The following is a 55,528-nucleotide window of genomic DNA, read 5'->3' on the forward strand; positions in this document are numbered from 1 at the left end:
GGCAGGGGCGCAGCCCCAGGCAGGGGCGCAGCCCCGGGCGCGGCCTCGGGCGGGGGCCAGGGCACAGCCCCGAGCGGAGGCGGGGGCACCACCCCAGGCGCAGCCTCAGGCGGGGGCCAGGGCACAGCCCCGAGCGGAGGCGGGGGCACCACCCCAGGCGCAGCCCCGGGTGCAGGCCAGGGCGCGGCCCCGGCCCGGGGCACAGCCCCGGGTGGGGGTGCAGGGGGCGGAGGCCCATGGTTTCGGGAAGGGGCGGGGTGGGGGGTTTGCTCGCCGTAGGCGGGCACCCGCTCACCGCCTCGGCTCGTGCGCATTGCGGCTGCCTGCCGACACATGGCCGGGAGAGCCCGTCGTGCCCGTCAGGTAGGCCGAGACGACGACGTTCGCCGAGTACGTCCGGGTCGAGCGGTCGTACTTCCCCCCGCACGTGATCAGCCGCAGCTCCGCGCGGTCATGGGACCGCGACCCGTACACCCGCCGCGCGTCGAAGTGCTTCTCCGGCACCACCTCGACGTCCTCGACCGTGAACTCCGCCGTCGTCCCGTCCGATCGCGCGACCCGCACCCGCTCCCCCCGCTTGAGGTCGCTCAGCTCGTGGAAGACCGCCGGTTTGCTCTTCGTGTCCAGGTGGCCGACCAGCAGCGCGGCGCCCGGGGAGCCGGGCTCGGGGCCGGCGCGGTACCAGCCGACCGTGCCGGGGCGGCTGAACGGCGGGGGCTTCACCGCCCCGTCGCGGTCCAGGCCGCTGGCGACGATGGGGGCGCGGACCCCCGCCGCCTCGATCACGACCCGCTTCGGCCGGGCGGAGGCCAGCGGCGCGTGCGCCGGGGGCAGCGGATGGGCGGACGGCCGCCCGACCGCGGCCACGTCCCCGGTCATCGGCGCCGGACCACCCGTCCCCTCCGTCGTGTCCCGGCCCCACATCCACAGACCCAGCAGCAGCGCGGCCCAGGCGAGTCCGATGGCCAGCCGCCCGAGGCCGGAGAAGCGATTCCCGATGCCGTCCATGTTTCCGTCCATCTTGGTATCCAGAATCCAGATCGATGGCGATCAGCTCGCGGTACGGGAGGGATGGCGGCGGCGGTGGACCGCGAGGCCGCCGACGGCCACGGCCGTACCGCCCGAGAGCACCAGGCCGTACGCCTCCGCGGCGCCGATGTCGTCGCGTGGCCGCGCCTCGTCCGGCGCGGTGCCGCCCCCGCCGGCGCGGACGGGGGCGACGGGCGAGGGCGGGCGCTCCACGGCGAGGGCGATCCCGCCCACGCCGCCCTGCCCGTCCGCGCCCGCACCGTCCGTGCCCGCGCCGTCCGCCCCCGTTCCGTCCGTGCCCGTTCCGACCCCGCCCGTTCCGCCCTCGCGTACGAGGCCGCCGCCCGCGCAGTCCAGGGTGACCCGGTGCGCCCCCTTGGCCGCCGTCGAGCGGATCGTCGCCTCGCTGAAGAGCGCGTTCCCCTCGGGCGTCAGCTCCGCGTCGTCCACGAACACCGGCGACGAGGCGGTGGCCACCCGGTCCGGGCAGCCGAAGGCCCAGACCTCGACCTCGGCGCCGGGGGCGAGGGCCCGCGGACTGATCCGGATCGTGGTGGTGGCGGAGTGGCGCTGGTCGGCGAGGGCCGGAGCGGCGGCCGTCACCGCCGCGACGGCGGCGCATGCTGCGGTACAGAGAGTGAGTGCGACAACGCGCATGGTGAACCTCCCGATACCAAGAGGCTCACGCGCCCGGCAGGGCCCCGCATCCGCTGCGGGCGCCTACTGCGCCATCCGGGGCACAGGGCTCAACGGCGGGTCGTGCCCGGGCTCACCGGCGGGTCGTGCCAGCGCTCACCGGTGGGTCACGCCCGGGCTCACCGGCGGGTCATACGATGCGTTCCACGAGGTCCGCGATGGACTCGACGACCGTGGACGGGCGGTACGGATACCGGTCCACCTCTGCCGCCTTGGTCACCCCGGTGAGCACCAGGAAGGTCTCCATCCCGGCCTCGAGCCCGGCCCGCACATCCGTGTCCATCCGGTCGCCGATCATCGCGCTGGACTCGGAGTGGGCGCCGATCGCGTTCAGCCCGGACCGCATCATCAGCGGATTGGGCTTACCGACGAAGTACGGCTCCTGGCCGGTGGCCTTGGTGATCAGCGCGGCCACCGAGCCGGTGGCGGGCAGCGCGCCCTCCGCGGAGGGGCCGATCTCATCGGGGTTGGTGGCGATGAACCGCGCCCCGTCGTTGATCAGCCGGATGGCCTTGGTGAGCGCCTCGAAGCTGTACGTACGGGTCTCGCCGAGCACCACATAGTCGGGCTCGACATCCGTAAGGACGTAGCCGATGTCGTGCAGTGCGGTGGTCAGCCCCGCCTCGCCGATGACATACGCGGTGCCGCCGGGGCGCTGCTCGTCCAGGAACTGGGCGCTGGCCAGCGCCGACGTCCAGATGTTCGCCAGCGGGACGTCGAGCCCGATCCGGGACAGCCGGGCGTGGAGATCGCGCGGGGTGTAGATGGAGTTGTTGGTGAGCACAAGGAACGGCGTATCCGATTCGCGCAGCCGCTTGATGAAGGCGTCGGCACCGGGCACCGGTATGCCCTCGTGCATCAGCACACCGTCCATGTCGGTGAGCCATGACTCGATCGGCTTGCGCTCTGCCACTGGTTGCTCTCCGCTCGGAATCGACCTCTGGCGACGACCTCAGCCTAACCGGGGAAAGTCCGGGGGAGACCGCCCTGTGTTCCGGAGCACGGTCCGTTCGCCGTCCGTTCTCGCTCCGTCCCAGCGCGACAGATCCGCACAGGTGTCTGATCCTGGGGAAGGGGCGGAATCCGCCCCTCCGTGGAACGAGCCGGACCGTAAGGCCGGACCGTAAGGAGGCCACGATGGGCATGATGGACAAGCTCAAGGGCGCGATCAGCAAGAACCCGGACAAGGCCCGGAAGGGCGCTCGTAAGGGTGGCGAGGCCGCGGACAAGAAGACCGGCGGCAAGTACTCGGAGCAGATCCAGTCCGGCTCGGACAAAATCGACGACGAACTGCGCCGCCGGGGCGAAGGGCCCCGGGGCCAGTAGTTCGTACGTGCGTCGGACGACGTGAGGGCGTCGGGACTGTCGGGGCAGCGGGGCTGTCGAAGCGTCAGACCCCCGAGCGCCGGGACCTCACCACGAGGACGGTTCCGCAGGTCACGAGCGCGGCGCTGATGACGCCGAGCCCCGCGAGCAGGGCGGCGTGACGGCCCGTCGCGGCGAGCTCGGGCATCCGCTCGTGCTCGCGCTCGTGGCCGCCCTCCTCCTCGTCACGGCCGTCACCACCGGTGCCGGTGCCGGTGCCGGTGCTGGTGCTGGGCTCGGCCTGGGGCTCGCGCCCGGTGTCGGTGCCGGGATCGGCTTCGGCGTTGGGATCGGTTTCGGTGCCCGGGTCGGATTCGGCGCCGGGGTCTTCGGTCTCCGTGGCCGGCCCGGTGTCGGTGCCGAGGTCGGTCCCCACGTCCGTGCCGGGGTCGGTCTCCGTGCTGAGGTCGGTGTCCGTGTCCAGGCCCTCGTCGAGGTCGGTACCGGTGTCGGTACCGGTGCTGGTGTCGGTGCTGGTGTCGGTGTCGGTGCTGGTGCCGGTGTCGGTGCTGGTGCCGGTGTCAGTACCCGTCTCGGTGTCGGTACCCGTATCGGCGTCCGCGCTTGAGTCCGAGCCCGGGTCGGTGTCGGCCCCGAGGTCGGTGTCCACGTCCGTATCGACATCCGCGCCCAACTCGGTATCCGTATCGGTATCGGTATCCGCTCCGGTCCCCGCGTCCTCTTCGGCGCTGGGATCGGTGTCGATGTCGGCCTCCGCGCCGACGTCGGCGTCCGCCTCCGTGTCGGCATCAACGTCGCTGTCGGCACGGGGCGGCACCGCGGCCGGGCTGCTCTCCTTATGGGTCGCACCGGAGCTTCTGGTGGCGCTCGGCTTCCGGCTCGGCGCGGCCGAGGCGGTCTCCTCGGACGTCCGGCTCGGCGTGGCCGTGGGGCGCTTGGAACGGGTGGTCGGCTGCGGAGCGGGCTCGGTCTCAGTGGCCCCGCCGGTGGCGGCTCCGGCGCCGACACCGGTATCCGTCGTCTCGGTCTCCGTAAGCCCGCCGGAGCGCGTGGCCGCCCTCGTACGCGTTCCGGCGTCCGGGCCCGTGGTTCCGGCACCGGTGCCGGTAGTACCGGCATCCGCACCCGTAGTACCGGAGTCCGTACCCGAACCCGATTCCGAATCCGTTCTCGTACCCGAATCCGTACTCGTGTCCGAACCCGTACTCGTACCCGCCCCCGTACCCGTCGCCGCCCCGCCGATGCGGAAGACGTAGTCGTTCGACTGCCCCACCCAGTCGCCGTCGTCCGCGCGCCGCTGTACGGCGATCGCGTTGGCCGTCACCGGCCCCTCGGGCGCGTCCGCGGTGAAACGCGTGCGCACCTGGACGTCGACGGTCTTGTGCGCGGGCACGGTGAAGCCCTTGAAGTGGTCGTCGAAGACCCCGATGTTCTCGTCCTCGTCCGTGGCCTGGAAGGAGACGGTCCGCCAGGTGGCGCCGCCGTCCGCGGAGGGGTCCAGGAACTCGAAGCCGATATGGCGGGGCCGCAGTTGACGGGCCTGGTCGACCAGGACGGCGATGGGGTGGACGGCGCGGCAGCCGGTGCCCGTGGCGTTGCGCAGCTCGAGGTGCCAGCCGCGCCAGCCGCCGCCCGGGGCGTACTGGTCCGGCCCGCCGCGCAGATGGGCTTCGATCGGGAAGTCGGAGGCGTTCCGGTCCCCGCAGGCGGCGGGCTCGGCCTCGGCGGCGTACGCCGGGACCCCGTAGAGGGCCGGGGCGAACGCGAGCGCGGCCGCCGGAAGGACAGCTCGTAGGGACAGTGCGGTGGGCAAGCGCATGAGTGACCTCTGCTGTGCTGCGGTTTTCCCCGAGCACTCCGCTACATTCCGCGTCCGCACGCCGACACACCGCACCGGGCCCGGATTGCCCCCGACTGGCGGTCAGGATCCCCCTCGATCAGCCCAGTGCGAACAGCGGGGCGAGCACCAGCCGGGCGGCGCCCTCGACGACGGCCCGCTCGCCCCGTTCCACGACGTCCACGGAGACCGGGGGGCGGCTGGCGCGGGCGGAGTCCTCGGCGATCATCGAGGCCACACCGCGAACGTACGGCTCGGGGTCGGCCAGCACCATCCGGCCGCCCAGGAGCACCCGGTCGATGTCGAGGAGCCGTACGAGGTTGGTCGCGCCGATGCCGAGCAGCCGCGCCGCGTCCGTACGGTCGCCGCGCGCGACGGCGGCGAGGCACAGCGCCTCCAGACAGCCGTTGTTGCCGCAGTCGCAGGGCGGCCCGTCGAGCTGTATCACCTGGTGCCCGAACTCCCCCGCGTCGGTCCGCGCGCCCCGGTACACACCCCCGCCGAGCACCAGACCGGCACCCAGGCCGGTGCCCAGGTGGAGGTACGCGGCCGACTCGGCGGTCCCGGCGGTCACCAGCCCGAGCGCCGCGGCGTTGGTGTCCTTGTCGAGGACGACGGGGAGGGCCAGCCGCTCGGCGAGGGCGTCGCGCAGCGGGAAGCCGTCCCACTGGGGGAAGCCGGTGACGCGGTGCAGCACGCCGGAGCCGTGGTCGAGCGGTCCGGGCGCGGCGACGCCGACGCCGAGCAGCCCACCGCCCAGGGCGAAGCCGCTACCGGCGCCCGCCGCGACGTCGCTACCGGCGCCCGCCGGGCCGCCGGTCCCGCCGAGGTCCGCGCCGCCGGTCCCGCCGAGGTCCGCGACACCGCTCCCGCCGAGGTCCGCGCCGCCGGTCCCGCCGCCCGCCGCGATACCACCACCGCCACCGGCGCCCGCCGCGACGTCGCTCTCGGCGCCCGCCGCGCTCTCGCCTCCCGCCGTTCCGCCCGCCACGCCGCTGGCCGCCGCGTCCGCCAGGAGCGCCCTGACCTCCGCCGTCGCCGCCGCGAGCGCCTCCTCCGCGGGGGCGCCGAAGTCGAAGGGGGCCGAGCGGGCGGCGACCGGGGTGCCCGCGAGGTCGACCAGGACCGCCGTCACCTCGTCGCGGTCGAGCTGGAGCCCGATCGCGTGGCGGGCGTCCGGGACCAGGCGGAGCGCGGTGGGCGGTTTGCCGCCGGTCGAGGCACGCTGACCGGCCTCCGCCAGCAGCCCCTCCGCCCGCAGCCGGGCCGTGATCTTGCTGACGGCCTGGGGGGTGAGGCCGGTGCGCCCGGCCAGCTCCGGCCGGCTGACGCCGTCCTCGCCCGCGTCCCGCAGCAGTCGCAGGACGAGTGCGGCGTTATGGCTGCGCAGGGCGGTCAGATTGGCTCCGGGCCCGCCCGCTCCGGACATCGTGCTGTTCACCCCTCCATTGTGGCCACCGCTTGCACTTTGACAACACTGTTGCCAAAGTGGCTTTCATGGATGCCACCGATGACAGCAGCACCACCCGCCGAGTGGGACTGATCGGGTACGGCCTGGCCGGATCCGTCTTCCACGCCCCCCTGATCGCGGCTACCGAGGGGCTGGTCCTCGATACCATCGTCACCTCCAGCCCGGAGCGGCAGCGGCAGGCGCGCGCCGAGTTCCCCGACGTCCGGCTCGCGGACTCCGCCGATGAGCTGTGGGCCCGGGCGGATGAGCTGGACCTGATCGTCATCGCCTCCCCGAACCGCACCCATGTCCCGCTCGCCCGCGCCGCCCTCGAGGCGGGGCTGCCGACCGTCGTGGACAAGCCGCTGGCCGCGACCGCCGCCGAGGCCGAGGAACTGGCCGCGCTCGCGGAGGCCCGTGGACTGCTGCTGACCGTCTTCCAGAACCGCCGCTGGGACAACGACTTCCTCACCCTCCGCGCGCTGCTCGCCCAGGGCGCGCTCGGCGAGGTGCAGCGCTTCGAGTCCCGCTTCGAGCGGTGGCGGCCGCGGCTCAAGGGCGGCTGGCGGGAGTCCGGCGACCCGGCCGAGGTCGGCGGGCTGCTGTACGACCTGGGCAGCCATCTGGTCGACCAGGCGCTCACCCTCTTCGGCCCGGTCGAGTCCGTCTACGCCGAGGTCGAGGTGCGCCGCCCCGGGGCGCAGACCGACGACGACACCTTCATCGCCCTCACCCACACCGGCGGGGTCCGCTCCCATCTGTGGATGAGCGCGACCACCGCCCAGCTCGGCCCGCGCTTCCGGGTGCTGGGCAGCGAGTCGGGCTATGTGAAGTACGGCCTCGACCCGCAGGAGGCCGCCCTGCGCGAGGGCCTGCGCCCCGGCGACCCGTCCGTCGCATGGGGCGCCGAGCCCGAGGGCGACTGGGGCCGGCTGGGCGCGGGAGAGTCCCCGGCGACCGGCGGCGGCGCTCCGGTGGAGACCCTCCCGGGCGACTACCCCGCGTACTACGCCGCCGTCGCCGCCGCCCTCCGCGACGGCACCCCGCCGCCGGTCACCGCCGCCGAGGCCGCGGCCGCCCTGCGGGTACTGGAAGCGGCCCGGGTGGCGGCCGCGGAGCGCCGTACCGTCCGGATCGAGGTCCCCGCATGAGCGAGCACACCGACGCGACCTCCCTCGTGGCGGAGCTGGAGGAGCAGGAGCGCCGGCTGCGGCTGCCCCGCTTCGACAACGACGACGCCTGGCGGCTGGGCTGCCTCATCGCCGACCTGGCCCAGGAGCGCGGCGCCGCCGTGACGATCGGCATCCAGCGGGCCGGTCAGCGCCTCTTCCACCGCGCCCTGCCGGGCACCTCCCCGGACAACGACGCCTGGCTGGAGCGCAAGTGCCGGGTCGTGGAGCGCTACGGGGCCAGCTCGTTCCTGGTCGGCACCCGCTTCCGCGCCAAGGGCAGCAGCTTCGAGGAGTCCTCGCGCCTCGACCCCGACCGGTACGCCGCGCACGGGGGCGCCTTCCCGATCCATGTGACGGGCACGGGCGTCATCGGCGCGGTCGCGGTCTCGGGGCTGCCGCAGGCCGAGGACCACGCACTGGTGGTGGAGGCGCTGGAGCGGTTCTCGCTCACCGGGCCCTGACGCTACGTGTCCACCGGGCCCTGACGGACGGACTCCGCCCGGGTCCGGGTCCGGGTCCGGCGGCGTACGGCGTACAGCGCTCCCAGAGCGAGCACGAGGGCACCGCCCGTCCCCCCGTACAGCCAAGGCAGCGTTTCCGGCTCGGCGGTGGCGGCGGTGGCCTCCAGGGCCACCGGGGCGCTGTCGTTCGCCGGGCGCGGGTCGTGTGGCGGGAAGTCGGGGTTGGGGACGGCCTCGACCCGGCCCCGCGCACCGTGGACCTTCTTGTCGATGTGCAGGCGGAAGCCCATCCCCGCGCCCGCCCCCGGCCCCGACGCCGCTCCCTCCGCCGACTCGGGGCACTCGGCCACCGCCCCCCGGCGCAGGATGGTGCACAGCGGCTGTCCGTCGTCCTCCGGCCCGCCCACGATGCGCGTCCCCCGGGGCGCCGTGAACCGCACGGACCAGGCGCTCTGATCCCAGTACGACAGGTCCAGGTCTCCCTCCCCCCGCGCCCGCACGCCGACCCGGACGGGCACCGTCTCGCCGACCCGGCCCCGGGCGGGCCGCGCGACCGCGTCCAGGTCCACCTGCCGGTCGAGCCCCACCGTGGCCTCGCTGAGGGATTCCCTGAACCGACCGCGGTCCGCCGACGCGTCCGTCAGCCCGAGCGGCCGGCCCTTGCCCGCGGTGCCGGGGTACGGCTCCTCGTCGGGGTCGTACGCGGGGTCGTCGGGGCTGCCGAGGGCGTAGACGGTGATGGAGAGGTGGCTGTACAACCGCCGCTTCGACGCGGTGACTCCGAGGGGCCCGTCCGTGACCGCCGACTGACCCGGCTTCAGCGAGCGCCCGAAGACACACCGCAGTTCGGGATCGAGGTCCGTGCCCTCCTTACGGCAGTTGCGGTACCTCGGAGTGATCCTCTGGTCCCCGCCCGCGCCGACCGCGATGCCGAAGCCGTTGCGCGCGGGGATCCCGCCCTCGTTCCGCACGGCCACCCGGAGCGGCAGCGGAGCGCCGGGCCGCAGGCGCTTCAGGCTGCCCCGCTCGCCCACGGTGAGCTTCGGCACCCCGACGATCACCGCGGTACTCCCCGCGGCCGCCGAACCGTCCTGGGACGCGCGTACGGTGACCCGGGCGTGGTCGCCGCGCGTGCTCCCCTCCGCCGGGCGCAGCCGGAAGGGACGTACGGTGCTCGGCTGCCCGCCGTTCCAGGCGCGGTACGAACAGGTCACCCGGGCGCCCTCGCGGCGGCAGGAATCGCTCAGCCGGCGGACCGTGGCGACCCCGGCCAGCCGTGAGGTGTCGATGACCACCGTGACCCGCCCCGCCCGCTTCGGCACGACGGAGAACGCCAGGTCCATCGACCGTTCGTCGTTGCCCGGCTCCGGAACATAGGTGTCGGCGGGCAGATCCTCGACGCGCACCTGCCCCGAGTGGTCGTCCGCCCGCGCGGACGGCACAGCCGCCGTGACCGCGGTGGCCCCCGCCACCGTCAGAATGAGCGCGGCACGCGCGACAGCTCTCGCCGCGCCCTTCGCCATGCCTGCCGCGTTCGCCACGCCTGCCGCGAAGGAGACAGCCCCCGTGTCCACCACTGCTTCACACTCCACCGTGATCAAGAATCCGGGGAAAGACGTTCGCCGTGAGCATGTGGTTCCAGCATCGGATGGGCCCGTCCAGACGCCCGAGAATCAGACCCCCAAGAATCAGACGCCCGAGAAGGCGGGCCACCCGGGCAAGTGAGCCCGAGTGGCCCCGGGGCCGTCGATGGGCCCCGGGGCCGTCGATGGTCAGGCGTCCTTGAACTCCTGGCGCTGGCGGCCCAGCCCGTCGATCTCGAGCTCGACGACATCGCCGGCGCGGAGGTACGGCTTGGGCTCGGGGCGGCCCATGGCCACGCCCGCCGGGGTGCCGGTGTTGATGACATCGCCGGGGTAGAGGGTCATGAACTGGCTGAGGTAGCGGACCACGTGGGCCACGCCGAAGATCTGGTCCGCCGTGCTGCCGTCCTGCTGGAGCTCGCCGTTGACCCAGAGGCGCAAGCCCAGGGCCTGCGGGTCGGGGACCTCGTCTGCGGTCACCAGCCAGGGGCCCAGGGGGTTGAACGTCTCGCAGTTCTTGCCCTTGTCCCACTGGCCGCCGCGCTCGATCTGGAAGGCGCGCTCGGAGACGTCGTGGGCCACCGCGTAGCCCGCGACCGCGGCGAGGGCGGCCTCGTCGGAGTCGAGGTAGCGGGCGGTGCGGCCGATGACGATGGCGAGCTCGACCTCCCAGTCGGTCTTCACGCTGCCGCGCGGGACGAGGACCGTGTCCTCGGGGCCGACGACCGTGTCCGGGGCCTTCATGAAGATGATGGGCTCTTCCGGGATGCTGGCGCCGGTCTCGGTGGCGTGGTCGTGGTAGTTCAGCCCGATGCACACGATCTTGCCGATACGGCCGAGCGGCGGGCCGATCCGCACCCCGCCGTCCTCGATCGCGGGCAGCGCGTCGTCCCCCTCGGCGGCCGCCGCCGCGCGCACCCGCGCGAGGGCGGCCTCATCGGCGAGGAGGGCGCCGTCGATGTCCGGGACCAGGGCGGACAGATCGCGCAGGGTGCCGTTCTGATCGAGCAGCGCGGGGCGTTCCGCGCCCGCCGGTCCGACTCGCAGCAGTTTCATCCCAAGACTCCCGAGGTCACAGGCCGGTGCGAGGCGCCTACCGGCCGATTGATCCTCCCTTCAGGGGCGTCCAGCCCGCAAGACCTCGTTCACGGACTGGGACATCGGTCTCAAGGGTGACCGCGGCGAGGGTCGCCGTCAGCGGTGCAGCAGGGCCCGCTCCACCGCCGTCCAGGTCGTGCTGGTGGCCAGGTAGAGCGCCGCCGCGAGCGGGACCACGGCGGCGGTGACGAGGGTCCCGAACGACAGCAGCGGCAGCGCCCGGGCCACTCCGGGCGCACCGGGGACGGTCGCCTTACGGGCGCGGAGATACGTCCAGGTGGCCACGGCCGCGAGCAGCGCGAAGAGCCCCAGGTAGACCAAGCCCGGCCCGCCACTGAGCACCCCGCCCCAGTGGGCGCCGAGCGGGGCCCCGGCCAGCGTGTGGTCGAGGAGGTCTCCGGCGCCGCTGCCGGTGGAGAACACGTGGTACATCACGAAGAAGACCGGGAGCTGGGCGAGGGTCGGCAGACAGCCCGCCAGCGGTGACGCGCCCTCCTTCGTCTGGAGCTCCGCCACGGCGCGCCGCATCCGCTCCGGGTCGTCCCGGTGGGTGCGGCTCAGCTCGGTGATCTTCGGCGCGAGCGCGGCCCGCGCCTTCTCGCCGCGCACCGCGGCCCGGGCGAGGGGGTGCAGCGCGGCGCGGACGCACAACGTGAACAGGACGATGGCGGCCGCCGCCGCGGACGGGCCGAAGAGCGGATCGAGGCCGTCCGCCATCGTGGTCAACAGGGAGCCGAGGGAAGAGAAAAGGGACATGGGAGCCCTCCGCGGGTCTCGTCGTGCCGGAGTGTGGAAGACATCGGCGTGACGAGCCGCGTGGCGCGGCGGTACGGATCCTGGACCTTCCGGGGCTCCGCCCCGGACCCCGCTCCTCAGACTCCCCCAGCTACCGCTGGGAGGTGCCCCCTGGAGGGGCTGAAGGTACGCCGTACAGCGATATGGGTGCGCCTACGAGACGCAGCCCCCGCCTGGGGTCTGGGGCGCAGCCCCGGCCCGGGGTCTGGGGCGGAGCCCCGGTTGTGGGAAGGGGCGGGGAGGGGAAAAGCCCGCCGCAGGCGTCACGATCCGTCGGACTCCCCTAGCGGCCCCCGCCGACATCCCGTGGGGCCGCAGTCCGCAGCCGGGCCCACACCACCAGGCGGTAGCGGGAGGTGAATTCGGGGGTGCAGGTCGTCAGCGTGAGGTAGTAGCCCGGCTCGGTGTAGCGGTAGCGAGGGTGGACGGAGCTGTACGGCACCCGCGCGATCACCGTTCCGTCGGCGGGCGAGGTCCGCGGCAGGGTGCGCTCGATCACGTACGTATAGCGGGCGTCGGCGGTGTCGATGCGCACCGTGTCGCCCGCGCGCACCTCGTCCAGCTGCCGGAAGGGCTCGCCGTGGGTGTTGCGGTGGCCCGCGAGGGCGACGTTGCCCGCCTGGCCCGGCTGAGCGGTGCGCGGATAGTGGCCCACATAGCCCTTGTTGAGCACCGCCGCGCGGCTGATGCCCTCGGCGATGGGCACCGTAAGGCCGATACGCGGGATCCGGAGCACCGCGTACGCCTGGTCCCGGCGTGGCCCCTGGCCCCCGGCGCCACTCCCGGTCGGCCGGTCACGGTCACGGTCGCGGTCACGGCCGCGGCCGTCCCCCCGCGCGGAATCGGAGGATCCCGTCGCCCCCGGTGTCGGCGCCGCGGACTCCGACGCCCCGTCCTGCCACCGCCGCTCCAGCACCGACACCTCGTGCCGTGCGTCCGCCCTCGCCTGACGGTTGGTCCACCACAGCTGGTGGACGACGAAGAGCAGCACCACGACCCCGAGGGTGACGGCGAGCTCACCGGCCGTCCACAGCCCCCGGGCGAGCACGGCACGCCCTCCACGACGTCGCACGCGCGCACCATAGGCCAGGCCGCGCACACCTTCCAGAGCCGCGGCGCGGCAATCCGCCGGGCGCCGCAGGCCAACCCGGCACCGCCCGCGCGCTATCCGCCCAGCGCCCGCGAGACCGTATAGATCACCAGCCCGGCCAGGGCGCCCACCACCGTGCCGTTGATCCGGATGAACTGCAGGTCCCGGCCGATGTGCGCCTCGATCTTCCGCGAGGTGTGGTCCGCGTCCCAGCTCGCCACCGTCTCGCTGATCAGCGAGGTGATCTCGTCCCGATACGTCGTCACCACATAGACGGCGGCGTCCTCCAGCCAGCCGTCGATCTTGTCCCGCAGCCGGCGGTCCGTCACCATCCGCCTGCCCAGCGACAGGATCGCCGCCCGCGCCCGCTGCCGCAGCTCGCTGCGCTCGTCCTCGGCCGCCGCGACGATCATCGCCCGCACCGAGGCCCAGGCCGAGGCGATGAGGTCCTGGACGTCGCCGCGCCCCAGCACCTCGCTCTTCACCCGCTCTACCCGCAGCCGGGTGTCGGTGTCGGACTGCAGGTCCCCGGCGAAGTCGGTGAGGAAGCGGTCCAGGGCGCCGCGCGCCGGATGGTCGGGCATGTCCCGCATCTCGGTCACGAAGCGCAGCAGTTCCCTGTAGACGCGCTCGCCGACCTTGCGGTCCACGAACCGCGGCGTCCAGCCGGGCGCGCCGCCGGTCACCGCCTGCATCACCGAGTCGTTGTGCTCCACCAGCCAGTCGTGGGCGCGCAGGCACACCAGGTCCACGGCGCGGCGGTGGCCGCCGTCCGCGACCACCCGCTCCAGCAGCTTGCCCAGGCCCGGCGCGATCTCCTGGCTGTCGGCCCGGCGGGTGATCGCCTCGCCCACCACCGCCTGCACATCGGAGTCGCGCAGCACCGTGAGCGCGCCGCGCAGCGCGGTGGCCAACTCCGCCGTCACCCGGTCGGCGTGCTCGGGCTCGGCGAGCCAGGTGCCGAGCCGGCTGCCGATGCCGACCGCGCGCAGCCGCATCCGTACGACGTCGCCGGAGAGGAAGTTCTCCCCGACGAACTCCCCGAGGCTGGCCCCGAGCTGGTCCTTCTTGGTGGGGATGATCGCCGTATGGGGAATCGGCAGCCCCATGGGCCGCCGGAAGAGCGCGGTGACCGCGAACCAGTCGGCCAGGGCGCCCACCATGCCCGCCTCGGCGGCCGCGGCCACATAGCCGGGCCAGCCGCCGATGCCGGAGGACCGCGCCCAGGTGGCGAGCACGTACACCAGTGCGACGCCGAGCAGCAGCCCGGTGGCGAACGCCTTCATCCGGCGCACCCCGCGCCGCCGCTCCACGTCGAGGGGGCTGTCCGCGACGAAGGGCACGGCCGCGCCCCGAGCCGGCGGAGCCGCCGTCTCACCAGTCGTTCTTCGCTCCATACGCTCCACCTGGTCGGCCCGTCTCCCCCCGCATTGTCTCTTTCCGGTCTCAGTCGCCCATGTGTGGAACGAACGGTGAGTTCCCGTCGTCTGTCTGGGCGAGCGACCCAGCACATTGGGGGCAGGCCGACGGGCGGAGCCGGGTCTCATCATGGGATCATGGGAGACCGACCGGACCGCATCGGCACTGCCGGATACCACCCGCCGTTCCCGTCCACTTCCGGAGCCTCGGGCTCCGTCTGCCCGAGGAGACAACCCGTCCATGAGCGTGCCCCCTATGCCCAGACGCACGGGGTATGCCGTGCTCGCTGCGCTGGCGGCTGTGGTGATCCTCGTCTCCACCGCGATATTCATCGGGCTCGGTGGTGACGAGGGCGACGCGGACCCCCGTGCGCAGGGAGCCCGCGGCTCGGCCGACACGGCATCGGCCGGTGCCTGGGTGGGCACCTGGTCCACCGCGGCCGCGGCCGCCGAGCCGAGGACGCTGCGCGGCGGCCTCTCGGGCATGTCGATCCGGAACGTGGTGCACACCAGCATCGGCGGCACCAGCGCCCGGATCCAGCTCTCGAACTTCTACAGCAGCCGCCCGCTGACCATCACCCATGCCTCGGTGGCGCTGGCCGCCGCGCCCAGCAACCCCACCGCGGCCGCCGGGACCATGCGCCGTCTCACCTTCAGCAACCGCACCTGGGTGACGATCCCGCCCGGCAAGGCCACCACCAGCGACCCGGTGCGGCTCGCCGTCCCGGACGCCGCCGATCTGCTGGTCACCACCTACACCCCGCAGGCGTCCGGCTCCGTGACCTACCATCCGCACGCCCGCCAGACGTCGTACATGGCGCGTGGCGACCGTACGGAGGACACGGCGGGCGCCGCCTACACCCAGCAGAGCCCGTACTGGCGCTATCTGACCGGCGTGGACGTGTGGTCCAAGCAGGCCGAGGGCGCGGTCGCGGTGCTGGGCGACTCGATCACCGACGGCATCACCTCCACCGCCGGGGCCAACCACCGGTGGACCGACTTCCTCTCCGAGCGGCTGCGCAGCGAGCCCGGGGCGCCCCGCTTCGGCGTGCTCAACCAGGGCATCAGCGGCAACCGCGTGCTGAGCGACGGCACGCAGTTCCCGCCCAACAACCCCAGCGGGCTGTCCCGCTTCGACCGCGACGTGCTGTCCCGTACGGGCGTCAAGGCCGTGATCATCGAGCTGGGCGTCAACGACATACTCCGCATCCCCCATCAGACCGACCCCAACCGGATCGTGTGGGGCCTGAAGCGGCTGACCGAGCAGGCCCACGCCCGGGGCCTGCGGGTCATCGGAGCCACCCTGACGCCCTTCTACGGGCACCGCGGCTACACCCCCCAGCTGGACGCCGTGCGCGAGCAGGTCAACGCGCGGATCCGCGCCGGGAAGGTCTTCGACGAGGTCGTGGACTTCGACAAGGCGCTGCGCGACCCGATCAGCCCGCTGCGGCTGCGCCCGACGTTCGACTCGGGCGACCATCTGCACCCCAGCGACGACGGCTACCGGGCGATGGCGCGAGCGCTGGACCTGGACCACCTGCGGGGCCGCACGGCGGCCGAGCTCTAGAGGGCCCCGGGGGGTCGGCTCCGCCCCTGGCCCCCGGTGATCGGGGGCCGGAGCCCCGCCTTCCAGCCCCTCCAGGGGGCGCCTCCCAGCGGTAGCTGGGGGAGATTGAGGAGCGGGGTCTGGGGCGGAGCCCCGCACGCGGCGGAGCCGCATATCGTCAGGTGTCGGGAAGGGGCGGGGAGGGGAACAACAGCCCGCCGCAGGCGCCACCACCCGTCACCGCCCCTAGTCCTCGCGGCGTTCCTTCTCCAAGGACAGCCGCCGCTCCTCACGCTCATCGCGCCGCGCGCTCCGCAGCTCCTCGCGGCGCTCGGCCCTCAGCCGGCGGCGCTCCTCCTTCATGCGCCGGTGCTCCTCCTTGCGGAGCTTGCGCTCGACGCCGACCCCGCCGCAGAGCGCGAGGCCGGTCACGGTCACCCGAGGGCCCGTGGGGTCGCCGTCGGCGGACCCGGTGTGGTCGAAACCACCCATGAGACCGATGCCACTGACATGCGTCTCCAGGTCCGGCGGGACGATGATCTGCACCCCGCCCATGAGGGCGAAGCAGCGGATCACCACATCGCGGCCCTCGAACCGGGCCTCGCGCAGATCGATCTCACCGCCGCCCATGACGGCGAAGGCGGTGAAGACACGCGGGACGGTCCAGGTCCCCTTGCGCTGGAAGCCGCCCATGATCGCCACGGCCCACTTCGAGGTCGGGGTGCCGCCGATCCGCTCGGCCCAGCCCGTGCGGTCGGCCGGGGTCGGCGGGGCCGGAGCGGCGCCGCCGGGCACCGGGAGGTCCCGTACCAGCGGCTCCAGCTGGCCATGGGTGCGCGCCTCGTAGGCCGCGCTCAGCCGCTCCTCGAACTCCTCCATGTCCAGGCGGCCTTCGGCGACCGCCTCGCGGAGGACCTCGGCGATCCGCTCACGCTCGGCGTCCGAGGCCCGCATCCCGGCCGGGTCCGGGAGGTCGGGGCTCGCCCCCTGGGAAGAACCAGCGCTCGTCATACGGACAGACTAATGGCGGGCACCGGCCCTGGCCCCTCTCACACACCGGGCCCTGGCCGCTTCCCACACAGCCCGCCCCCGGCTACGCTCCCCGCCCCGCCCGGTCCTCCGCCCCGTGCAGCATCCTCGCGATGACGTCCTCGATCTCGGGCTCGCGCACCGAGAGGTCCACCAGCGGATAGCCGTCCGCGACCGCCGCCACGATCGGCGCCGCGCTGCTGGTCGCCGGGAAGGCCAGCCACTGCCGGGGCCCCTCGACCCGTACCGTCCGGGCGCCGGGGACCTCGATGGGCGGCAGCTCCCGCTCCAGGTCGACCACGAGGGTGCGCTCGCTCTCCCCCACCGCGTGCAGCCCGTCCAGCCCGCCGTCGTAGACCAGCCGCCCGTGGTCGATGACCATCACCCGCTTGCACAGCAGCTCGATATCGGTCAGATCGTGGGTGGTGAGCAGCACCGTCGTGCCCTGCTCGGCGTTCACATCGCGCAGGAACTCCCGGACCTTCGCCTTGCTGACCACATCGAGCCCGATGGTCGGCTCGTCCAGATAGAGCACCTCGGGGTCGTGCAGCAGGGCGGCCGCGATATCGCCGCGCATCCGCTGGCCGAGCGAGAGCTGACGCACCGGCACGTCCAACAGCGCGCCGAGGTTGAGCAGTTCCACACAGCGGTCCAGGTTGTGGCGGTAGCGGTCGTCGGGGATCCGGTACATCCGGCGCACCAGCGCGTACGAGTCGCGCAGCGGCAGGTCCCACCACAGGGTGGTGCGCTGCCCGAAGACCACCCCGATCCGGCGCGCGAGTTTCGTCCGCTCCCTGGAGGGGTCGATTCCGCCGACTCTGAGCCGTCCGCCGCTGGGCACCAGGATCCCGGTCAGCATCTTGATGGTGGTGGACTTCCCCGCGCCGTTCGGGCCGATGTAGCCCACCATCTCGCCGCGCGGCACCCGGAAGCTGATGCCGTCCACGGCGCGCACCTCGCGTCGCTCACGGCGCATCAGCCCGACCTTGCGCCGCACCTGGAACACCTTCTCGACGCCGTCGAGCTCGATCAGATCGCCCCCGGCACTCCCCGTACCACTCGCCACGGCACTCCCCACACCCTTCGCCACGGCATCCCCGATGCCATTCCCCACGACCATCCCCCTCAGCTCCCCGTGCTCTGATACGCCCGCAGCCCCGCCCGCCACGCCAGCCCCGCCACCGCACAGCAGCCGCCCGCGACCAGCGGCGCCGCGAAGCCGATCCAGTCCGGGAGCCCCAGCGGGTCGGGGCGGCCCAGGATGTGCAGCGCCGGGAGCCAGTTGACGAAGGCCAGCGGGATGACGAAGGTGACGCCCCGCAGCAGCTCCTTGCCGAAGACCGTCGGCGGGTACTCCAGCAGCGTGGTCCCGCCGAAGGTGAAGGCGCTCTGCACCTCGGAGGCGTCCTTGGCCCAGAACTGGAAGGCGCCGCCGAGCACGAACAGCGCCCCGAAGATGGCGCCCCCGCTCAGCAGCATCACCGGCATCAGCAGCGCCCGGTCCACCGTCCAGTCGATGTCCAGCCGGGCCAGCGACCAGCCGAGCACCACCGCCCCCTGGGTGATCCGGCCCAGTCGCCGCAGCGCGAAGCGGTCGGCGGCCACCTGGGCGAGTATCGGCACCGGCCGCACCAGCAGGGTGTCCATCGTGCCGTCGCGCACCCGCTGCCCCAGTCGGCCCATCGTGCCCAGCGCCAGATCGGCGAGGCCGAAGGCGACGCTGGTGGTGCCGTAGAGGAAGGCGACCTCGTCCAGGGTGAAGCCGCCCAGTTCCCCGATATGAGTGAACATCAGCGCGATCGCGACGAAGTCAAGGCCGGTCGCGAGGAAGTTCCCCAACGTCATGATCAGGAACGAGGTGCGGTACGCCATCGTGGAGCGCACCCACATCCCGACGATCAGGCCGTAGGCCCGCAGCCCGCTGGACACGGCGGACTCAGCCACCCTGGACCACCACCTTCCGGGTCGCCGCCGATTGCAGCGCCCGCCCGGCCGCCAGCAGCACCACCGTCCACCCCGCCTGGAAGGCGAACGCCTCCAGCAGCCCCGGCCCCCGGCGCTCCTCCAGGAAGACGTCCGCGGGCACCTGGAGCATCGCCGCCCAGGGCAGCGCGCGGGCGATCTCGCCCAGCTGCCCGGGGAAGACGTTGAGCGGCAGGATCATCCCGGAGAAGAACAGGCACAGCAGCCCGCTCAGCAGGGACAGCCCCGTCCCGTCGAGCAGCCAGAAGGAGGCGAGCGACACCAGATAGCGCACCGCGAAGCCGACGCACACCGCGAGCGCCACGGCGAGCAGGAACCACAGCCAGGTCAAGGGCGAGGCGGGCAGCCGGAGTTCGAACGCCAGCGCCCCGACGGCCATCGGCACCACACCGCGCCCCAGCAGCTGGAACAGCGCCCGGCCGAGCTCGGTGGCCAGCCACCACATCTGGAGGTCCACCGGGCGGTAGAGGTCCACGGCGATGTCACCGGAGCGGATGCGCTCCTGGAACTCCTCCTGGAAGCCGCCGCCCATCAGCGCCACGGCCGCCAGCAGCGCCTGGCCGAGCCAGACGAAGGTCAGCGCCTGGGCGAGGTCGTAGCCGCCGAGGTGGGGCCGCTCGTCCCACAACGCGGTGTAGGTGTAGGCGAGGATGAAGCCGAAAACGGTGTTGGTGAAGACCCCGGCCACCGTGGCGACCCGATACGTCGCGTAGCGTTTGAAGCCGCTGACCGCGACGGCCGCGTACAGCCGCATCCGCCCGTGCCTCCCTCCCTGACCGCACTGACCGGCCGACCGGCACCGACCGGCCCGACCGACCGGCACCGACCGACCGGCCCGACCGGCGCCAAAATCCGGAGCCTAGTGGGGTGACGGGAGAGACGGCCACGCATTATTCACCGGATGGTGTGAGCGGAATCATTCATTCCACCGGTCACAGACCAGTCACAGGTGCGCGCCACGTCCTCGGCCCGGAACGGATGATGCGACAGTGTTTTATCGGGCGTACGACGCGAATCGCCCGACCGTGCACGATCCCGCCGCCGCGCAACCCTCGACGGCGGCCGAGGAGTCTCAGGAGACATGAGCGACGAGCCCCAGTTGATCGATGGTGGCGCGGCCGGAACGGGTGACCGGCCCGGCACCGGCGATGGCAACCACGACACGCCGCACCGCGCGGACGGCCTGACGGTGGGCAAACCGGCCAAGGGCAGAAAGGGGCGTCCGCAACGCACCGGATGGCGCCGACTGCTGCCCACCTGGCGCATGGTCTTCGGGGGCTTCCTGCTGATCGTCCTGCTGATCGCGGGCGGGCTCGTCACCGGCTATCTGCTCGTCGAGATCCCCCCGGCCAACCAGGCCGCCATCGCCCAGAGCAATGTCTTCCTCTACTCCGACGGCTCCCCGCTGGCCCGCGAGGGCACGGTCAACCGGGAGAACGTCCAGCTGAGCCAGGTGCCCAAGCGGATCCAGCACGCGGTGCTGGCGGCCGAGGACCGGGACTTCTACGCGGAGTCGGCCATCGACCCCCAGGCGATGCTCCGGGCCGCCTGGAACACCGCCACCGGCAAGGGCAAGCAGTCCGGCTCCACCATCACCCAGCAGTACGTGAAGAACTACTACCTGGACCAGGAGCAGACGGTCACCCGCAAGGCCAAGGAGTTCTTCATCGCGATCAAGCTGGACCGCGAGGTGAGCAAGGACAAGATCCTGGAGGGGTACCTCAACACCAGCTACTTCGGGCGCAACGCCTACGGCATCCAGGCCGCCGCCCAGGCGTACTACGGCAAGGACATCGGCGAGCTCAACACCGCCCAGGGCGCGTATCTCGCCACCCTGCTGAACGCCCCCAGCTCCTACGACATCGTCGCCCATCCGCAGAACAAGGGCCGGGCCGTGGCCCGCTGGAACTACGTGCTGGACGGGATGGTGAAGAAGCACTGGCTGAGCGCGGCCGAGCGGCAGAAGATGACCTTCCCCGGGCCCTCCGAGGCCAAGGCCCCCTCCGGCATGTCCGGCCAGCGCGGCTATCTCGTCGAGGCCGTCGAGGACTACCTCACCAGCAACGGGATCATCGACGAGCAGACCCTGGCGCGCGGCGGCTACCGCATCACCACCACGATCGACAAGGACAAGCAGGACGCCTTCACGGAGGCCGTGCGCGACCGGCTGATGAGCAAGCTCAGCAAGGACCGCAAGGTCGACGCCTACGTCCGCGCGGGCGGCGCCTCGATCGACCCCAAGACCGGGAAGGTGGTCGCCCTCTACGGCGGGATCGACTACACCAAGCAGTTCGTCAACAACGCGACCCGCCGTGACTACCAGGTGGGATCCACCTTCAAGCCCTTCGTCTTCACCTCGGCGGTGCGCTACGGGGCCACCACCCAGGACGGCCAGACGATCACCGCGGACACCCTCTACAACGGCGACAACAAGCGCGAGGTCATCGGCTCCGACGGGCCCACCGGCTACGCCCCCGCCAACGAGGACGACGTGGACTACGGCGACATCGACGTCACCACGGCCACCGACAACTCGGTGAACTCGGTGTACGCGCAGCTGGCCGAGGACGTCGGCCCCGCCAAGGTCAAGCAGACCGCCATCGACCTGGGCATCCCCAAGAGCACCCCCGATCTGCACGCCTCCCCCTCGATCGCGCTCGGCCCGGCCACCGCGAGCGTGCTGGACATGACCGAGGCGTACGCGACCCTCGCCAACCACGGCGAGCACGGCCGGTACAGCCTGGTCGAGGAGGTCACCAAGGACGGTGCGCGGATCAAGCTCCCGGCGCGGGAGAGCCGCCAGGCCATCCCGCGCAGCGCCGCCGACGCCACCACCTCGATACTGCAGAGCGTGGTCGACGGCGGCACCGGCACCGCCGCCCAGGGCGCCGAGCGCCCGGCGGCGGGCAAGACCGGCACCGCGGAGGAGGACAAGGCCGCCTGGTTCGCGGGCTACACCCCGGATCTGGCGACCGTGGTCGCGGTGATGGGCCAGGACTCCAATACGGGCGTACAGAAGTCGCTGTACGGGGCGACGGGCCTGGAGCGGATCAACGGCGGCGGCTACCCCGCCGAGATCTGGGCGCAGTACACGGCGGGGGCGCTGGACGGCAAGGAACCGGCCGAGTTCGATCTGCGGCTGGACGACGGCGCGGACGCCCCCGACGGCTCCGAGACCCAGCAGCCTCCGAGCTCCCCGCCGCCGGTGGTCACCACTCCCCCGACCGGCACGTCGCCGGACACCTCGGTCCCCACGGCGCCGACCGACACCCCGCCGACCCTGCCGACGGACGAGCCGACGTTCCCCACCCCGCCGACGGACTTCCCCACCGGCGGCCCGACGACCGAGCCCGGCCCGGGCGGCCCCGGCGACCCGGGTGGGCCGGGTGGCGACCCGGGCGGCCCGGAGTGGCCGCCGAGCGGCTGAGGCCCCTGAAGGGCACGGCGGATCTTTCCCCTCCCCGCCCCTTCCCGATACCAAGGGCTCCGCCCCTGGACCCCAAGGCCCAGGGGCGGAGCCGCATATCGATACCGCGGGAAGGGACGCAGCCCCGACCCGGGGTCTGGGGCGGAGCCCCGGGCCGGGGTCTGGGGCGGAGCCCCGGGCTGGGGTCTGGGGCGGAGTCCCGGTTTCGGGAAGGGGCGGGGTGGGGAACGGCGCGCCGCAGGCGTCAAGACCCGGCGGGCCCCCGAAGGGGCGCGGGGCCGCGTCCGGTGTGCGGCTCCGCCGCGCGGGCGCGACCAGCCACCACGGCGCCGCGGGCGGACGATCGACGGCGGGGGTCGGGGCACTTCCTCAGGCGGTCCTACAGGTACAGCCCCGTGGAGTCGTGCGCGCCCTCCAGCCGCTCCGCGGCCACCGCGTGCAGATCGCGCTCCCGCATCAGGACGTACGCGACCCCGCGGACCTCGACCTCGGCCCGGTCCTCCGGGTCGTAGAGCACCCGGTCACCGGGCTCCACGGTCCGTACGTTCTGCCCGACCGCGACCACCTCGGCCCAGGCCAGCCGTCGGCCGACGGCCGCGGTGGCGGGGATGACGATTCCGCCGGACGACCGGCGCTCGCCCTCCGGAATGTCGGTGCGGACCAGCACGCGGTCGTGCAGCATCCGGATGGGCAGCTTGTCATGGGTCGTGTTCGCACTCACGCCATGACCGTACCTGGCCGGAGGGCGGGATGACTCCTCAGGGCCGGAGCCCGCCGCCCTTCCCTCACCGGTGCCGCTTGCCGCGCCACGAGGAGCGTGACGCCTTGGCGGACCGGGAGGACCTGGCCGAGAGCGCGAGCAGGCCGACCAGCCCGGCCACGAGCAGCGCGGCCGGCACGATCCGCTCCATGCGGGGCGAGCCCTCCTCCGAGACCAGCTGACCGCGCACACCGGTCACCACTCGGTTGACGGACACATAGGCCCGCCCGGCGGTCCGGTCCACGGCCGACGCCGCCTTCGCCTTCGCGTCCCCGATGATCGTCTTCGGGTGCACCCGCACCCCGATCTCGTCGAGCGTCACGGCGAGCTCCTGCCGCCTGCGGGCGATGTCCGCCTCGATCTGCGCAGGGGTCCTGGCATCCGACACCGCGCTGCCTCCGTCAGTCTCGATGATTCGTAGTGGACAGTCTGTCAGCTCGTTCTCCTCGCCGCCCCACGGCACCCCCGGACGGGAAGCTGGCTAATGTCGGGTGTGTACCCACGATGTGTGTACCCCCGATGCCACGAGGAGCACCAGACCATGAGCGAGCGACTGCAGCCCGGCGACACCGCCCCCGCCTTCACCCTCCCCGACGCGGACGGCAAGCAGGTCTCGCTCGCCGACCACGCCGGCCGCAAGGTGATCGTCTACTTCTACCCCGCCGCCCTCACCCCCGGCTGCACCAAGCAGGCGTGCGACTTCACCGACAACCTCGAGTTCCTCTCCGGCCACGGCTACGACGTCATCGGCATCTCCCCCGACAAGCCGGAGAAGCTGGCCAAGTTCCGCGAGCAGGAGGATCTGAAGGTCACCCTGCTCGCGGACCCCGCCAAGGAGACCCTGGAGGCGTACGGCGCCTTCGGCGAGAAGAAGCTCTACGGCAAGACGGTGACGGGCGTGATCCGCTCCACCGTCATCGTGGACGAGCAGGGCAAGGTCGAGCGCGCCCTGTACAACGTGAAGGCCACCGGCCACGTCGCCAAGATCATCAAAGACCTGGGGCTGTGACGGACCCGGGGCTCCGGCCCCGGCCCCCGTTCACCAGGCGATACCATGACCGTGCCGAGCGGCCGTGATGGAATTGGCAGTCATGCTGGGTTTAGGTCCCAGTGGGGTAACTCCCGTGAGGGTTCGAGTCCCTCCGGCCGCACGCCACGCATGCGCAGGCCCGGCCCGCCTCATCGCGGGCCGGGCCTGCGGCGCTCTCCGGGGCCGCTCACCCCAGGAGTTCGCGGACGACCGGGGCGATGGCGCGGAACGCCTTGCCGCGGTGGCTGATGGCGTTCTTCTCGTCGGGGGTCAGTTCGGCGCAGGTGCGGGTCTCGCCGTGGGGCTGGAGGATCGGGTCGTAGCCGAAGCCCCCGCCGCCCACGGGCTCGTGGCGGAGGGTGCCGGTGAGCCGGCCGGAGACCACGCGCTCGGTGCCGTCGGGGAGGGCGAGGGCGGCGGCGCACGCGAAGTGGGCGCCGCGGTGTTCGTCGGGGACGTCGGCGAGCTGGGCCAGCAGCAGTTCGAGGTTGGCGCGGTCGTCGCCGTGCCGGCCCGACCAGCGGGCCGAGAAGATGCCGGGGGCGCCGCCGAGGACGTCCACGCAGAGCCCGGAGTCGTCGGCGATGGCAGGGTGGCCGGTGGCCCGGGCCAGGGCGTGGGCCTTGAGGAGGGCGTTCTCCGCGAAGGTCACGCCGGTCTCCTTGACGTCCGGGACGTCCGGATAGGCGTCGGCGCCGACGAGTTCGACGTCGAGGCCGGTCTCGCCCAGGATCGAGCGCAGCTCGGTGATCTTGTAGGCGTTGCGGGTGGCGAGGATGAGACGGCGGGGGTGCGGAGGGTGTCCCTCAGTGCGTTGCTGCATAGCTCTCGATTATCGAGGGGGTGCGTGGCCCATGCCGATCGGGGGCAGAGGGGCGGTCAGGGCGAGCAGACGTTGGTCAGCTCGCCCGCGGCGTCCTTGACCGGGCTCAGATCGGGGTCCTTGCCGCTGTCGACGGACTTCTGGACGTTGTCCACGGCCTTCTGGAGGTCGTCGACGGCCTTGCCGACGTCCGCGTTGTCGGTGCGGTCGGCCACCTTGTCGATGTCCTTGTCGAGGGAGTCCAGGATCTTGTCGGCCTGCTGCGGGTCGACGACGGCGCCGGTCACGGCGTCCTGGAGGTCGTCCACGTCGTTGGATATCTCGACCGCGAGCTGGGCGCAGTCCAGGGCCTTCTCCACCGCGCCGCAGCCCACGGTGACCGGCACGGCGAGCGCGACGGCGGCGAGGGCGGTGACGGCGGTGGTACGGCGGTGACGGTGGCGCGGCGCCATGGAGTGGGTCCTTCCCCGCGAATGAAAAGGTGCTGGTACCTGACTAAACGCCAGGCGCCGCGCGACGGTTGCCCGATGCCGCCGTCAGTTCTCCTCGGCCAGCGCCGCGCGCTGGATCACCGACAGGGCGTCACAGCCCGCCACGGCGAGGTCCAGCAGCCCGTTCAGCTCCTCACGGGCGAAGGGCTCGCCCTCGGCGGTGCCCTGCACCTCGACGAAGCGTCCGTCACCGGTACAGACCACGTTCATGTCGGTCTCGGCGCGCACGTCCTCCTCGTAGCAGAGGTCGAGCAGCGGGACGCCGCCGACGATGCCGACGCTGACGGCGGAGACGGTGCCGGTCAGCGGCTGCCGGGTGGCCTTGATCAGCTTCTTCCCCCGGGCCCAGCCGATGGCGTCGGCCAGGGCCACATAGGCGCCGGTGATGGCGGCGGTGCGGGTGCCGCCGTCGGCCTGGAGGACATCGCAGTCCAGGACGATGGTGTTCTCGCCGAGCGCCTTGTAGTCGATGACGGCGCGCAGCGAGCGGCCGATGAGCCGGGAGATCTCATGCGTACGGCCCCCGATCTTGCCGCGGACGGACTCGCGGTCGCCCCGGGTGTTGGTGGAGCGCGGCAACATCGCGTACTCCGCGGTGACCCAGCCCTCGCCGCTGCCCTTGCGCCAGCGCGGCACGCCCTCGGTGACGCTCGCGGTGCACAGGACCCGCGTATCGCCGAAGGAGACGAGGACCGAGCCCTCGGCATGCTTGCTCCAACCGCGCTCGATGGTCACGGGGCGGAGCTGGTCGGGGGTGCGGCCGTCGATACGAGACATGGGATGAGCCTATCGGCATCGCGCGGGCCCCCGGTCCGCGTCCGGCGCGGCCCCGCCCCGGGGACGGCGCGATGGGCTCAGGAGGTCACATCAGGTCTTCGATCTCGGCGGCGACGGGGTCCGCGTCGGTGCCTATGACCACCTGGATGGCGGTACCCATCTTGACCACGCCATGGGCGCCCGCGGCCTTCAGGAGGGCCTCGTCGACCAGGGCGGCGTCCTTGACCTCGGTACGGAGGCGGGTGATGCAGCCCTCGACCTCGATGATGTTGTCGATGCCGCCGAGCCCCTCGACGATCTTCTCAGCCTTGGTGGCCATGTTCGCTCCCTGTCATCCGTTCGCCATGCGGCAAGTGGTCTACACCATTATGCGGGCGAAGACGTTACACGTCACTTGGAACGATAGATTCCTTCATCGGATCCCTCCGTGTTACAACAGGTCTACACCACATGTGGTTTAGACCATAAAGCGGGCCGCCCCTTCCCCCGAGAGCCCGCCTCACCAGGAGGAATCCGATGAGTACGGCCACCGCCAAGGCGGCGCCCGCCCAGAAGCGGGGTGCCGGCCTGTTCCAGGGACTCCAGAAGGTCGGCCGCAGCCTTCAGCTGCCGATCGCGGTCCTGCCCGCAGCCGGGATCATGGTCCGGCTCGGACAGCCCGATGTGTTCGGTGCCGACGGACTGGGCTGGGACAAGGTCGCCGCCGTGTTCAACAACGCCGGTGGCGCGCTCACCGGCGCCCTTCCGCTCCTGTTCTGCGTCGGCGTGGCCATCGGGTTCGCCAAGAAGTCGGACGGCTCCACCGCGCTGGCCGCCGTGGTCGGGTTCCTGGTCTACAGCAAGGTGCTGGAGGCGTTCCCGGTCGCCGACGCGGTGATCCAGAAGGGCGAGGACATACCAGCCAAGTTCAACGACCCCGGGGTGCTCGGCGGCATCGTCATGGGGCTGCTCACCGCGGTGCTGTGGCAGCGGTTCCACCGCACCCGGCTGGTGGACTGGCTCGGCTTCTTCAACGGCCGCCGGCTGGTGCCGATCATCATGGCCTTCACCGGTATCGCGGTGGGCGTCTTCTTCGGCCTGGTCTGGGAGCCCATCGGCGACGGCATCAGCAACTTCGGCGAGTGGATGACCGGGCTCGGCTCCGCGGGATCGGCCCTCTTCGGCGCCGTCAACCGCGCCCTGATCCCGATCGGCATGCACCAGTTCGTGAACACCGTGGCCTGGTTCCAGCTCGGCGACTTCACCAACGCGGCCGGTGAGACCGTGCACGGCGACCTCAGCCGCTTCCTGGCCGGCGACCCGAGCGCGGGCATGTTCATGTCGGGCTTCTTCCCGATCATGATGTTCGGCCTGCCGGCCGCCGCCCTGGCCATGGCGCACACCGCCCGCCCCGAGCGCCGCAAGGCCGTGCTCGGCATGATGATCTCGCTGGCGCTGACCTCGTTCGTCACGGGTGTGACCGAGCCGATCGAGTTCTCGTTCATGTTCATCGCCCCGCTGCTCTATGTGATCCACGCGGTGCTGACCGCCCTCTCGATGGCGATCACCTGGGCCCTGGGCGTGCATGCGGGCTTCAACTTCTCCGCGGGCTTCATCGACTACGCGCTGAACTGGAGCCATGCCACCAAACCACTGCTGATCATCCCGGTGGGGCTGGTCTTCGCGGTGGTCTACTACGTGGTCTTCCGCTTCGCGATCACCAAGTTCGATCTGCCCACCCCGGGCCGTGAGCCCGAGGAAGAGGTCGAGGACCTCACCAAGGCGTAGACCGCGCCCCGCGCCCCGCGCGAAGGCCCCGGAACCGGCTCGGTTCCGGGGCCTTCGCGCGTACGGGGACCGCGTACCTACACCTCGTAGACCGCGCCCGCCTTGGCCAGCTCCACCGGGCCGCCGAAGACCGCCTGGGCGTCGCGCTGGTTGATCTGGGGGTCCGTCCACGGCGGCACATGGGTGAGCACCAGGGCCCCGACCCCCGCCCGCAGCGCGTGCTCGCCCGCCTGGCGGCCGTTGAGGTGCAGCCCCGGGATGTCCTCCTTGCCGTGCGTGAAGGCCGCCTCGCACAGGAAGAGGTCGCCGCCCCGGGCCAGGTCCACCAGGGCCTCACAGGGGCCCGTGTCGCCCGAGTAGACCAGCGAGCGGCCGCCGTACTCGATCCGGAAGCCGTACGCCTCCACCGGATGGCAGACCCGCTCGGCGCGGATGGTGAAGGGGCCGATCCCGAAGCTGCCGGGCGTGAGCGTACGGAAGTCGAAGACCTCGCGCATCGACTTCTCGTCAGGCAGGTCGTCGTACGCCTGGACCAGCCGCCGCTCGGTGTCCTCGGGGCCGTAGACGGGGATCGCCTCGGCGCGGCCACCGTCGTGCCGGTAGTAGCGCGCGACGAAGTATCCGCACATGTCGATGAAGTGATCGGGGTGGAGATGGGACAGCAGCACGGCGTCGAGGTCGTAAAGACCGCAGTGGCGCTGCAGCTCGCCAAGGGCGCCATTGCCCATGTCGAGGAGCAGCCGGAAGCCGTCGGCCTCGAGGAGGTAGCTCGAGCAGGCCGATTCCGCGGACGGGAACGACCCTGAGCATCCGACGACGGTGAGCTTCATGAAGCAGGAACCTCCTTGAGGGGTCCCCATGCCGAGGGCCATGGGCGGGTGCGGGGGGTCATGCGGTGCCCACGAGCGTAAGGCGCAAAAGACCAGGCAGCTCCTCCACGGGCCCGCGTTGTGGGCGGAATCACCAGGACGGAGCCGGATGGCGCCCCATGCCCCCGCCGGCCGATCGGTCCCTACGCCCAGAGCTGGCCGTGCAGCGTCTCGATCGCCTCCTCGGTGGTGGCCGCCGTGTAGACGCCGGTGGAGAGGTACTTCCAGCCACCGTCGGCGACGATGAAGACCACATCGGCGCTCTGCCCGGCCATGACCGCCTTACGGGCGACACCGAGGGCGGCGTGCAGCGCGGCCCCGGTCGAGACGCCCGCGAAGATGCCCTCCTGGGCGAGGAGTTCCCGGGTGCGGGACACCGCGTCCTCGGAGCCGACGGAGAAGCGGGTGGTCAGGACGGACTCGTCGTACAGCTCGGGGACGAAGCCCTCGTCGAGGTTGCGGAGTCCGTAGACGACGTCGTCGTAGCGCGGCTCGGCGGCGACGATCTGGACGTCCGGCTTGTTCTCGCGCAGGAAGCGGCCGACGCCCATCAGGGTGCCGGTGGTGCCCAGACCGGCGACGAAGTGGGTGATGGAGGGCAGGTCGGCCAGGATCTCGGGGCCGGTGGTGGCGTAGTGGGCACCGGCGTTGTCCGGGTTTCCGTACTGGTACAGCATCACCCAGTCCGGGTGCTGCTCCGCCAGCTCCTTGGCCACCCGGACGGCCGTGTTGGAGCCGCCGGCGGCGGGCGAGGAGATGATCTCCGCGCCCCACATGGCGAGCAGCTGGCGCCGCTCCTCGCTGGTGTTCTCCGGCATCACGCAGACGATGCGGTAGCCCTTGAGCTTGGCCGCCATCGCGAGCGAGATGCCGGTGTTGCCGGAGGTGGGCTCGAGGATGGTGCAGCCGGGGGTCAACCGGCCGTCCTTCTCGGCCTGTTCGATCATATGGAGCGCGGGGCGGTCCTTGACCGAGCCGGTGGGGTTGCGGTCCTCCAGCTTGGCCCAGATCCGTACGTCGGAGGAGGGCGAGAGCCGCGGCAGCCCGACGAGCGGCGTATTGCCGACCGCGGCCAGGGGACTGTCGTACCGCATCAGACCATGCCCACCCGTCGCCCGGCCACCACCCCAGCAGGACGGGGCTCCGCCCCGGCAGCCCCACCCGCGACCGCCGGGAGAATGGTCACATTGTCGCCGTCCGAGACCTTGGTGGAGATGCCGTCGAGGAAGCGGACGTCCTCGTCGTTCAGATAGACGTTGACGAAGCGGCGCAGCTCGCCGCCGTCGACCAGGCGCTCCTGGATCCCGGAGTGCCGGGACTCCAGGTCGGCGAAGAGCTCGGCGAGCGTGGCCCCGCTGCCCTCGACCGCCTTCTGGCCGTCGGTGTAGGTGCGGAGGATGGTCGGGATGCGGACCTCGATGGCCATGTCTGGGCTCCTGTCGGAGGGCGGGGTGGACTCCCGGACCGGGAGCGGCCGGGAGGGCGTCGTCGAAGGGCGTCCGGCGTCTCGGGCGCGCGCTCAGGCGGCCACGGCGCGGCGTGGACACATCGCGCTGGCGAGCCGGCACAGGTCGACGTGGAGCCGCGCCACGAGCAGCATGCCCGGCGTCTTCTCGCTCACGTCATCGAAAACCATGGACTCATCGTATCGATTCCCGAACCGGGCTCCGGTAGGTGATCCCTCGATACGGACGGGTAGCGACCACAATGCGAGACGGCGCGGCGATTCAGCCACCCGGGACGATCTCCACCTCTTCCTCGGTGACCTCGCCGTCCACGATCCGGAAGGACCGGAACTGGAAGGGCCCCTCGTCGTTGCCGCATTCGGCCGTGGAAACCAGGACGTAGTGGGCACCGGGCTCATTGGCGTAGGAGATGTCGGTGCGGGAGGGGTACGCCTCGGTGGCGGTGTGCGAGTGGTAGATGACCACCGGCTCCTCGTCCCGGTCGTCCATCTCGCGGTAGAGCTTGAGCAGGTCACCCGAGTCGAACTCGTAGAAGGTGGGGGAACGGGCCGCGTTCAGCATCGGGATGAACCGCTCGGGACGGCCGCTTCCGGCCGGGCCCGCGATCACGCCGCACGCCTCGTCGGGGTGGTCGGCACGGGCGTGCGCGACGATCTTGTCGTGGAGCGCCTGGGTGATGGTCAGCATGAACACACAATAGGAGGCGGGCTCCGGACGTTGGTCCGGAGCCCGCCTACTGAGATACGGCGCCCGAGGGGCGATACGGATTACTTGCGCGCGTACTCCGGCTCCGCCTCGACCGAGGTACCGGGCTGGGCGCCCCCGCGCGACTTCAGCAGGAACCAGCCGATCACCAGCAGCACGGCCCAGACGGCGCCCACGTACAGACAGACCCGGGCGTCCTTGTCGTACGCGATCAGGCCGGTCACGCCGATCAGGAAGATCAGCGCGACCCAGCTGAAGACGGCACCGCCCGGCGCCGGGAACGACGAGGCGGGCAGCCGGCCCGAGGTCACGGCCTTCCGGTACTTGATGTGGCTGACCAGGATCATCGCCCAGGCCCAGATGCCCGCGGCCGTGGCCACCGAGGTGACGTACTCGAACGCCTTCTCCGGGACCACGTAGTTGAGGACCACGCCGATGCCCATCAGCAGCACCGAGACGGTGATGCCGACGGCCGGGGTCTTACGGGCGTTGAGCATGCCGAAGATCTTCGGGGCCTCGCTGTTGGCGGCGAGGCCGCGCAGCATCCGGCCGGTGGAGTACATCCCGGAGTTACAGGAGGACAGGGCCGCGGTGAGCACCACGAAGTTGACGATGCCGGCCGCGAACGGGATGCCGATCTTGGAGAAGGCGTGCACGAAGGGGCTCTCGCCGGCCGAGAACTCGGTCCACTTGACGACGGCGAGCAGCACCACCAGGGCGCCGACGTAGAAGATGATGATGCGCCAGGGCAGGGTGTTGATCGCCTTGGGCAGGGTCTTCTCGGGGTCCTCGGACTCGCCCGCGGTGACGCCGACCAGCTCGACGGCGAGGTAGGCGAACATCACGCCCTGGAGGGTCATCAGGCTGTCGCCGATGCCGTTGGGGAAGAACCCGCCGTGCGACCAGAGGTTGGAGGCGGCCGCGGTGTCACCGGCGTCGGAGAAGCCAAGCGTGAGCACGCCCAGGCCGATGACGATCATGCCGATGATCGCGGTGACCTTGACCATCGAGAACCAGAACTCGACCTCACCGAAGATCTTCACCGAGATCAGGTTGACCCCGAACAGCACCACCAGGAAGACCAGGGCACTGACCCACTGCGGAATCGAGGGGAACCAGTAGTTGATGTAGATGGCGGCGGCCGTGAGCTCGGCCATGCCGGTCACCACCCACATCAGCCAGTACGTCCACCCCGTGACGAAGCCGAAGAATGGGCCGATGAACTCACGGGCGTACTCCGCGAAGGACCCGGAGACCGGGCGGTACAGGAGCAGCTCACCGAGCGCTCTCATGATGAAGAAGATGACCACACCCGCGAGGGCGTACATCAGGATGATGCTCGGGCCGGCCTTGGCGATGTTCGCCCCGGCACCCATGAACAGACCGACGCCGATGGCGCCGCCGATAGCGATCATCTGGACCTGGCGACTGCCAAGGCCGCGCTCATAGCCCTCTTCAGGAGCCGCTGAGGTCATATTGCTGCGCCTTTCTCCCTGTGGCGGCTGGCTGCGATCGTGAAGATTTACCACGACCGCCACGCTGATCGACTACATCGCGTGTGGCGCACGCCACAGGAAGAAGCGGACAAAAGTTATGGTGCGCAACAAAGTTAACGATCGCAGTGATGCGATCGTTATCCGGAGTTGAGCATCCTCTAAACGAACACTCAGTAATTGCCGGAGGGAATCATTCCGGCATGAGCGTCTCGATCAGGGTCTCCTGGAGCCCGCCGAGCCAGAAGTACGCCATGACCATCGGCTTGCGCGGATCGGAGTCCGGCAGCCGCAGCAGCTCGCCGCCGTCGTCCTCGTCGGTGACCTCCAGCCGGGTCCCGATGGCCAGCCGCAGGTCGTTGAGCGCGCCCAGCCAGTGCCGGGACCTCTCCGGCGCCAGCTCCAGCACCGCCGGGGCCCCGCCCGAGGAGCCGGGGCCCAGCGCGTCCAGGTCGCGCACCACCGTCAGGGCGTCGTCGCGCTTGCGCGCCCGCAGGTCGTTCTCGGTGAAGCGGCGGAACTCCGCCGACGCCTCCCGCGCCTCCTTCTCCTCCCGCGGCCCGAGCTCCTGGTCCGGCGGGGAGTAGGCGTCCGGGAAGAGCCGGGCGAGCGCCGGATCCTCCGGCGGCTTGCTGGGGCCGTCCGCGAAGAGCGCGTCCAGGGGGTCACCGCCCCCGGCGGGCTGGTCGCCCGGGCCGATCAGCTCGGCGAGCTGCATGGCCAGGCTGCGCAGAATGGAGATCTCCACCTCGTCCAGGGCGATGGCGGCGCCGCCACCCGGCAGCGGCTCGAAACGTCCCGACATCAGCGCTCCTGCTGGAGGGTCGCCCACAGGCCGTAGCCGTGCATCGCCTGCACGTCGCGCTCCATCTCCTCGCGGGTGCCGCTCGAGACGATCGCGCGGCCTTTGTGGTGGACGTCGAGCATCAAACGGTGCGCCTTGTCCTTGGAGTAGCCGAAGTAGCTCTGGAAGACGTAGGTCACATAGCTCATGAGATTGACGGGGTCGTTGTGGACCACCGTCACCCAGGGAACGTCGGGTTCCGGCACCGACGAGGGTGCTTCACGGGATTCGGGACGTTCGATCTCCACGGGCGTGACACTCACACGTCCCATGCTGCCACCCGGCACGGGCCGTCGCCTAAACCGGCACCCAGATCTCGTCACTCTGACGAGTACGGGAGGTAGCATCGTCAACCATGGACACTGCGGACTTGGGACTGCCGGTGGACGTGCCGTCGACCGCACTCTTCACCGACCGGTACGAACTCACCATGCTTCAGGCCGCGCTGCGGGCGGGCACCGCCGACCGCCGCTCGGTCTTCGAGGTCTTCACCAGGCGCCTCCCCGAGGGCCGGCGCTACGGCGTCGTGGCGGGCACCGGGCGGGTGCTGGACGCCGTCGAGAACTTCCGGTTCGACGCCGGCGTGCTGGACTTCCTCGCCCAGCACCGGATCGTGGACGAGCCCACGCTCGCCTGGCTCGCCGACTACCGCTTCCGCGGCGACATCTGGGGCTACCCGGAGGGCGAGGTCTACTTCCCCGGCTCGCCGATCATGCGGGTGGAGGGCACCTTCGCCGAGGCGGTGCTGCTGGAGACGGTCATCCTCTCCATCCTCAACCACGACTCGGCGGTGGCCGCCGCCGCGTCCCGGATGTCCACCGCCGCCGGCGACCGGCCGCTCATCGAGATGGGCGCCCGCCGCACCCATGAGCTGGCCGCCGTGGCCGCCGCCCGCGCCGCCTACGTCGGCGGCTTCACCACCACCTCCGACCTCGCGGCCGGATTCCGCTACAACATCCCCACCGTGGGCACCAGCGCCCACGCCTTCACCCTGCTGCACGACAGCGAGCGGGACGCCTTCACGGCGCAGGTCCAGGCGCACGGCAGCGACACCACCCTGCTCGTGGACACCTATGACGTCGCCGAGGCGGTGCGCACCGCCGTGGAGGTGGCCGGCAAGGACCTGGGCGCCGTAAGGATCGACTCCGGCGATCTGCTGCTGCTCGCCCACCGGGTCCGCCAGCAGCTGGACGAGCTGGGCGCCAAGAACACCAAGATCGTGGTGACCAGCGACCTCGACGAGTACGCGATCGCCTCGCTGGCCGCGGCCCCCGTGGACGCCTACGGGGTCGGCACCCAGCTGGTCACCGGCAGCGGCCACCCGACCAGCTCGATGGTCTACAAGCTGGTGGCGCGAGCCGGTTCGGACGACGCGGACGCGCCGCTGCTGCCGGTGGCCAAGAAGTCCATGGGCGCGAAGACCTCGGTGGGCGGCCGCAAATGGGCCGCGCGGCGGGTGGACGAGCACGGCGTGGCCGAGGCCGAGGTGATCGGCACCGGCGAGGTCCCCGAGGAGCTGGTGAACCATCAACTGCTGGTGGAGCTGGTGCGCGGGGGCGAGATAGTGGCCCGCGAGCCGCTGGACGCGGCGCGGGACCGGCACATCGCGGCCCGGGCCGGGCTGCCGCTGTCGGCCACCCAGCTCTCGCGCGGGGAGCCGGTCCTGCCCACCGAGTACGCGCGGTCCTAAGGCGGACGGGTCATGAGCGGGAACGCGGGGCACAACGCGGGGCACGCCCACTGCCGTAATCGACGCGGAGTGTCTACCCTCGGTGACATGCACCGGGCACTGATCGTCGTCGACGTCCAGAACGACTTCTGCGAGGGCGGAAGCCTCGCGGTGACGGGGGGCGCGGACGTCGCCGCCGCGATCACCGATCTGATCGGGGAGGCTACGCCCGGTTACCGGCACGTCGTCGCCACCCGCGATCACCACATCGATCCGGGCGATCACTTCTCGGACAACCCGGACTACGAGCACAGCTGGCCGGTGCACTGCGTCGCGGGCACCGAGGGCGTCGGGTTCCATCCGAACTTCGCGCCCGCCGTCGCCTCCGGCGCGATCGACGCGGTCTTCGACAAGGGTGCGTACACGGGGGCGTACAGCGGCTTCGAGGGCGCCGACGAGCACGGCACCCCGCTCGCGCAGTGGCTGCGCGAGCGGGAGGTGACCGAGGTGGACGTGGTGGGCATCGCCACCGACCACTGTGTACGGGCCACGGCGCTGGACGCGCGCCGCGAGGGGTTCGCGGCGCACGTCCTGCTGGACCTGACCGCGGGCGTCTCCCCGGGCACGACCGAGCGGGCCCTGGAGGAGCTGCGGGCGGCCGGGGTCGAGCTCACCGGCAAGCCGGTCGTCTGAGCCGCCGGGGGCGCTCAGAGCGCCCCCCAGCTGCCTTCCGGGCGGCTCGGCGGCCGCTTCCCGGCGGCTCGACCGGCCGGGCTCGACCAGCCGCCCTCCCGGGCCCCGGCGCTACGGTGTCCGACGGTACGCGTACGCCTGCGGCGGGCTGCTTCCCCTCCCCGCCCCTTCCCGTACCAGGGGCTTCGCCCCTGGACCCCGGAGGCCGGGGGCGGAGCCCCGCCTTCCAGCCCCTCCAGGGGGCACCTCCCAGCGGTAGCTGGGGGAGCTCGAGGAGCGAGGCCCGGGGCGGAACCCCGCCCGCCAGCCCCGCCGGCACTCGATGAGCGGGATCTGAGACGGAACCCCACCTCCCAGCCTCTCCGGCGCTTGAGGAGCGGGGTCTGGGGCGAAGCCCCACCTCCCAGCCCCTCCGGCGCTTGAGGAGCGGGGTCTGGGGTGGAGCCCCAGATTCGGGAAGGGGCGGGGAGGGGAGCAGCCCGCCGCAGGCGTCACGAGCCGCCGGACAGCCCCTACGAGGCCGGGGCCGGGGGTCTGAGGAGGGCGGCCATGGGATGCCAGAGCTCCCCTCCGCGGTCCGGCGCGGTGCGCCAGACCACCCCGTCGGGATGGTGGAGCACCGCCGTCACCTCGTCGGGCGTCGGCGGCGCGGTATTGCCGCGCAAATAAACAGCGCGCAGCCCGAGATTGCGGAGCCTGGTCAGGGCTCGCTGGCGGTTCGCGGCGTGTACCAGTACGCGCACGCCGCCCTCGCCCAGCGGGCGCGGCAGCGTCAGTGCGACCACCACACTGCCGCCCGGCAGCTTGGTGAATCCTCCGTCGGCCATTGCGGGTCATGTCCCCCGTGAGACGTCGTGTCAACAAGCAGGTCTAAGGGGCATCTAAACGCGAACGGCCGCCGCCCGCTAGGGGGCGACGGCCGCTACCGCTCTGACCTGCGAAAACGCAGACTGGTGTGGATCTAGGAGGCGGACGGTCCGACCTGGACGGTCATCGTCGAGCCGCCCGGGAGCTCCTTGAGGATCTTGATCCGGGTGTTGGTGTCAGCAACCTTGACACTGCCGGTCGGGTTGTTCTCGTCCCAGTACGTCCCCTTACGGTCATCGAAGACCGGGATGCCCGGCTTCGGCTTCACCTTGGCGGCCTTGCCGTCCTTGTGCAGCGTGAAGCCGTCCGAGGGGAGCCGGCTGAAGGGCGAGTCGTACGCCTGGATCCGGTTGCGCATCAGCGTGCCGTCGGCCCACTTCTCGGCGGCGGGGTGCGCGTCGATCGGCAGGATCAGACCGCTGCCCGGGTGGACGCCGACGTTGTTGTCCGGCTGCGAGGTGTCCCACTGCCAGATCAGCAGCCCGTTCTGGTACGGGAAGTGCTCGACCCAGTTGGGCCGGCTGGAGGGCCAGCCGAAGTTGTACGGACCGGTCTTGAGGGTGGTGTCGTACGACACGTACTGACGGTTCTCGGCGAGGTAGTACTGCGGGTAGTCCTTGGTGAAGGAGCCGCCGATGCGCGAGAAGCCGTTGGCGGTCCAGCCGTTGTCGTCGCCCTCGGCGCCGTCGCTGAAGACCGGGGCGCCGTCCGCGGTCAGGGTGATCGCGTCGGCCGCGAAGCCCTTCTGCGCCACACCGCCGTCGGTCTGATAGCGGAAGCGCAGGTCGATCTTCTTGCCCGCGTAGGCGTCCAGCGGGAAGGAGAGCTTCTTGTACGCGCCCGAGGTGCCGGTCAGCGCGGGCTTGTCACCGGCGTCGCGCGGGATGGCCTTGCCGTCCGCGGTGCCGTCGATGGGCGTCCAGTTGGCGCCGCCGTCCGTGGAGACCTCGGCGTAGAGGTAGTCGTAGTTCTCCTCGATGTCCCACCAGCCCTGGAGGTCCAGGCTGGCCTTGGACTTGCCGGTGAGGTCCACGGACCGGGTGAGGGTGTTCTTGAGGTCGTCACCCATCCCGCTCCACCACTGCCTGGAGCCCTCGGCGGGGGCGACCACGTCGGTGGTGACGGCCTTGGCGGGCAGCTCGACCACCAGCGCCTGCTTGTTCTTGGTGTTGTACTCGGCCACCCCGAGGGTGTGGGTGGACTTCTTACCGGCCTTGGCCGAGGCGTAGTTCAGCCAGCCCAGCTGGAGCTTGTCCCAGGCGTTCATGTCGCCGGGCAGATCGCCGATGGCGTCCTTACCGGTGCCGAGCCAGGATCCCGCGGACATCAGCGACCAGTAGGCGACGGACGACTCCCCCTTGCCGGTGGTGTCGTACTCGTCCGGCAGGCCCAGGTCATGGCCGTACTCATGGGCGAAGACGCCGAGGCCGCCGTTCTCCGGCTGCATCGTGTAGTCGCCGACCCAGATGCCGGTGTCGCCGATCTGCGTACCGCCCGACTTGTTGTCGCCCGGGCCGGTCTTGCCCGCGTCGGTGCCGTACGCGTACCAGCGGTGCGCCCAGATCGCGTTCTCGCCCTGGACGCCGCCGCCCGCGGACTCGTCCTCGCCGGCGTGGACGATCTGGAAGTGGTCGATGTAGCCGTCGGGCTCGTTGAAGTTGCCGTCGGCGTCGTAGTCGTAGCGGTCCCACTGGTCGTACTGGGCCAGGTCCGCCTTGATCTGCGCGTCGGTGCGACCGGCCGCCTTCTGGTCCTTGGCCCACTGGTTGACGCCGTCGCGGATCAGGTCCCAGGCGTTGGCGCAGTTGGTGTCGCCGCAGTAGTTGGAGCCGTAGCGGGCCTCGTTCCAGTCGACCTTGACCCAGTCGGAGACCTCGCCGTCCACCGAGTAGCGGCCCGAGGACTGCTTCTCGTAGTACTTCTTCAGGGACTGCTTCTTCTTGTCCTTGGAGAAGTAGAGGTCCTGGAAGTGCTCGCGGTTGTAGTCCTTCTGCCAGGCCGTGCTGTTGTCGTCGGCGCGGTCCGGCTGGGCGATGGTGTTGTGCGCCGGGCCGGGGTCGCCGCCGTACTTCTTCACCGGCGGCTTGGGGCCGTCCCCGTCCGGGTCGTACATGGTGGTGTCGTCCACCTTGTCGCCGAACTCGACCAGGATGGTGAAGATCTTGTCGGTCTTCTCCCGGGCCAGTTCGACGTACTTGCCCTTGCCGAGCTTCACGACCTTGGACGCCCCGCGCGTGGTCGCCTTGGTGTCGCCGGAGATGACCTGGCGCAGCGCCTCCTGGCGCTGGGATTCCTGTTGCTTGCTGTACGGACCTTCGAGGTCGTGCTGGACATCCGTCTTCGCGGGCGCCGGATCATGGCGCTCGACACGCGTAGACGGTGCGTCCGCCTGGGCCATGCCGGTCGAGAGTGCCGCCGCTCCGAGCGCGGCCACCACCGTGGCTATGGCGGCCGATCTGGCCGTCCTCCGTTGGCTGTTCACTCGCTCAGTCCTCCCCTTTCCACACCAGTGCCGGACATTTGACCGGAGTGGCAGGAGAAAAGACAGACCTTGACTTGGACTGATGAGACAAGTACGTTCTGCGATCCCGACGTTCCGTTTAACGGACGGCAACGGGCGCGCCGTGCACGCCGGTTGGCACACCCGATGATTCCGTGCGCCCCCTGTGCAACGGCGCCGTGGGTGAGGTCACGCTTACTTCCGTTCCCCCTCGGGCATGCAGGACCGTAGAGTCAGGACTGACGGTGCACTTCAGCCTGACTCATGCCCCCTGCATATCGCCCTTGAGGACGGATCCCGCCATGCCGCGTCCGACTCCTGCACAGCTTGTCTATGGTTCGGCCACCGTCGTTCTCTCGACCTTCGCCATGCTGCTGCTCTCCCAGACCGAATCGGGGCTCGGGGTGGCGGTGGTGACCGTGGTCGGGCTGGTTCTCGGGCTCCTCGTCGCCGTCACCGTGCCGGTGGCCCGGATCTCCCGCACCGGCCGTACCCTCCGCGCCAGCCGCCCCGTGGCGGGGTCCGGACCGGCCGACCCGGCGCGGGCGCACGCCCGGGCGCACGCCGACTCACTGCGCGGCTGACGCCACAGGCTCACCGCACGGCTGACACCACAGGCTCACCCCACGGCTGACACCACAGCCTCACCGCACGGCTGACACCACAGGCTCACCCCACGGCTGACACCACAGCCTCACCGCACGGCTGACACCACAGGCTCACCCCACGGCTGACACCACAGCCTCACCGCACGGCTGACACCACAGGCTCACCCCACGGCTGACGCCACAACCTCACTGCACGGCTGACACCACGACGGTCCGCGCGGCCTTGTCGTGCAGACAGCGCTGGAACGGCTTGTCCCACAGCAGTGAGGCCGAGTTGACCAGCCAGAAGACCGTGCCGACCAGCAGCGGGATGAGCATCCCCGGCAGGACGTAGACCGCCGCGCGGACCCAGCCCTGACCGGCCGGCACATTCCCGTCGGACAGCATCGCCACCCGGATGCGCAGCGCCTTCTTGCCGAGCGTCTGTCCGCTGCGGGCCAGCATGACGCCCTCGTAGCCGAAGTAGAGCGCCATCGTGATGATGAGCGCGAGGGTCACCTTGCCCATGTCCTGCTCGCCCGGGTGGTCCATCGTGTACTGGAGCGCGCCGGTCGCCGTGAGCGCCACCGTCCAGATCGCGCCGAGGATGACGATGTCGATGAGCCGGGCGGCGAAGCGCTGACCAGGGGTGGCCAGCGGGGGCATCCCTGGGGGGATCACAGGCGGGGGCGAGGGCAGCGGGTCGGGGGCCATGCCCCGATTACATCAGCGGCCCCGGTGGGCCGGAAGGTCAGGGTGGCTCCTCCGGGGTCTCCGGGTGGCTCCTCGGGGGATAGGGTCCTTCTGACGGATCGACGGAAGTCGGCTGCGGTTCGGTGGCGCCCCAGAGGGGCGCGGGGCTGTGTCGATATGCGGCTCCGCCGCGTGGGACCGGCCACGACGGCGCCGCGGACGATCGACGGCAGGTCAGGGCACTTCCAGCGGAGCGCTTAGCGCACGGCCGAGACCACCAGGGTCTTGGCCGCCTTGTCGTGCAGGCACTGCCGGTAGGGCCGGTCCCAGGTGCACCACAACACATTGATCAGCCAGAAGAGGAAGCCGCAGCAGGGCACGATCTCGGGCAGGGCGTACACCCCGGCGCGCAGCCAGCCCGCCTGGCCGACCGGCGGCAGGCCGTTCTCCAGCATGGCGACCCGGATCCTCATCGCCTTCTTGCCGACGGTCTGGCCGTCCCGGGTCAGCATCAGCCCCTCGTAGAGGAAGTAGACCAGGACGTAGACCAGCGTGACGGTGGTCGAACGCGCGTTGCCCGCGACCGGGTCATAGCCCCCGGCGAGCGCGGTCACGACGAGCGCGAACGGGACGCCGACCAGCAGCGCGTCGATGATCCGGGCGATCAGACGGCGACCGAGGTGCGCGAGCGGGGGCATCCCGGCGTACGGCTCGGGCCCCGCGGCGTGATCCCCGAAGTCCCCGTACGGGGAGCCGTTCGCCCGCGGTCGTTTCGCGAACGGGTCGCTGCTGTCCCGGTCCCGGGGCTCGTCCGGCCCGGGCGGCGGCTGGTCGGTGCTCATGGCCCGAGTCGACCCCGGAGCCGGGACTGCCGCATCCGGCGCGCCCCGTTCGGGCGACCGGGATCGTCCATCCGCCGCAGCCGGGGCGGATGTTCGGTTCGGCGAAGGGCGGCTCAGTCGGCCGACGCTCGGTCGGCCGAGTGCTCAGTCGGCCGTCGCGACGAAGGTGCGGGCCGCCTTGTCGTGCCAGCACTGCCGCCACGGGCGGTCGAACAGGCACCACAACACGTTCAGCACGCCGATGACGAGCACCCCCAGCACCGAGTAGACCAGCCAGCGGCGCAGCGCGGCGCCGAAGGACGGGGTGTCGTGCTCCTCGATGTCCAGCACCCGCACCCCGCACAGCCGCTTGCCGAGGGTGCGGCCCCACTTGGCGGTCGGCAGCGCCTCCAGGACGACGCCGAGGACGAGCAGCAGACCGAGGACGATGCCCAGATAGCCACTGGTGGTGCCGTCCAGGAAGTAGACCGTGACGGTCTCGCCGCTTTGCTTGGCCGCCTCGACCTTCTCGTCGATGTGGTCGCTCGCCTTGCTCCACAGCGGGAACGCGACCGCTCCGACGACGCCGAGCAGCACGACCGAGTCGATCAGCCGGGCGGCGAGGCGACGGCCGAGCGAGGCGGGCCGACCCTCGGCCTGGGCGGCCCGCAGGAAGGGGTTGTCGACGGGCGGCTTCCAGGGGATGACGCCCTCGGGCGCGCCCGGACCCGCGCCGTGCGGGGCCGCCTGGGGAGTGTGCGGGGCGGCCTGCGGCGGGCTCTGTGGCGGGCCGGGCCGCTGGGCGAACTGCCCCTGCGGCTGCCAGGCCGGGCCGCCGCCCTGGGCGGGGATACCGCCGAAGGGCTGCTGGGGTTGGTGCGGCTGCGGGGGCTGATGGGGCTGGTGTGTCTGCGGAGGCTGCTGGGGCTGGTGTGAGGGCTGGGGCTGGGCCGGGGGTGCCGCTTCGGCGCCCTTGCGTGCGCCGCCGCGGCCGATGGCCCGGATCGCCATCGTCCCGTCATCCCGCCCGGCGGTCTGACCCCGACCTTGGTCCTGCCCCCGGCCCTGGCCTTGGTCCTGTCCCTGGCCGTGGCCCTGAATCTGCCCCCGGCCCTGCCCCTGACTCTGGTCCTGCCCCTGACCGGTCGTGGGTGGCGCTCCGCCGCCGCGCCCCACCGCGCGGAACGTCATCGTCCCCTCACCCGCCGGAGCGGGCGTCTCGCCCTCGTCCGCCGGGGGCAGCTCCGGGGCCCGGCGGACGGGCGGCAGGGCCTGGGTCGAGCGGTCGGCCGTGCGCCCGCTCCCGCCCGCGCGCATGGTCAGCGTGCCGTCGTCGCGCCCGGCGTCCTCGCCCGGACCCGCGCGCCGCGGGTCGGGCACCCCGGCCCGCTGCCCGCCACCGGCCTGCCCACCACCGGGCTGGGCGCCACCAGACTGCCCGCCACCGGGCTGGGCGTCGCCGGGGGCGTCCGGCGCCGCGCCCCAGGAGACCCGGCGGTCCTGCTCACCGCCGAACCCGCCCTGCTGGGCGGCGTCCGCGTGCCAGGCCGACCCGGCGTCGGGGCGGGCGCCGTGCAGCCGCTGGGGATCGTTCCAGTCCACGGACGCCGGGACCCCGCCGGGCGGCACCGGCTGGGCCCCCATGCCACCGGCCGCCGCCCCGGGCGGCCCGCCCGCGCCCCGGACGTCCATCTCGGCGCTCCGGCGCAGCTCGGGCAGCGCGCTGCCGGTCTCCTCCGCGGCCCGCGGCGCCGGATCCTCGTCCAGGAACATCGGGCCCGTCTCGTCCGGCGGCGGGCTGATCACCTGGGTGTGGGTGACCCCGGGCGGCGGCGCGGGCATGGCCTCGCCCTCGGCCGGGGCGGGACGGCTGGTGCCGGGCACCCAGGCGGCGCCGTTCCAGTAACGGATGTAGCCAGGGATGGACGGATCAGGGTAGTACCCCACCCCGGGCATTTCTGCCGAACCCCCGCCACTAGGAGGCGTCGCCATGTCCCCTACTCCCTTCACGGCCAACACGCTTGACCTGTCCGCCGTATCCGGCATCGACGACCCGATGATCACGCAGCTACGCGAGCGAGGCCGCACGACCACCCTGGACCTCTCTGCTGGCTATGCGCAGTACGTACCACAGCGACCGGGCGGATACCTACGCCTGTCCATGCACGACATTAACGAAGACCGAAGGGCCAGGAAGGAGGCTAGTGGGCGAAAGAGTGCGATCGAACGGCAGACCGAGGACATCGAGGCCAAGCGCCAGGCACTCGGGTGGGGCCCGTTCGCCGATCTCTACATAGACGACGACACCAGCGCCTACAAGAAGAAGAGGATCACTCGTCCTGACGGTGGGGTGGATTGGGTGGTTCTTCGCAAAGACTTCCAGCGAATGCTGAAAGACCTACTCAATGGCGTAATTGACGGAATCATCTTCTATGACTTGGATCGCCTAGTTAGGCAACCGAGGGATCTCGAAGACCTCGCGAACGTCGTCAACGAAGTGAAACGACCCGCAATCGGAGCAACCAGCGAGCTTAATCTAGTCAGGGAATCCGACTGCAATATGGCGCGCGTCATGTGCGTCATGCTGTTGAAGCAGTCTCAGGACACCGCCCGACGCGTTGCCCGAGACACATTAGCGGCAGCCGAGGTAGGAATTCCTATAGGCCGCCTCGGTTACGGATGGGTGCGCAAAGGGGAGGACGCAGGTACGAAGATCGAGGAAGAGGCAGAAGTCGTAAGGCGCATCTTCCATGAGCTAGTGGAGAAGAACGGCACTCCGTCGTCCATCACACGAGGACTGACCCTTTCAGGAATCCCCTCTCCGGGCGGAGGCGATTGGACCACGGCCACAGTCAAACTCATTCTCTCGAATCCTCGATACGCGGGAATGGTTCTCTACAGCGGACGCCATCGACTCGAACCATCGAAGCAGCACGACGGAATGTCCAAACTGCTCACCGACGAGAACGGGAATCCCGTAATGGGAACCTGGGATGAAATCGTGTCCCCACAAACATGGTTCAAAGCCCAGGGCATCCTCAAAGCGCGCCAAGAGCAGAATGGAGTAGACACCACACCCGTCGGAGGGCATGAGTACGGAAAGTACCTCCTGACAGGGATCGTGCGCTGCTACAAATGCAAGAAGCCCATGGAGGGCCGCTGGAATGGACAGGTGAAATACCACGTGTACCGTTGTCCGTCGCGCGGCCGGAACGGCGCATGCGGCTCAACCTCGCGAAAGATGGAACCGCTTGACGATCTCATAAACATACTCATGGAAGAATTTCTAGTAGAGAAGCTAGGGGTCTCGCTCAACGAGAGCGAGGAAGAAGATGAGGAGAGCATCGAGCAGCGCGCCCAACTAGAGGCGCAGAAAAGTGCAGCGATCGAGGAGAAGGAGCAACTTAAAGGAAAGTGGGAGCGCGGAGAACTCTCTGACGTTGGGTGGTCAAATGAGGATTACTACGAACACATCGGAGTGATATCGAGGAAGATTCGAGAGCTTATCGAGAAACTCGAAGACCTAGGTTCCGCCCCTGACCCCCAAGCAGTAGAGAGCGACCTCATGCTATGGAGGTCAGGGAACAACGTTGAGAAGCGCGCGATAATCAAGCGCTACATGAAACACATACAGCTTCTCAAAGGGCCAAAAGGTCGAGGGAAATTCGACCCGGATACCGTAATTCCTATCTGGCGGGAGCAGGGGAGTCGCCCCGCTGACCAAACCCCCGCAGAAGCGACCGCAGATGTGCCCGCTCCTCGTTAGTTAGATCCGGAGCACGCGCCAAATGGCGAGCCACCCAAGCGCGCACGGCAGGATCATTGCGATTGAGCCTGCCGTGCCGCTCAGTCATAACCCCGCCTTCCCTCTTCACTACTTAGCTCAGAGCGGCCTACGTCACGGTTGCGGGAAAGGTCTTGCGAAACACCCGCTGCTATCTCTGCCTCAGCGGGTGTATGTCCCGACCGCACGTATCTCCACGCGGACTCAATTTCCGTAGGCACATCAGTCGTAACTGAGCCGCCAGCCGCTTTCGTCTTTCGGTATTCAGCACGGACGGCGCGCAGTTGCTCATAGGTAGTGGAGTAGCGCCGCGACTTGGTGAGCACGTGGCCCCGGTAGCCGAGTGCATGAGCCCACAGACGCAGGCGCAGCGGGGCCAGCTCGACTACGCCGCCCAGGCGCCAGCAGGTGCCCATGAGGGCGCGCACATGGGGGCTGACCCGCAGCCGACCGATCTCATCTGCGGACGTGATGCGCCGGTCAGTGCCTCCCACTTCCCCAACGCTCTTGGACACGTATTTCGCGATGTACGCCGCAACGGCCTCATCGGTCACCGGCATGCCGTCAACCTCCGAATGCGCACTGTGGATCGCGTGTACGTCGATCTCAGCGCCCCAACGGATGACGTGCTCCCCCAGGCCCGGGGCGTATGGCGTACGGGTCTCTGCCGCCTCTACAGCGCTCCGGACGACCGACTCAAGAATCTCCGCCGTGACCGCAGCAGGCGGAGGGTCCTCGGGCCCGGAAGGGCCATCGACACGCACCACGGCATGCAGGTGGATAGCTCCACGCTTCTGGTATTCGGCCACCTTGGCAAACGAGACGCGAAGATGGGAATTGAGTGTTCTTTGTGTAATTCCCATAGCCGCTGCAAGGTGACGCCGGATCAGTATCGTGGTCCGATTCCAGAGCGCCCCTGCCTTTGCATGCCAGAGCACATGGGCCGCGTAGTCGTAACACCGACTACATATCGGCTGTCCGACTCTTGGGTCAGCTTCGGAATGAACCTGATTACAGCCGACCGGCCTTCCATGCGGGCATTCCCCGCCGTCGCGTCGAGCACGGCACTTTCGGTCCCTTGAGTCTGTGGTTCTGTGTACGGCACCGAATCCAGGCGCTGTCAGAGTGACGAACAGTCGAGGATGCCCGGAAACCGTCGAAGGGACTTCCTTGCCGCCCACGAGCCCGGCCCGCACCAAATGAAATGTGTCGCCAGCGTGAATACGCGAGCATGGCGCGCAGCGTGACTCACGCCGATTCCCGCACCGCAGGGCCAACACCCCGCCCGGTTCATCAGCGGTGGTGTAGACGCGCATTACGGCACCTGTGACAGCGTTGCGGGTTGTCGTCTGCCCAGCTAGGTAGATGGGGTCAGCGCAGCCGCCGATGTTGTGGATTTGATCGAGCCACCGCCGAAAACCGGGGGTGCCGACCAGTCGAATCATGTCGCGTTCAGTCTCTGAGAGCGTGCGCAGGCGCTCCGCGATTTCGAGTGCGGAGCGCCGGGCACGAGGGGTGTCCCAAGGGGACGTCATGCGGCGGTGCCCTTTCTCGTCGGTAGTCCGCCGCCATGGCGGAGAGACGGTCAGTGGTCAGGTACACGGGCATTGCTCCTCTAGGGTTTGAGCTGGGGATTGTCACGCTGGGTTCGCGCCGGCCGTCACGGTCAGCTATCAGGCGTCAGCCCCCGGGCGGACGACGCCGACAGCAGCGACACCGCCTCAGACGGCCGCCCCGAGTGCGTTGGCGCCGCCGACCGCAGGCACGGCACCTCACATACAGGTGAGGCATCTTGCTCCCTCCCTGGGACAGTTATTTCTGGTAGACCGCCCACTGCAAGAAGTCCGTGATGGTCAGCCCCGGAGTGGTGCTTGCCATGGTGAATCCCCAGAGGAAGAAAAGCGCGCCGACCCACCAGACGACTTCTCGGGACCGGAGGATCAGAATGCAGAGCAGACCAACGGCGATTGCGATTGGCATTGCCTGTGCTTCAGTCATTTCCGCCCACCTCCTTATTCATTGCGTCCATGGCCCGTACCAGCGCGGGCATATCCGGTGTCCGATCGGCATACCGCGCCGCGATTTCCCGAGCATCGGCGGTAGTGGTCAGTCGGGACCGCACACGGGACCAGGTGCCGCCTACCGTCGTAATGGCGACCCCTTGCTCTTCCTCAGTGATCACTTGGGCCGCTACGACCGCGTCCTCTGCCAGGTCACCCAGGGCCATTTCTGCGGTCTGCTGGTCATGCACTCGGTGGCAGATACGGCCGCCGAGCTGAGCGCGCAGAGCAGTTACCCCGGCCCCCAGCTCGGAGCCCATGCGCTGCCCGGCCACCACGAGATGGATGCCCAGGGCCGCCCCGAGCTGGCCCAGCCGGAGGAGAGCCGTTGAGCACTCGGCCGCCTCTTGCCGACTGACCCGCGAACCATCGACCAGGTACAGCTCAGCCAGCTCATCAACCAGGAGCACGACTGGCACCGGCCGCACGTGCTCAGGCAGTTCCCAGATGGACCGGGCACCAGCCCTACGGCAGACGGCCATGCGGTCTTGCGCCTCATCGAGGAGCGCCACCAGGAGCGCCAGCGCCTCTGTCCGGCTACAGGCCAGCGCGGACAGCCGACGCTCGAACAGCGACAGCTCCATGCCGCCTTTGCAGTCGATCCCGACGAGCGCTACCGGCTGCGGTGCGAGTTCGGCCACCAGGGACGCAAGCAGGGTGCTTTTCCCGGATTGGGTCGCGCCGACCACCAGCCAGTGCGGCACCTGCCGCATGTCGAGAGTCCAGCCCATGCCCAGCTCTGTACGGCCCACCTGTGCGGCAAGTATCCGCCCCGGGTAGCGCTTCGGCTCGGTGCCCTCATCGGTCAGGGGGTCTCGCCAGGTGGCAGTGATCGTCACCTCACCCCGCCGAAACGAGACCACGCGAACGGCATGCATCCGCCAGGCGTGCGCCATGGCTGGTGCCGCTTCGATGTACGGAATCGGTGTCTGTCCGGGATGCAGTTGCACCCGCACGACCAGGCCGTCTCGTGTAGGACGCGGCAGCCCCAGCCGGGGCGGGATCATCCGCACTGCCCGACCCATCACGATCAGTTCGCGACCGACCAGAGCACGCGGCGGCTGACGCTGCACCGCCAGGTCCGCGTTCCTGGTGAACCGGCGCCAGGTGAACCGCATCCTGAACCACGCAGCAGGGAAGCCACCCAGGTACCACCGCCACGGCAGCGCTCCCAACCGGCGCAGCCCACGAGGCATCGAGGGCAGCCGATGTTCCCAGCGCGCCTGTGTCACGAAGGCCAGCAGGAGGAGCAGCCAGACCGTCAGCTCCCACGGCATCAGTGATCACCTCCCCGGTCACCACTGGCGTCCTGACGGAGCGTCAGGAGCATGGTTCGCGCATCGTTGGCGGCCTGCTGGGCAGTGCGCGCCGTGAGTGCCATGATCTCGGCGACCAGCGAGCCGCCTTCCATGGCCGTCAGCAGGTCATCACAACCGCTCAGCAGGCGGAGATTCTGCATCAGGCGCTTCACTACGACGTCGGACGAGTCCACCACTTGTACCCCCCACTTCCAGAGCGCGCGATCATGGTCTGAGCGAGATTCGCGACCGCCAGCGCGACCCGCGCCAGCCGCTCACGAGCACCCGCGTCCATCTGGTCGAAGTCGGCCCGGTCCATCTGGTTGGCCAGCTCCCGCACGTGCCGCCGCAGGTCTGTCCAGTCCACGGCGGCCAGTCGAAGCTCGGACGGATCAGGCATCACCCGTCACCGCCAGACTTGGCCCGGCCCGCGACCGGCGCCGCCTTCCCCCCGCTCTCCGCAGGGGTGATGGCCACAGCGCGGTAACTGGTGCCGCGCCGACCGTCGATCTCCCAGGCCACCGCGACCAGGTCCTGAATCAAGACCCGCATACCTTCCGCGACGGCCGGAGCCTCGCCCGGCACGACGACCTCAATGACATCCGCCCGCCGGGATTCCGGCTGACGGACCGAGACGCCGACCACGTACAGCCGCCGTCCCTCCCGATCCGTGCGGATCTCTCCTGTCTCTCGATTCACCCGAGGCTCAGGCGGAACAACGCACATCAGTGCACCGAGACGCGCCACGTCCACAGGGATGGTTTGCAACAGAGTTCACCTCTCTCCTAGATCTCATGAGCACACCGGTATGGAGCTGACGAGGGGCCGGGATTCGTTCACCGGCCCCGCCACGCGTCAGCGACCGAGCTTCGAAAGCACCACGTCAAGGCAGCCGCCCGGCAGATCCACCACCGCATCGAAGTCGGCGAGGGTCACACCATGTCGCTCAGCGGCTTTGAGCATGTCCACGAGCAGAGCAGTCGCGACTGCACGCTGAGCGGCCGTAACGGGACCGCCCCAGCGATGCACATCCGCCACACGGTCAGCGGGAGTGAGGTTTTGGAACACGGCCATCCTCCATCAGCTCATCCGGTTATTACTCGTACCAATGAGTGAGCATGAGGCATCTTGACCGCATAGGGCAAGCACTTATTCTGATGAGTGCACGTCCCCACCTCCATAACCGAGCCGAAGCCCAGCCGGGCCAGACCCCGAGGAGCACGCACCATGCCGGGACGCAGCCACAGCACCGACGCCCAGCAGTTGCACAGCGAACCCCGCTACCGCCAGCTCGCGCGGATCCTGGCCGACGCCATCGCAGAGGGCGAAGAGGGCGACTATCCCCCAGGCAGCCAACTGCCGTCCGAAACGGAGTTGCTGGAGCGATACGCCGTCTCTCGCAACACGGTGCGCCAGGCAGTTGCCGAGCTACGCCGGATGGGACTTGCGGTCAGCCAGCAGGGCAAAGGGACCTACGTCCGCCAGGAGCCCGAGCAGACCCACGCGATCAAGCGGACGTTGATCCGCAAGGGCAAGCGGCTGGAGCTCGGCCATCCAGGGTTCGCCAAGGCCGAGACAGTCACCGTCACGCGCGGCCACGCACGCGGCATCATCGCCCGTCTCATCGGCCGAGGCGCCATCCACACTCTCACGGCGGAACGGCTGATCATCGATGAAGACACCGGAGTCCGGGCCGCCGCCCTCAGCGTGATCCCGTTCGACATCGCCGACGAGGTACCCGCCCTTGCGGAACGTCCCGACGCCCACCCCGAAGAGCTGTACGCCATGCTCACCGCCGCCGGACACACGCTCTCCTTCTGGGAGAACGTGACGGCCCGATCCGCGCGCCCGGACGAGCAAGCCGCCCTCGGCATGGCCGACACGATCCTGATCACGCACCGCGTGACCGAGGACCAGAACGGCCGCGCGTTGCTCGTGGAGGAGCTGCGCATGAGCGCCGAGTCCGCCAGCCTCAGCTACCGCATCACCCCAACAACGCCCAAGCGCGGCTAACGCGTCTAGATCTTCTTTACTTACTCAAGGGCGCGCCTAGCGGCGCGCCGGGCGGCCAGGCCGCCCCGGACGGCTGCGGCCTAGCGGCCGGTCCGTCCGGACGCCCCGCCGCCCGACACACGCACTCGGCCCCAGATCAGCAAGAAGCCCCCGCATGCCGCGCGGGGGCTTTCCTCATGCGTTCGCGGACAGGCGGATCCGTCCCGCGGCTTCCATGAGCCACCGCGCCGACCAGCCCGTTCCAGGTGTCGCTCAGCTGTCCCGCCTAGCAGCCCTCACCAGGCTCCGCGCCGGACACATGCCACTCAGCAGGTGCACGTGTCCGCGTGGTCGCGGGCAGCGAACCGAGATGGCGCGAAGCCGGGATTCATCTTGCGGCGGCCGCACCCCGTGCACGTCACCCACTCACGGCCCCGCTTGTCTTTCTCGACTCGCACCGTGCCGCGCCCACGAGTCCGTAACGGCCGTTCTGGCTTGCGCCTTTCACCGAAGAACCTCATGCCGACCTCCCTATGTCGTTCGGTCTCTGGCCATGCTCCAAGCCATCTGCCCCCGCAGCAAGGGGCACTCCGCAGCATCCGTCAGGGCTGATGCGTCGTGGCTGGGGCCGACGGCCTACGCGGCTTTTTAGGCAGCCACCACGGGGCGAGCCTCTAAGAACAGGGGGCCGATCGGTCGCAAACGCGGGCAGGATCACAGACCCGCCCGATTCGCCGGGCCAGCGTAAGGCCCCCTGTTCTCTCGCCCCGTGGCAGCTCCCGCCCAAAAAGCCGCTACGGCCGGCGGCGGTGCCCACCTGCACCGATCCAGCACCGCGCGCTCAATCAACAACCAGCCGACCGCCCAGGCTGCGCCCCCGCGCCGCGCCTGAGCACATCAGCCACCCGCCGTACCGCCTCGGGACTGGCCCGACCCGCAAACCTGACCACGGGCCGACCCACGCCATCCGTGCTCGGTGTCAGCACCACATCACCTCTGCTCACACACCCACCGTCCACGGCAGCCAGCGCGTCAGTCAGGGCATCCGTTGCGTCCCGAGCCTCGCGCCACGCCGCCACGTACCGAGCTTCCGGCACCCATACAACCTCTTCCGGCTGCTCCGCCTCTTGCGGCCGCTGATGCTCATCCCACTCAGGGTCACGATCGCCCACCGCAGTGGTCACCTCCCCAGGCCGACATCCAGCCCCGCACACACGATCCAATATGACCGACATCACTCCTGTCACGTACGACACTCGGACATCACTACCATCCGACGCGACACGCGTACGGTCTGTGCACGTTGAGCCCGAAAGAGAGGGTTTCTGTGAGGACACCGCTACCGCACCCCCGGATGCCCACACAGCCCCATTAACGCCACCAGCACGAGAAACCACATCACCAACCCCGGCCGCCAATAGAACATGATCACTGCCTCTCTACTCGAAGAGAGCCGACCACTCGTCTGGTCGTCACTCGTCCCAATGAGTTGCCAGCATGCGACCACCGCTCAGGCACGGTCAACCATGTATCGAGAAGGGCGAGCACCCATCACCCGAATTACTGATCTTCATGGGATTCAAGGTCGCGCCCCTCTTGACGTATCGCTTCTCAGTGGCTAGGCCCTACCCTGGCCATATGGGCAATGTGGGCAAGACGTTGAAAGCCGCGAGGAAGCAACGAGGCCTGACGCAGGGCGAGTTGGCCAAGGCATCTGGCGTATCAATCTCGATCATCCGGAAGCTTGAGCAAGGCGATCGGGCCACCGCCCGAATGGAGACGCTGCGCATGCTCGCCGCCGCTCTTCAAGTCACCACCACGCAGCTCATGAACGGCCCCAAAGCTGAAGGGCCAGTGGTCGGCACCGAAGAGCGATGGGAAGCCGTCAGGAGTGCGCTCGTACTTCCCCCACCGCCCCGGGAACTAGACGACGAGCCGCCCACCATAGCCGGGGTCAAAAGGGCGCTTGATGACTCCGTACCGCTCTTCGCGAAAGACAAATTCGGCGAGCTTTCCACAGTGCTACCCGGAATGCTTCGGGACGCCGATGCCCTCGGGACCGAGGGACGTAGCATCCGCGCAAGGCTCTTGCAGCTATCCGGATGGCTCATGGTGGCAACGCGCCAGTTTGACCTGGCTGACGTAGCCCTTCAGCGCGCAATGGATGGCGCAGCCGATCCCATGGATGGTGCGGCAACAGCGAACATCAAATGCTGGTTGCTACTCCGGCAAGGCAAATTGGAAAGCGCGCTAAACCTCGCTGTCGAGTGGGCCGACGAAATCGAACCACGGCCAAGCCGCGCGACGCCAGCAGAACTGAGCACCTGGGGTTGGATGCTCCTTCGCCTCTCAGCCGCAGCAGTGCGAAATCAAGAACCGGATACAGCTGAGCACGCAATGCGACTGGCCCAGGGAGCCGCAGTCATGCTCGGCCGCGAGCACACGCCAGAGAATGACTTTCTCATGACCTTTGGCCCCACCACGGTCAAACTCAAGACGGCCGAGAACGCCAGCGTCACGAATCGGCCAGACGTTGTGCTCCGCCTCGCTCAAAAGATCCCTGTATCGACACTCAGGGCGACAAGCAACAACAGGAATCGCCACCTGTTGGACGTGGCCGATGCGTACGTGAAGACGGGCGAGTACGCAGAAGCGTTCGACAAGCTGTCAGAGATTCGAGCCTCTTCCCCGGAATGGCTCCCCAACCAGACGTACGCCCGTACGGTGATGCGCCGGATCGTTGAGGGGCGCAGGACGCTAACCAGCGAGATGCGCGACATGGCGACAGCCATACATCTCGACCTCTAAACGATCACTTGTGGCACTTCTAACTGACGGATAGTCAAACTGCCACAGACATTCCCATAGTCGCTCCCTAACGTTTCGTCACTCAGGAACGAGACGTAAGGGGGTGAGCAGTAGTGACGAGCGAGCACACCAGGTCAGCTCCGGTCCCTCTGCCTGCTCCCGTTCCGGAACCGGCCCCCGTAGAAGGCTGCGAAGTATGCGGGGCGCTGGCCAGAGAACGGGAAGCCGCGAGGGCCTTAGGAAACGACTGGAAGGTCACTTCCCGCAGTAGGGAAATCGCGGCGCACCGTATGGGAGGTGCATCGTGAAGCACGTAGACCGGGAAACGGTCAGCGGCGTGGTCGTGGTATTGGTCGGATTCATGCTCATCGCGGGGATCATTACCCTTGCCATGACCGGGCGACTGTGAGGGAGGAAAATGCTCCTCCCTGAGAACATCGACAAACGGACAGAAGTAGACCAAGCCTGGCGCGCGTATCTTGGCCACGCCGCTTTGTGCTCGGCGCCCAAAGGGCAGGATGAATGTCCGGACTGCAAGAGCCTGCATGACACGTACCGTCACGCACTTCGCGGCTACCGTTTTGTCGGTATCAGCGACCTCTCGCAATCTGAACACTCTGACCAAGGGAATCGGCCGACGATACCCCCTTCTCTCGGAACGCCGGAAATCTGGGTGCCGGTGACGCTTCAGGAAAGCGATAAGACCGTGCACAAGATGCGCGACGGGAAAACAAAATGCGGGAAGACCGGAAGGATACGCCAGTGGGCACGCACCGTTAACTGCCCCGGCTGTCTCGCCGAATAGCGCCCGCTCCTGCCGGACGCATCGAATTCGGGGCTCCCCAAACCTTGGCATTCGTTTTCCCGGCAGGAGCGGGTACCACCGAAAGGCTAATTCCCAGTGCCTCAATGGGTAGGTTTGCTCAAACCAAGAAGCGGACCAGTAGATCCCAGTTCATGCAACCTATGCGCCTCACTGCGAGACAAGCTCTTGGAATCGCACCAAGAACGCGACACTCGCCAGATTTTCATGATGCTGACGCTCATGGAATTGCACGCGAGTTTCGGTCACCCAAATGACACCCGCCGACTAGCAAAAACGGAGATGGAAGAAAGTGGCCAGCAACAAGAGGTTTACCGTCAAGGCTGCCAAGACCGAAGCAAGCCGAGCCCCAGGGCGCAAGGCACAACAGGTCGCACAGCAAAGTCACCTTGCCGACCGATACGTAAGGCAGGCACATGTCTGCGACGAGGACTGTGACGACCCCTGCCCGATCAAGTAGCCCGCATATGGCAGAGCCCAGATTCAGGTTCGGCATCCTGGTGATGCTGATCACCACGACATTCGCCCGACGGCCCCGAGGGCGCCATGCAGCCACGAAACGCATGACAACCCCGCCCAGGGCCGACAAGCCCGCTCCACCGCCTCCACGGCTCGATGACACGCTCCGACTGCCACGCGTAGCCGCCAGCGTGGAACCACTTGTGCAAGCAGGGCCGCTGGTACGCCCCTACGTGATCATGCACGAGCGCTCACAGGAAACGGCACGCCACCGAGGGAACGACACGATGAGCTATTGATCAACAGGCACCGGCCACACGAGCCCGGCAGCAGCAAAAGGGGCGTCCCACGGGGCGCCCCTTCTCATATCCGCAGGTCAGAGCGGTCTCAGAAAATAGCCGGTTAGGCGTACGAAGGATCAGGATAAAAGCCAGGGATGGAGCTGCCGTCCGCGGATCCTGAGGTAGGGGCGCTCATGATCTCCGATGTCCCATATCTGCTCGGCCGTGCTGTACTGCGCTGCGCCTTTGCGGTGCCTCGCGGTGGGGGTGGGGCGTAAGCAGTTTGCCGTACAGGAGCCGCAGTGCAACCCGGAGCGCGCGGTCAAGGTCTATCAGACCGGCCCGCGGGCACCAGCCCACCGCTCCCGCCACCACTCTCCCGTGCGAGCGCCACGAAGCCATGCGAGCGGCGACGGCCCGCATGGCCCCGCCCGGCCTAGGTTCAGCAGACCTACTCTGGCACGCTCAGATGCCTTTTCCGTTGCCAATACTGGAACCCATGGACCGCAACACCGAGCTCAGTGAGTTCCTGCGGAGCCGCAGGGCACGATTGAGTCCTGGCGACGCGGGCGTGAGCGTGAGCAACGACAGCCCCCGTCGGGTGCCGGGGCTGCGCCGCGAGGAGCTGGCGCAGCTGGCCGGGGTGAGCACGGACTACTACACGCGTCTGGAGCAGGGCCGTCACCTCAATGTGTCGGAGACGGTGCTGGACGCCGTGGCCCGCGCTCTTCAGCTGAACGAAACCGAACGTGCGTACCTCTTCGAGCTGACCCGGCCGCGCCCCCGGCGCACGGTGCGCCGCCGGCCGCCCCGCCCCCAGCGGGTGCGACCCGGGGTGCACGCGCTGCTGCGCACGCTGGACGGGGTCTCACCGGCCTTCGTCCTCGGGCGCAGGGGCGATGTCCTGGCCTCCAACCGGCTGGCCCGGGCGCTGATCATCGACTTCGAGGCGCTCCCGTACCACGAGCGGAACATGGCACGTTTCATGTTCCTCGACGAGGCGGCCCGTTCGCTGTGGCCGGAGTGGGAGACGGTCGCGGCGGAGATGGTGGCGTCCCTCCGGCTGGAGGCCGGGCGGCATCCCGACGATCCCCGGCTGACCGAGCTCGTGGGCGAGCTCACGATCAAGAGCCCTGAGTTCCGTACGTGGTGGGCCGACCACGACGTGCGGGAGAAGACCCACGGCGTCAAGCTCTACCACCATCCGGTGGTCGGGGACATGACGCTG

General features: G+C 69.9%; 55 protein-coding genes and 1 tRNA gene (1 of these 56 cut by a window edge). 16 read left to right on the plus strand and 40 right to left on the minus strand.

All coding sequences use genetic code 11. From position 1 onward, the window contains the following. Positions 1–291 precede the first annotated feature (291 nt). From IEJ02_RS16460 to IEJ02_RS16470, 3 genes are all read right to left on the minus strand, one after another. Positions 292–1,008, minus strand: a complete 717-nt coding sequence (locus IEJ02_RS16460; RefSeq protein ID WP_223863950.1) for a class F sortase — start codon at positions 1,006–1,008, stop codon at positions 292–294. Positions 1,009–1,050: 42 nt separating this feature from the next. Continuing rightward, positions 1,051–1,686 (minus strand): hypothetical protein, encoded by a 636-nt coding sequence (locus tag IEJ02_RS16465; protein WP_191065585.1) that lies wholly within the window; start codon positions 1,684–1,686, stop codon positions 1,051–1,053. 169 nt (positions 1,687–1,855) lie between these two features. Beyond that, positions 1,856–2,638, minus strand: coding sequence for an HAD-IIA family hydrolase (locus IEJ02_RS16470; protein WP_137978147.1), 783 nt, complete (start codon positions 2,636–2,638; stop codon positions 1,856–1,858). Between the two features lie 224 nt (positions 2,639–2,862). On the opposite strand from IEJ02_RS16470, the gene IEJ02_RS16475 reads away from it, so the two are divergent. Further along, entirely contained in the window at positions 2,863–3,051 is a 189-nt protein-coding gene (locus IEJ02_RS16475; RefSeq protein WP_137978148.1) for an antitoxin, read from the plus strand. 64 nt (positions 3,052–3,115) lie between these two features. Here the strand turns inward: IEJ02_RS16475 and IEJ02_RS49895 are convergent, their stop codons facing one another. Together IEJ02_RS49895 and IEJ02_RS16485 are read right to left on the minus strand one after the other, a co-directional pair. Further along, the gene (locus tag IEJ02_RS49895; RefSeq protein ID WP_191065586.1) at positions 3,116–4,864 is read right to left on the minus strand and encodes a hypothetical protein; all 1,749 of its coding nucleotides are present in this window, start codon (positions 4,862–4,864) and stop codon (positions 3,116–3,118) included. A 124-nt stretch (positions 4,865–4,988) separates the two neighbouring features. Further along, on the minus strand, positions 4,989–6,317 hold the full coding sequence (locus tag IEJ02_RS16485; protein ID WP_191065693.1) for an ROK family protein: 1,329 nt from the start codon (positions 6,315–6,317) through the stop codon (positions 4,989–4,991). 68 nt (positions 6,318–6,385) lie between these two features. Here IEJ02_RS16485 and IEJ02_RS16490 point away from each other — a divergent pair, with 68 nt between their 5' ends. Both IEJ02_RS16490 and IEJ02_RS16495 read left to right on the plus strand, forming a co-directional pair. Beyond that, complete coding sequence (locus IEJ02_RS16490; protein WP_191065587.1) at positions 6,386–7,489, plus strand: Gfo/Idh/MocA family protein; 1,104 nt, start codon at positions 6,386–6,388, stop codon at positions 7,487–7,489. Next, entirely contained in the window at positions 7,486–7,971 is a 486-nt protein-coding gene (locus IEJ02_RS16495; RefSeq protein ID WP_191065588.1) for a heme-degrading domain-containing protein, read from the plus strand. The genes IEJ02_RS16490 and IEJ02_RS16495 overlap by 4 nt, the downstream gene beginning before the upstream one ends. Before the next feature lie 2 nt (positions 7,972–7,973). Here the strand turns inward: IEJ02_RS16495 and IEJ02_RS16500 are convergent, their stop codons facing one another. The 5 genes from IEJ02_RS16500 to IEJ02_RS16520 all read right to left on the minus strand — a co-directional run bounded on the left by IEJ02_RS16500 (position 7,974) and on the right by IEJ02_RS16520 (position 13,934). Then, positions 7,974–9,548, minus strand: a complete 1,575-nt coding sequence (locus tag IEJ02_RS16500) for a hypothetical protein (protein ID WP_191065589.1) — start codon at positions 9,546–9,548, stop codon at positions 7,974–7,976. A gap of 195 nt (positions 9,549–9,743) precedes the next feature. Then, positions 9,744–10,610: a fumarylacetoacetate hydrolase family protein gene (locus IEJ02_RS16505; RefSeq protein ID WP_137978154.1), complete on the minus strand. Its 867-nt coding sequence runs from the start codon at positions 10,608–10,610 to the stop codon at positions 9,744–9,746. A 138-nt stretch (positions 10,611–10,748) separates the two neighbouring features. Next, entirely contained in the window at positions 10,749–11,408 is a 660-nt protein-coding gene (locus IEJ02_RS16510) for a YidC/Oxa1 family membrane protein insertase (protein WP_191065590.1), read from the minus strand. A 322-nt stretch (positions 11,409–11,730) separates the two neighbouring features. Continuing rightward, entirely contained in the window at positions 11,731–12,519 is a 789-nt protein-coding gene (locus IEJ02_RS16515; protein ID WP_191065591.1) for a class E sortase, read from the minus strand. Positions 12,520–12,611: 92 nt separating this feature from the next. After that, positions 12,612–13,934 carry a DUF445 domain-containing protein gene (locus IEJ02_RS16520; protein ID WP_191065592.1) on the minus strand — a complete coding sequence of 441 codons (1,323 nt, stop codon included), beginning with the start codon at positions 13,932–13,934 and terminating at the stop codon, positions 12,612–12,614. 277 nt (positions 13,935–14,211) lie between these two features. Between IEJ02_RS16520 and IEJ02_RS16525 the strand changes: the two genes are divergently transcribed. Next, on the plus strand, positions 14,212–15,522 hold the full coding sequence (locus IEJ02_RS16525) for an SGNH/GDSL hydrolase family protein (RefSeq protein WP_191065593.1): 1,311 nt from the start codon (positions 14,212–14,214) through the stop codon (positions 15,520–15,522). 225 nt (positions 15,523–15,747) lie between these two features. Here IEJ02_RS16525 and IEJ02_RS16530 read toward each other — a convergent pair whose 3' ends face one another. The 4 genes from IEJ02_RS16530 to IEJ02_RS16545 all read right to left on the minus strand — a co-directional run bounded on the left by IEJ02_RS16530 (position 15,748) and on the right by IEJ02_RS16545 (position 19,267). After that, positions 15,748–16,512, minus strand: a complete 765-nt coding sequence (locus tag IEJ02_RS16530) for a DUF1707 SHOCT-like domain-containing protein (protein ID WP_223863951.1) — start codon at positions 16,510–16,512, stop codon at positions 15,748–15,750. Positions 16,513–16,594: 82 nt separating this feature from the next. Beyond that, complete coding sequence (locus tag IEJ02_RS16535; RefSeq protein ID WP_191065594.1) at positions 16,595–17,596, minus strand: ABC transporter ATP-binding protein; 1,002 nt, start codon at positions 17,594–17,596, stop codon at positions 16,595–16,597. 59 nt (positions 17,597–17,655) lie between these two features. Beyond that, entirely contained in the window at positions 17,656–18,420 is a 765-nt protein-coding gene (locus tag IEJ02_RS16540) for an ABC transporter permease (RefSeq protein WP_275559572.1), read from the minus strand. Positions 18,421–18,466: 46 nt separating this feature from the next. Next, positions 18,467–19,267 carry an ABC transporter permease gene (locus tag IEJ02_RS16545; RefSeq protein WP_191065596.1) on the minus strand — a complete coding sequence of 267 codons (801 nt, stop codon included), beginning with the start codon at positions 19,265–19,267 and terminating at the stop codon, positions 18,467–18,469. Between the two features lie 327 nt (positions 19,268–19,594). On the opposite strand from IEJ02_RS16545, the gene IEJ02_RS16550 reads away from it, so the two are divergent. Further along, the gene (locus IEJ02_RS16550; protein ID WP_191065597.1) at positions 19,595–21,940 is read left to right on the plus strand and encodes a transglycosylase domain-containing protein; all 2,346 of its coding nucleotides are present in this window, start codon (positions 19,595–19,597) and stop codon (positions 21,938–21,940) included. A 379-nt stretch (positions 21,941–22,319) separates the two neighbouring features. Here IEJ02_RS16550 and IEJ02_RS16555 read toward each other — a convergent pair whose 3' ends face one another. Together IEJ02_RS16555 and IEJ02_RS16560 are read right to left on the minus strand one after the other, a co-directional pair. Next, the gene (locus IEJ02_RS16555) at positions 22,320–22,622 is read right to left on the minus strand and encodes a GroES family chaperonin (RefSeq protein WP_137980763.1); all 303 of its coding nucleotides are present in this window, start codon (positions 22,620–22,622) and stop codon (positions 22,320–22,322) included. 103 nt (positions 22,623–22,725) lie between these two features. Continuing rightward, entirely contained in the window at positions 22,726–23,088 is a 363-nt protein-coding gene (locus tag IEJ02_RS16560; RefSeq protein WP_191065598.1) for a DUF3618 domain-containing protein, read from the minus strand. Positions 23,089–23,241: 153 nt separating this feature from the next. On the opposite strand from IEJ02_RS16560, the gene bcp reads away from it, so the two are divergent. Next, a complete protein-coding gene (bcp, locus tag IEJ02_RS16565; RefSeq protein WP_191065599.1) occupies positions 23,242–23,709 on the plus strand; it encodes a thioredoxin-dependent thiol peroxidase in 468 nt (155 codons plus the stop codon). Between the two features lie 58 nt (positions 23,710–23,767). Then, positions 23,768–23,851, plus strand: a tRNA-Leu gene (locus tag IEJ02_RS16570). A gap of 66 nt (positions 23,852–23,917) precedes the next feature. Here the strand turns inward: IEJ02_RS16570 and rdgB are convergent. The 4 genes from rdgB to IEJ02_RS16590 all read right to left on the minus strand — a co-directional run bounded on the left by rdgB (position 23,918) and on the right by IEJ02_RS16590 (position 26,140). Then, complete coding sequence (gene rdgB / locus IEJ02_RS16575; RefSeq protein WP_191065600.1) at positions 23,918–24,553, minus strand: RdgB/HAM1 family non-canonical purine NTP pyrophosphatase; 636 nt, start codon at positions 24,551–24,553, stop codon at positions 23,918–23,920. Positions 24,554–24,609: 56 nt separating this feature from the next. Continuing rightward, positions 24,610–25,005, minus strand: coding sequence for a hypothetical protein (locus IEJ02_RS16580; RefSeq protein ID WP_137978157.1), 396 nt, complete (start codon positions 25,003–25,005; stop codon positions 24,610–24,612). An 84-nt stretch (positions 25,006–25,089) separates the two neighbouring features. After that, entirely contained in the window at positions 25,090–25,821 is a 732-nt protein-coding gene (rph, locus tag IEJ02_RS16585; RefSeq protein ID WP_191065601.1) for a ribonuclease PH, read from the minus strand. 85 nt (positions 25,822–25,906) lie between these two features. After that, on the minus strand, positions 25,907–26,140 hold the full coding sequence (locus IEJ02_RS16590; protein ID WP_191065602.1) for a PTS sugar transporter subunit IIB: 234 nt from the start codon (positions 26,138–26,140) through the stop codon (positions 25,907–25,909). Between the two features lie 197 nt (positions 26,141–26,337). Between IEJ02_RS16590 and IEJ02_RS16595 the strand changes: the two genes are divergently transcribed. Beyond that, complete coding sequence (locus IEJ02_RS16595) at positions 26,338–27,588, plus strand: PTS transporter subunit EIIC (RefSeq protein ID WP_191065603.1); 1,251 nt, start codon at positions 26,338–26,340, stop codon at positions 27,586–27,588. 77 nt (positions 27,589–27,665) lie between these two features. Here IEJ02_RS16595 and IEJ02_RS16600 read toward each other — a convergent pair whose 3' ends face one another. The 8 genes from IEJ02_RS16600 to clpS all read right to left on the minus strand — a co-directional run bounded on the left by IEJ02_RS16600 (position 27,666) and on the right by clpS (position 33,237). Next, positions 27,666–28,418, minus strand: coding sequence for an MBL fold metallo-hydrolase (locus tag IEJ02_RS16600; protein WP_137978159.1), 753 nt, complete (start codon positions 28,416–28,418; stop codon positions 27,666–27,668). A gap of 182 nt (positions 28,419–28,600) precedes the next feature. Next, the gene (locus tag IEJ02_RS16605; RefSeq protein WP_191065604.1) at positions 28,601–29,551 is read right to left on the minus strand and encodes a PLP-dependent cysteine synthase family protein; all 951 of its coding nucleotides are present in this window, start codon (positions 29,549–29,551) and stop codon (positions 28,601–28,603) included. Next, the gene (locus IEJ02_RS16610; protein WP_191065605.1) at positions 29,551–29,883 is read right to left on the minus strand and encodes a MoaD/ThiS family protein; all 333 of its coding nucleotides are present in this window, start codon (positions 29,881–29,883) and stop codon (positions 29,551–29,553) included. Before IEJ02_RS16610 ends, IEJ02_RS16605 begins: the two co-directional genes overlap by 1 nt. A 93-nt stretch (positions 29,884–29,976) precedes the next feature. Next, positions 29,977–30,093 carry a putative leader peptide gene (locus IEJ02_RS50395; protein WP_014061047.1) on the minus strand — a complete coding sequence of 39 codons (117 nt, stop codon included), beginning with the start codon at positions 30,091–30,093 and terminating at the stop codon, positions 29,977–29,979. Positions 30,094–30,184: 91 nt separating this feature from the next. Next, on the minus strand, positions 30,185–30,610 hold the full coding sequence (locus IEJ02_RS16615; protein WP_182471280.1) for a M67 family metallopeptidase: 426 nt from the start codon (positions 30,608–30,610) through the stop codon (positions 30,185–30,187). A gap of 80 nt (positions 30,611–30,690) precedes the next feature. Next, complete coding sequence (locus IEJ02_RS16620) at positions 30,691–32,103, minus strand: amino acid permease (protein WP_191065606.1); 1,413 nt, start codon at positions 32,101–32,103, stop codon at positions 30,691–30,693. A gap of 211 nt (positions 32,104–32,314) precedes the next feature. Continuing rightward, positions 32,315–32,926 carry a DUF2017 domain-containing protein gene (locus tag IEJ02_RS16625; protein WP_191065607.1) on the minus strand — a complete coding sequence of 204 codons (612 nt, stop codon included), beginning with the start codon at positions 32,924–32,926 and terminating at the stop codon, positions 32,315–32,317. Then, entirely contained in the window at positions 32,926–33,237 is a 312-nt protein-coding gene (clpS, locus tag IEJ02_RS16630) for an ATP-dependent Clp protease adapter ClpS (protein WP_137978163.1), read from the minus strand. The genes IEJ02_RS16625 and clpS overlap by 1 nt, the downstream gene beginning before the upstream one ends. A gap of 83 nt (positions 33,238–33,320) precedes the next feature. Here clpS and IEJ02_RS16635 point away from each other — a divergent pair, with 83 nt between their 5' ends. Next, positions 33,321–34,655 carry a nicotinate phosphoribosyltransferase gene (locus IEJ02_RS16635; RefSeq protein ID WP_137978164.1) on the plus strand — a complete coding sequence of 445 codons (1,335 nt, stop codon included), beginning with the start codon at positions 33,321–33,323 and terminating at the stop codon, positions 34,653–34,655. An 87-nt stretch (positions 34,656–34,742) separates the two neighbouring features. Then, the gene (locus tag IEJ02_RS16640; RefSeq protein WP_137980766.1) at positions 34,743–35,327 is read left to right on the plus strand and encodes a nicotinamidase; all 585 of its coding nucleotides are present in this window, start codon (positions 34,743–34,745) and stop codon (positions 35,325–35,327) included. A gap of 512 nt (positions 35,328–35,839) precedes the next feature. On the opposite strand, the gene IEJ02_RS16645 is transcribed toward IEJ02_RS16640, so the two are convergent. Continuing rightward, positions 35,840–36,154, minus strand: coding sequence for a hypothetical protein (locus tag IEJ02_RS16645; protein ID WP_086886108.1), 315 nt, complete (start codon positions 36,152–36,154; stop codon positions 35,840–35,842). A 134-nt stretch (positions 36,155–36,288) separates the two neighbouring features. Beyond that, positions 36,289–38,676 carry an immune inhibitor A domain-containing protein gene (locus tag IEJ02_RS16650; RefSeq protein WP_191065608.1) on the minus strand — a complete coding sequence of 796 codons (2,388 nt, stop codon included), beginning with the start codon at positions 38,674–38,676 and terminating at the stop codon, positions 36,289–36,291. Positions 38,677–38,996: 320 nt separating this feature from the next. On the opposite strand from IEJ02_RS16650, the gene IEJ02_RS16655 reads away from it, so the two are divergent. After that, positions 38,997–39,278: a hypothetical protein gene (locus IEJ02_RS16655; RefSeq protein WP_191065609.1), complete on the plus strand. Its 282-nt coding sequence runs from the start codon at positions 38,997–38,999 to the stop codon at positions 39,276–39,278. A 210-nt stretch (positions 39,279–39,488) separates the two neighbouring features. On the opposite strand, the gene IEJ02_RS16660 is transcribed toward IEJ02_RS16655, so the two are convergent. The 3 genes from IEJ02_RS16660 to IEJ02_RS16670 all read right to left on the minus strand — a co-directional run bounded on the left by IEJ02_RS16660 (position 39,489) and on the right by IEJ02_RS16670 (position 42,787). Then, positions 39,489–39,995, minus strand: a complete 507-nt coding sequence (locus IEJ02_RS16660; protein ID WP_191065610.1) for an RDD family protein — start codon at positions 39,993–39,995, stop codon at positions 39,489–39,491. Between the two features lie 236 nt (positions 39,996–40,231). Continuing rightward, positions 40,232–40,816, minus strand: a complete 585-nt coding sequence (locus tag IEJ02_RS16665) for an RDD family protein (RefSeq protein ID WP_191065611.1) — start codon at positions 40,814–40,816, stop codon at positions 40,232–40,234. Between the two features lie 144 nt (positions 40,817–40,960). After that, positions 40,961–42,787: an RDD family protein gene (locus IEJ02_RS16670; protein ID WP_191065612.1), complete on the minus strand. Its 1,827-nt coding sequence runs from the start codon at positions 42,785–42,787 to the stop codon at positions 40,961–40,963. Between IEJ02_RS16670 and IEJ02_RS16675 the strand changes: the two genes are divergently transcribed. Next, positions 42,786–44,561 carry a recombinase family protein gene (locus IEJ02_RS16675; RefSeq protein WP_191065613.1) on the plus strand — a complete coding sequence of 592 codons (1,776 nt, stop codon included), beginning with the start codon at positions 42,786–42,788 and terminating at the stop codon, positions 44,559–44,561. The genes IEJ02_RS16670 and IEJ02_RS16675 overlap by 2 nt on opposite strands. An 80-nt stretch (positions 44,562–44,641) precedes the next feature. Here IEJ02_RS16675 and IEJ02_RS48600 read toward each other — a convergent pair whose 3' ends face one another. The 7 genes from IEJ02_RS48600 to IEJ02_RS16705 form a co-directional block, all read right to left on the minus strand. Further along, positions 44,642–46,114, minus strand: a complete 1,473-nt coding sequence (locus IEJ02_RS48600; RefSeq protein ID WP_317985817.1) for a replication initiator — start codon at positions 46,112–46,114, stop codon at positions 44,642–44,644. Positions 46,115–46,391: 277 nt separating this feature from the next. Continuing rightward, positions 46,392–46,577, minus strand: coding sequence for a hypothetical protein (locus tag IEJ02_RS16680; RefSeq protein WP_191065614.1), 186 nt, complete (start codon positions 46,575–46,577; stop codon positions 46,392–46,394). Further along, entirely contained in the window at positions 46,570–47,835 is a 1,266-nt protein-coding gene (locus IEJ02_RS16685) for an FtsK/SpoIIIE domain-containing protein (RefSeq protein ID WP_191065695.1), read from the minus strand. The genes IEJ02_RS16680 and IEJ02_RS16685 overlap by 8 nt, the downstream gene beginning before the upstream one ends. 80 nt (positions 47,836–47,915) lie before the next feature. Then, positions 47,916–48,131 carry a hypothetical protein gene (locus tag IEJ02_RS16690; protein ID WP_191065615.1) on the minus strand — a complete coding sequence of 72 codons (216 nt, stop codon included), beginning with the start codon at positions 48,129–48,131 and terminating at the stop codon, positions 47,916–47,918. Then, positions 48,110–48,304, minus strand: a complete 195-nt coding sequence (locus IEJ02_RS16695; RefSeq protein ID WP_191065616.1) for a hypothetical protein — start codon at positions 48,302–48,304, stop codon at positions 48,110–48,112. Before IEJ02_RS16695 ends, IEJ02_RS16690 begins: the two co-directional genes overlap by 22 nt. Positions 48,305–48,336: 32 nt before the next feature. Further along, positions 48,337–48,705: an SCO3933 family regulatory protein gene (locus IEJ02_RS16700; RefSeq protein ID WP_223863954.1), complete on the minus strand. Its 369-nt coding sequence runs from the start codon at positions 48,703–48,705 to the stop codon at positions 48,337–48,339. Positions 48,706–48,792: 87 nt separating this feature from the next. Then, positions 48,793–49,005: a hypothetical protein gene (locus IEJ02_RS16705; protein ID WP_191065617.1), complete on the minus strand. Its 213-nt coding sequence runs from the start codon at positions 49,003–49,005 to the stop codon at positions 48,793–48,795. Between the two features lie 159 nt (positions 49,006–49,164). On the opposite strand from IEJ02_RS16705, the gene IEJ02_RS16710 reads away from it, so the two are divergent. From IEJ02_RS16710 to IEJ02_RS16725, 4 genes are all read left to right on the plus strand, one after another. Further along, positions 49,165–49,950, plus strand: a complete 786-nt coding sequence (locus IEJ02_RS16710; RefSeq protein ID WP_191065618.1) for a GntR family transcriptional regulator — start codon at positions 49,165–49,167, stop codon at positions 49,948–49,950. A 1,617-nt stretch (positions 49,951–51,567) separates the two neighbouring features. Beyond that, positions 51,568–52,737 (plus strand): helix-turn-helix domain-containing protein, encoded by a 1,170-nt coding sequence (locus IEJ02_RS16715; protein ID WP_191065619.1) that lies wholly within the window; start codon positions 51,568–51,570, stop codon positions 52,735–52,737. A gap of 418 nt (positions 52,738–53,155) precedes the next feature. After that, complete coding sequence (locus tag IEJ02_RS16720; protein WP_191065620.1) at positions 53,156–53,542, plus strand: hypothetical protein; 387 nt, start codon at positions 53,156–53,158, stop codon at positions 53,540–53,542. Positions 53,543–54,799: 1,257 nt separating this feature from the next. After that, a protein-coding gene (locus IEJ02_RS16725) for a helix-turn-helix transcriptional regulator (RefSeq protein ID WP_223863955.1) crosses the window boundary here: on the plus strand, positions 54,800–55,528 show its 5' portion. It continues 213 nt past the right edge of the window; only the first 729 of its 942 coding nucleotides appear in the window; the start codon lies at positions 54,800–54,802; the stop codon falls past the right edge of the window.

Origin of the sequence: Streptomyces sp. 5-10 (assembly GCF_014712245.1) — a bacterium.
Classification (GTDB): domain Bacteria; phylum Actinomycetota; class Actinomycetes; order Streptomycetales; family Streptomycetaceae; genus Streptomyces; species Streptomyces violaceusniger.

Bases quoted from the DNA above. Each gene is read 5' to 3' on its own strand.
- IEJ02_RS16460 (WP_223863950.1), bottom strand. From the start codon at position 1,008: ATGGACGGCATCGGGAATCGCTTCTCCGGCCTCGGGCGGCTGGCCATC.
- IEJ02_RS16465 (WP_191065585.1), bottom strand. From the start codon at position 1,686: ATGCGCGTTGTCGCACTCACTCTCTGTACCGCAGCATGCGCCGCCGTC.
- IEJ02_RS16475 (WP_137978148.1), top strand. From the start codon at position 2,863: ATGGGCATGATGGACAAGCTCAAGGGCGCGATCAGCAAGAACCCGGAC.
- IEJ02_RS16485 (WP_191065693.1), bottom strand. From the start codon at position 6,317: ATGTCCGGAGCGGGCGGGCCCGGAGCCAATCTGACCGCCCTGCGCAGC.
- IEJ02_RS16490 (WP_191065587.1), top strand. From the start codon at position 6,386: ATGGATGCCACCGATGACAGCAGCACCACCCGCCGAGTGGGACTGATC.
- IEJ02_RS16495 (WP_191065588.1), top strand. From the start codon at position 7,486: ATGAGCGAGCACACCGACGCGACCTCCCTCGTGGCGGAGCTGGAGGAG.
- IEJ02_RS16505 (WP_137978154.1), bottom strand. From the start codon at position 10,610: ATGAAACTGCTGCGAGTCGGACCGGCGGGCGCGGAACGCCCCGCGCTG.
- IEJ02_RS16510 (WP_191065590.1), bottom strand. From the start codon at position 11,408: ATGTCCCTTTTCTCTTCCCTCGGCTCCCTGTTGACCACGATGGCGGAC.
- IEJ02_RS16520 (WP_191065592.1), bottom strand. From the start codon at position 13,934: ATGGAGCGAAGAACGACTGGTGAGACGGCGGCTCCGCCGGCTCGGGGC.
- IEJ02_RS16525 (WP_191065593.1), top strand. From the start codon at position 14,212: ATGCCCAGACGCACGGGGTATGCCGTGCTCGCTGCGCTGGCGGCTGTG.
- IEJ02_RS16530 (WP_223863951.1), bottom strand. From the start codon at position 16,512: ATGACGAGCGCTGGTTCTTCCCAGGGGGCGAGCCCCGACCTCCCGGAC.
- IEJ02_RS16540 (WP_275559572.1), bottom strand. From the start codon at position 18,420: ATGTGGGTGCGCTCCACGATGGCGTACCGCACCTCGTTCCTGATCATG.
- IEJ02_RS16545 (WP_191065596.1), bottom strand. From the start codon at position 19,267: ATGCGGCTGTACGCGGCCGTCGCGGTCAGCGGCTTCAAACGCTACGCG.
- IEJ02_RS16550 (WP_191065597.1), top strand. From the start codon at position 19,595: ATGAGCGACGAGCCCCAGTTGATCGATGGTGGCGCGGCCGGAACGGGT.
- IEJ02_RS16555 (WP_137980763.1), bottom strand. From the start codon at position 22,622: ATGCTGCACGACCGCGTGCTGGTCCGCACCGACATTCCGGAGGGCGAG.
- bcp (WP_191065599.1), top strand. From the start codon at position 23,242: ATGAGCGAGCGACTGCAGCCCGGCGACACCGCCCCCGCCTTCACCCTC.
- rdgB (WP_191065600.1), bottom strand. From the start codon at position 24,553: ATGCAGCAACGCACTGAGGGACACCCTCCGCACCCCCGCCGTCTCATC.
- IEJ02_RS16580 (WP_137978157.1), bottom strand. From the start codon at position 25,005: ATGGCGCCGCGCCACCGTCACCGCCGTACCACCGCCGTCACCGCCCTC.
- rph (WP_191065601.1), bottom strand. From the start codon at position 25,821: ATGTCTCGTATCGACGGCCGCACCCCCGACCAGCTCCGCCCCGTGACC.
- IEJ02_RS16590 (WP_191065602.1), bottom strand. From the start codon at position 26,140: ATGGCCACCAAGGCTGAGAAGATCGTCGAGGGGCTCGGCGGCATCGAC.
- IEJ02_RS16595 (WP_191065603.1), top strand. From the start codon at position 26,338: ATGAGTACGGCCACCGCCAAGGCGGCGCCCGCCCAGAAGCGGGGTGCC.
- IEJ02_RS16600 (WP_137978159.1), bottom strand. From the start codon at position 28,418: ATGAAGCTCACCGTCGTCGGATGCTCAGGGTCGTTCCCGTCCGCGGAA.
- IEJ02_RS16605 (WP_191065604.1), bottom strand. From the start codon at position 29,551: ATGCGGTACGACAGTCCCCTGGCCGCGGTCGGCAATACGCCGCTCGTC.
- IEJ02_RS16610 (WP_191065605.1), bottom strand. From the start codon at position 29,883: ATGGCCATCGAGGTCCGCATCCCGACCATCCTCCGCACCTACACCGAC.
- IEJ02_RS50395 (WP_014061047.1), bottom strand. From the start codon at position 30,093: ATGGTTTTCGATGACGTGAGCGAGAAGACGCCGGGCATGCTGCTCGTG.
- IEJ02_RS16615 (WP_182471280.1), bottom strand. From the start codon at position 30,610: ATGCTGACCATCACCCAGGCGCTCCACGACAAGATCGTCGCGCACGCC.
- IEJ02_RS16620 (WP_191065606.1), bottom strand. From the start codon at position 32,103: ATGACCTCAGCGGCTCCTGAAGAGGGCTATGAGCGCGGCCTTGGCAGT.
- IEJ02_RS16625 (WP_191065607.1), bottom strand. From the start codon at position 32,926: ATGTCGGGACGTTTCGAGCCGCTGCCGGGTGGCGGCGCCGCCATCGCC.
- clpS (WP_137978163.1), bottom strand. From the start codon at position 33,237: ATGGGACGTGTGAGTGTCACGCCCGTGGAGATCGAACGTCCCGAATCC.
- IEJ02_RS16635 (WP_137978164.1), top strand. From the start codon at position 33,321: ATGGACACTGCGGACTTGGGACTGCCGGTGGACGTGCCGTCGACCGCA.
- IEJ02_RS16640 (WP_137980766.1), top strand. From the start codon at position 34,743: ATGCACCGGGCACTGATCGTCGTCGACGTCCAGAACGACTTCTGCGAG.
- IEJ02_RS16645 (WP_086886108.1), bottom strand. From the start codon at position 36,154: ATGGCCGACGGAGGATTCACCAAGCTGCCGGGCGGCAGTGTGGTGGTC.
- IEJ02_RS16655 (WP_191065609.1), top strand. From the start codon at position 38,997: ATGCCGCGTCCGACTCCTGCACAGCTTGTCTATGGTTCGGCCACCGTC.
- IEJ02_RS16660 (WP_191065610.1), bottom strand. From the start codon at position 39,995: ATGGCCCCCGACCCGCTGCCCTCGCCCCCGCCTGTGATCCCCCCAGGG.
- IEJ02_RS16665 (WP_191065611.1), bottom strand. From the start codon at position 40,816: ATGAGCACCGACCAGCCGCCGCCCGGGCCGGACGAGCCCCGGGACCGG.
- IEJ02_RS16675 (WP_191065613.1), top strand. From the start codon at position 42,786: ATGTCCCCTACTCCCTTCACGGCCAACACGCTTGACCTGTCCGCCGTA.
- IEJ02_RS16670 (WP_191065612.1), bottom strand. From the start codon at position 42,787: ATGGCGACGCCTCCTAGTGGCGGGGGTTCGGCAGAAATGCCCGGGGTG.
- IEJ02_RS48600 (WP_317985817.1), bottom strand. From the start codon at position 46,114: ATGACGTCCCCTTGGGACACCCCTCGTGCCCGGCGCTCCGCACTCGAA.
- IEJ02_RS16680 (WP_191065614.1), bottom strand. From the start codon at position 46,577: ATGACTGAAGCACAGGCAATGCCAATCGCAATCGCCGTTGGTCTGCTC.
- IEJ02_RS16685 (WP_191065695.1), bottom strand. From the start codon at position 47,835: ATGCCTCGTGGGCTGCGCCGGTTGGGAGCGCTGCCGTGGCGGTGGTAC.
- IEJ02_RS16710 (WP_191065618.1), top strand. From the start codon at position 49,165: ATGCCGGGACGCAGCCACAGCACCGACGCCCAGCAGTTGCACAGCGAA.
- IEJ02_RS16715 (WP_191065619.1), top strand. From the start codon at position 51,568: ATGGGCAATGTGGGCAAGACGTTGAAAGCCGCGAGGAAGCAACGAGGC.
- IEJ02_RS16720 (WP_191065620.1), top strand. From the start codon at position 53,156: ATGCTCCTCCCTGAGAACATCGACAAACGGACAGAAGTAGACCAAGCC.